This is a genomic window from Pseudomonas palmensis, assembly GCF_049942755.1.
Classification (GTDB): domain Bacteria; phylum Pseudomonadota; class Gammaproteobacteria; order Pseudomonadales; family Pseudomonadaceae; genus Aquipseudomonas; species Aquipseudomonas palmensis.
On the sequence record NZ_CP187958.1, the window covers coordinates 2,265,888 to 2,321,340 of the forward strand.

General features: G+C 63.2%; 54 protein-coding genes (2 of these 54 only partly in view). 32 read left to right on the plus strand and 22 right to left on the minus strand.

The window, feature by feature from the left end:
- Together ACPRTJ_RS10340 and ACPRTJ_RS10345 are read left to right on the plus strand one after the other, a co-directional pair.
- Positions 1–328: the 3' portion of a copper-binding protein gene (locus ACPRTJ_RS10340; RefSeq protein ID WP_060519755.1), read on the plus strand. Its footprint begins 26 nt before the window's first position; only the last 328 of its 354 coding nucleotides appear in the window; its start codon lies beyond the left edge, outside the window; its stop codon occupies positions 326–328.
- Between the two features lie 160 nt (positions 329–488).
- The gene (locus ACPRTJ_RS10345) at positions 489–815 is read left to right on the plus strand and encodes a four-helix bundle copper-binding protein (protein ID WP_101195988.1); all 327 of its coding nucleotides are present in this window, start codon (positions 489–491) and stop codon (positions 813–815) included.
- A 135-nt stretch (positions 816–950) separates the two neighbouring features.
- Here ACPRTJ_RS10345 and ACPRTJ_RS10350 read toward each other — a convergent pair whose 3' ends face one another.
- On the minus strand, positions 951–1,283 hold the full coding sequence (locus ACPRTJ_RS10350) for a DUF2790 domain-containing protein (RefSeq protein WP_039614978.1): 333 nt from the start codon (positions 1,281–1,283) through the stop codon (positions 951–953).
- Between the two features lie 733 nt (positions 1,284–2,016).
- On the opposite strand from ACPRTJ_RS10350, the gene ACPRTJ_RS10355 reads away from it, so the two are divergent.
- The 8 genes from ACPRTJ_RS10355 (at position 2,017) to ACPRTJ_RS10390 (ending at position 8,238) form a co-directional block, all read left to right on the plus strand.
- Positions 2,017–2,373, plus strand: coding sequence for a metalloregulator ArsR/SmtB family transcription factor (locus tag ACPRTJ_RS10355; RefSeq protein WP_060519748.1), 357 nt, complete (start codon positions 2,017–2,019; stop codon positions 2,371–2,373).
- A 27-nt stretch (positions 2,374–2,400) separates the two neighbouring features.
- A complete protein-coding gene (locus ACPRTJ_RS10360) occupies positions 2,401–3,684 on the plus strand; it encodes an arsenic transporter (protein WP_060519746.1) in 1,284 nt (427 codons plus the stop codon).
- A gap of 14 nt (positions 3,685–3,698) precedes the next feature.
- On the plus strand, positions 3,699–4,169 hold the full coding sequence (locus ACPRTJ_RS10365; protein ID WP_031314387.1) for an arsenate reductase ArsC: 471 nt from the start codon (positions 3,699–3,701) through the stop codon (positions 4,167–4,169).
- Positions 4,170–4,192: 23 nt separating this feature from the next.
- Positions 4,193–4,906 (plus strand): arsenical resistance protein ArsH, encoded by a 714-nt coding sequence (gene arsH, locus ACPRTJ_RS10370; RefSeq protein WP_060519744.1) that lies wholly within the window; start codon positions 4,193–4,195, stop codon positions 4,904–4,906.
- Positions 4,907–4,910: 4 nt separating this feature from the next.
- Complete coding sequence (locus tag ACPRTJ_RS10375; protein ID WP_082422063.1) at positions 4,911–5,414, plus strand: cyclin-dependent kinase inhibitor 3 family protein; 504 nt, start codon at positions 4,911–4,913, stop codon at positions 5,412–5,414.
- 25 nt (positions 5,415–5,439) lie between these two features.
- Positions 5,440–6,522 carry an ArsO family NAD(P)H-dependent flavin-containing monooxygenase gene (locus tag ACPRTJ_RS10380; RefSeq protein WP_101195987.1) on the plus strand — a complete coding sequence of 361 codons (1,083 nt, stop codon included), beginning with the start codon at positions 5,440–5,442 and terminating at the stop codon, positions 6,520–6,522.
- Positions 6,515–7,075 (plus strand): arsinothricin resistance N-acetyltransferase ArsN1 family B, encoded by a 561-nt coding sequence (locus ACPRTJ_RS10385; protein ID WP_060519738.1) that lies wholly within the window; start codon positions 6,515–6,517, stop codon positions 7,073–7,075. The genes ACPRTJ_RS10380 and ACPRTJ_RS10385 overlap by 8 nt, the downstream gene beginning before the upstream one ends.
- Before the next feature lie 164 nt (positions 7,076–7,239).
- Positions 7,240–8,238 (plus strand): DUF4917 family protein, encoded by a 999-nt coding sequence (locus tag ACPRTJ_RS10390; RefSeq protein WP_060519736.1) that lies wholly within the window; start codon positions 7,240–7,242, stop codon positions 8,236–8,238.
- A gap of 402 nt (positions 8,239–8,640) precedes the next feature.
- On the opposite strand, the gene ACPRTJ_RS10395 is transcribed toward ACPRTJ_RS10390, so the two are convergent.
- Positions 8,641–10,854, minus strand: coding sequence for an LTA synthase family protein (locus ACPRTJ_RS10395; RefSeq protein ID WP_426428781.1), 2,214 nt, complete (start codon positions 10,852–10,854; stop codon positions 8,641–8,643).
- Between the two features lie 176 nt (positions 10,855–11,030).
- On the opposite strand from ACPRTJ_RS10395, the gene hcnA reads away from it, so the two are divergent.
- Genes hcnA through hcnC form a run of 3 tightly spaced genes read left to right on the plus strand, consistent with a single transcriptional unit; the run spans position 11,031 to position 13,986 of the window.
- Positions 11,031–11,345 (plus strand): cyanide-forming glycine dehydrogenase subunit HcnA, encoded by a 315-nt coding sequence (gene hcnA, locus ACPRTJ_RS10400; RefSeq protein ID WP_043861504.1) that lies wholly within the window; start codon positions 11,031–11,033, stop codon positions 11,343–11,345.
- Entirely contained in the window at positions 11,342–12,745 is a 1,404-nt protein-coding gene (gene hcnB, locus ACPRTJ_RS10405) for a cyanide-forming glycine dehydrogenase subunit HcnB (protein ID WP_043861505.1), read from the plus strand. The genes hcnA and hcnB overlap by 4 nt, the downstream gene beginning before the upstream one ends.
- The gene (hcnC, locus tag ACPRTJ_RS10410) at positions 12,742–13,986 is read left to right on the plus strand and encodes a cyanide-forming glycine dehydrogenase subunit HcnC (RefSeq protein ID WP_054916441.1); all 1,245 of its coding nucleotides are present in this window, start codon (positions 12,742–12,744) and stop codon (positions 13,984–13,986) included. The genes hcnB and hcnC overlap by 4 nt, the downstream gene beginning before the upstream one ends.
- Before the next feature lie 77 nt (positions 13,987–14,063).
- Here hcnC and lpdA read toward each other — a convergent pair whose 3' ends face one another.
- A complete protein-coding gene (gene lpdA, locus ACPRTJ_RS10415; protein ID WP_054916442.1) occupies positions 14,064–15,464 on the minus strand; it encodes a dihydrolipoyl dehydrogenase in 1,401 nt (466 codons plus the stop codon).
- Positions 15,465–15,652: 188 nt separating this feature from the next.
- On the opposite strand from lpdA, the gene cfaB reads away from it, so the two are divergent.
- Complete coding sequence (cfaB, locus tag ACPRTJ_RS10420; RefSeq protein WP_054916443.1) at positions 15,653–16,837, plus strand: C17 cyclopropane fatty acid synthase CfaB; 1,185 nt, start codon at positions 15,653–15,655, stop codon at positions 16,835–16,837.
- A gap of 9 nt (positions 16,838–16,846) precedes the next feature.
- Here the strand turns inward: cfaB and cls are convergent, their stop codons facing one another.
- Positions 16,847–18,286 (minus strand): cardiolipin synthase, encoded by a 1,440-nt coding sequence (cls, locus tag ACPRTJ_RS10425; RefSeq protein ID WP_054916444.1) that lies wholly within the window; start codon positions 18,284–18,286, stop codon positions 16,847–16,849.
- A 128-nt stretch (positions 18,287–18,414) separates the two neighbouring features.
- Between cls and ACPRTJ_RS10430 the strand changes: the two genes are divergently transcribed.
- Entirely contained in the window at positions 18,415–18,942 is a 528-nt protein-coding gene (locus tag ACPRTJ_RS10430) for a DUF3617 domain-containing protein (protein WP_043861510.1), read from the plus strand.
- Here the strand turns inward: ACPRTJ_RS10430 and folE2 are convergent, their stop codons facing one another.
- A complete protein-coding gene (gene folE2 / locus ACPRTJ_RS10435; protein ID WP_116052431.1) occupies positions 18,943–19,842 on the minus strand; it encodes a GTP cyclohydrolase FolE2 in 900 nt (299 codons plus the stop codon).
- A 75-nt stretch (positions 19,843–19,917) separates the two neighbouring features.
- Positions 19,918–20,235, minus strand: a complete 318-nt coding sequence (locus tag ACPRTJ_RS10440) for a glutamine synthetase (protein ID WP_290445893.1) — start codon at positions 20,233–20,235, stop codon at positions 19,918–19,920.
- 153 nt (positions 20,236–20,388) lie between these two features.
- On the opposite strand from ACPRTJ_RS10440, the gene zigA reads away from it, so the two are divergent.
- The 3 genes from zigA to ACPRTJ_RS10455 are packed head-to-tail and all read left to right on the plus strand — an operon-like array spanning position 20,389 to position 23,201.
- Entirely contained in the window at positions 20,389–21,597 is a 1,209-nt protein-coding gene (zigA, locus tag ACPRTJ_RS10445; protein WP_088513960.1) for a zinc metallochaperone GTPase ZigA, read from the plus strand.
- On the plus strand, positions 21,597–22,196 hold the full coding sequence (locus tag ACPRTJ_RS10450) for a DUF1826 domain-containing protein (protein WP_104571764.1): 600 nt from the start codon (positions 21,597–21,599) through the stop codon (positions 22,194–22,196). The genes zigA and ACPRTJ_RS10450 overlap by 1 nt, the downstream gene beginning before the upstream one ends.
- A gap of 42 nt (positions 22,197–22,238) precedes the next feature.
- The gene (locus tag ACPRTJ_RS10455; RefSeq protein ID WP_100634894.1) at positions 22,239–23,201 is read left to right on the plus strand and encodes a CobW family GTP-binding protein; all 963 of its coding nucleotides are present in this window, start codon (positions 22,239–22,241) and stop codon (positions 23,199–23,201) included.
- A 54-nt stretch (positions 23,202–23,255) separates the two neighbouring features.
- Here the strand turns inward: ACPRTJ_RS10455 and ACPRTJ_RS10460 are convergent, their stop codons facing one another.
- The gene (locus ACPRTJ_RS10460) at positions 23,256–23,648 is read right to left on the minus strand and encodes a DUF3301 domain-containing protein (protein ID WP_043861515.1); all 393 of its coding nucleotides are present in this window, start codon (positions 23,646–23,648) and stop codon (positions 23,256–23,258) included.
- Positions 23,649–23,765: 117 nt separating this feature from the next.
- Between ACPRTJ_RS10460 and pdxY the strand changes: the two genes are divergently transcribed.
- A complete protein-coding gene (pdxY, locus tag ACPRTJ_RS10465) occupies positions 23,766–24,638 on the plus strand; it encodes a pyridoxal kinase PdxY (RefSeq protein WP_100634868.1) in 873 nt (290 codons plus the stop codon).
- On the opposite strand, the gene ACPRTJ_RS10470 is transcribed toward pdxY, so the two are convergent.
- A complete protein-coding gene (locus tag ACPRTJ_RS10470) occupies positions 24,635–25,120 on the minus strand; it encodes an acyl-CoA thioesterase (protein ID WP_043861517.1) in 486 nt (161 codons plus the stop codon). The two genes, pdxY and ACPRTJ_RS10470, sit on opposite strands and share 4 nt — an antisense overlap.
- 323 nt (positions 25,121–25,443) lie before the next feature.
- Between ACPRTJ_RS10470 and ACPRTJ_RS10475 the strand changes: the two genes are divergently transcribed.
- A complete protein-coding gene (locus ACPRTJ_RS10475; protein ID WP_054916449.1) occupies positions 25,444–27,204 on the plus strand; it encodes a cation:proton antiporter in 1,761 nt (586 codons plus the stop codon).
- Here the strand turns inward: ACPRTJ_RS10475 and ACPRTJ_RS10480 are convergent.
- The 4 genes from ACPRTJ_RS10480 to uvrD form a co-directional block, all read right to left on the minus strand.
- Entirely contained in the window at positions 27,201–28,013 is an 813-nt protein-coding gene (locus ACPRTJ_RS10480; RefSeq protein WP_058541958.1) for a hypothetical protein, read from the minus strand. The two genes, ACPRTJ_RS10475 and ACPRTJ_RS10480, sit on opposite strands and share 4 nt — an antisense overlap.
- Before the next feature lie 157 nt (positions 28,014–28,170).
- Positions 28,171–28,578, minus strand: a complete 408-nt coding sequence (locus ACPRTJ_RS10485) for an SMI1/KNR4 family protein (RefSeq protein ID WP_014720555.1) — start codon at positions 28,576–28,578, stop codon at positions 28,171–28,173.
- Positions 28,579–28,689: 111 nt separating this feature from the next.
- On the minus strand, positions 28,690–29,541 hold the full coding sequence (locus ACPRTJ_RS10490; protein ID WP_043861520.1) for a Tim44 domain-containing protein: 852 nt from the start codon (positions 29,539–29,541) through the stop codon (positions 28,690–28,692).
- Positions 29,542–29,733: 192 nt separating this feature from the next.
- On the minus strand, positions 29,734–31,917 hold the full coding sequence (gene uvrD / locus ACPRTJ_RS10495) for a DNA helicase II (protein WP_054916451.1): 2,184 nt from the start codon (positions 31,915–31,917) through the stop codon (positions 29,734–29,736).
- Positions 31,918–32,152: 235 nt separating this feature from the next.
- Between uvrD and ACPRTJ_RS10500 the strand changes: the two genes are divergently transcribed.
- Complete coding sequence (locus ACPRTJ_RS10500; RefSeq protein WP_054916452.1) at positions 32,153–35,023, plus strand: EAL domain-containing protein; 2,871 nt, start codon at positions 32,153–32,155, stop codon at positions 35,021–35,023.
- A 61-nt stretch (positions 35,024–35,084) separates the two neighbouring features.
- On the opposite strand, the gene ACPRTJ_RS10505 is transcribed toward ACPRTJ_RS10500, so the two are convergent.
- A complete protein-coding gene (locus ACPRTJ_RS10505) occupies positions 35,085–35,402 on the minus strand; it encodes a hypothetical protein (RefSeq protein ID WP_426428787.1) in 318 nt (105 codons plus the stop codon).
- 84 nt (positions 35,403–35,486) lie between these two features.
- On the minus strand, positions 35,487–36,929 hold the full coding sequence (gene zwf, locus ACPRTJ_RS10510) for a glucose-6-phosphate dehydrogenase (protein ID WP_426429102.1): 1,443 nt from the start codon (positions 36,927–36,929) through the stop codon (positions 35,487–35,489).
- Between the two features lie 104 nt (positions 36,930–37,033).
- Between zwf and hexR the strand changes: the two genes are divergently transcribed.
- Positions 37,034–37,900: a transcriptional regulator HexR gene (gene hexR, locus ACPRTJ_RS10515; RefSeq protein ID WP_043861524.1), complete on the plus strand. Its 867-nt coding sequence runs from the start codon at positions 37,034–37,036 to the stop codon at positions 37,898–37,900.
- Between the two features lie 162 nt (positions 37,901–38,062).
- Positions 38,063–38,281 carry a PA3496 family putative envelope integrity protein gene (locus tag ACPRTJ_RS10520; RefSeq protein ID WP_078481432.1) on the plus strand — a complete coding sequence of 73 codons (219 nt, stop codon included), beginning with the start codon at positions 38,063–38,065 and terminating at the stop codon, positions 38,279–38,281.
- Here the strand turns inward: ACPRTJ_RS10520 and ACPRTJ_RS10525 are convergent.
- Positions 38,223–39,170 (minus strand): LysR family transcriptional regulator, encoded by a 948-nt coding sequence (locus ACPRTJ_RS10525; protein ID WP_426428789.1) that lies wholly within the window; start codon positions 39,168–39,170, stop codon positions 38,223–38,225. The two genes, ACPRTJ_RS10520 and ACPRTJ_RS10525, sit on opposite strands and share 59 nt — an antisense overlap.
- Before the next feature lie 205 nt (positions 39,171–39,375).
- Between ACPRTJ_RS10525 and ACPRTJ_RS10530 the strand changes: the two genes are divergently transcribed.
- Together ACPRTJ_RS10530 and oadA are read left to right on the plus strand one after the other, a co-directional pair.
- Complete coding sequence (locus ACPRTJ_RS10530) at positions 39,376–40,791, plus strand: acetyl-CoA carboxylase biotin carboxylase subunit (protein WP_043861526.1); 1,416 nt, start codon at positions 39,376–39,378, stop codon at positions 40,789–40,791.
- A gap of 11 nt (positions 40,792–40,802) precedes the next feature.
- Complete coding sequence (oadA, locus tag ACPRTJ_RS10535; RefSeq protein ID WP_043861527.1) at positions 40,803–42,611, plus strand: sodium-extruding oxaloacetate decarboxylase subunit alpha; 1,809 nt, start codon at positions 40,803–40,805, stop codon at positions 42,609–42,611.
- A 94-nt stretch (positions 42,612–42,705) separates the two neighbouring features.
- On the opposite strand, the gene ACPRTJ_RS10540 is transcribed toward oadA, so the two are convergent.
- Positions 42,706–43,380, minus strand: coding sequence for a GNAT family N-acetyltransferase (locus ACPRTJ_RS10540; RefSeq protein WP_054916454.1), 675 nt, complete (start codon positions 43,378–43,380; stop codon positions 42,706–42,708).
- Positions 43,381–43,394: 14 nt separating this feature from the next.
- Positions 43,395–43,841, minus strand: coding sequence for a GNAT family N-acetyltransferase (locus ACPRTJ_RS10545; RefSeq protein WP_043861529.1), 447 nt, complete (start codon positions 43,839–43,841; stop codon positions 43,395–43,397).
- 107 nt (positions 43,842–43,948) lie between these two features.
- Here ACPRTJ_RS10545 and ACPRTJ_RS10550 point away from each other — a divergent pair, with 107 nt between their 5' ends.
- Positions 43,949–45,478: a PLP-dependent aminotransferase family protein gene (locus tag ACPRTJ_RS10550; RefSeq protein WP_426428792.1), complete on the plus strand. Its 1,530-nt coding sequence runs from the start codon at positions 43,949–43,951 to the stop codon at positions 45,476–45,478.
- 2 nt (positions 45,479–45,480) lie between these two features.
- Here the strand turns inward: ACPRTJ_RS10550 and ACPRTJ_RS10555 are convergent, their stop codons facing one another.
- The 3 genes from ACPRTJ_RS10555 to ACPRTJ_RS10565 all read right to left on the minus strand — a co-directional run bounded on the left by ACPRTJ_RS10555 (position 45,481) and on the right by ACPRTJ_RS10565 (position 48,726).
- Entirely contained in the window at positions 45,481–46,518 is a 1,038-nt protein-coding gene (locus tag ACPRTJ_RS10555) for a histone deacetylase family protein (protein WP_054916456.1), read from the minus strand.
- A gap of 141 nt (positions 46,519–46,659) precedes the next feature.
- Complete coding sequence (locus tag ACPRTJ_RS10560) at positions 46,660–47,652, minus strand: AraC family transcriptional regulator (RefSeq protein ID WP_100634858.1); 993 nt, start codon at positions 47,650–47,652, stop codon at positions 46,660–46,662.
- Between the two features lie 87 nt (positions 47,653–47,739).
- Positions 47,740–48,726: an asparaginase gene (locus ACPRTJ_RS10565; protein WP_426428794.1), complete on the minus strand. Its 987-nt coding sequence runs from the start codon at positions 48,724–48,726 to the stop codon at positions 47,740–47,742.
- On the opposite strand from ACPRTJ_RS10565, the gene ACPRTJ_RS10570 reads away from it, so the two are divergent.
- A complete protein-coding gene (locus tag ACPRTJ_RS10570) occupies positions 48,725–49,306 on the plus strand; it encodes a hypothetical protein (protein WP_426428796.1) in 582 nt (193 codons plus the stop codon). The two genes, ACPRTJ_RS10565 and ACPRTJ_RS10570, sit on opposite strands and share 2 nt — an antisense overlap.
- Before the next feature lie 126 nt (positions 49,307–49,432).
- On the opposite strand, the gene aspA is transcribed toward ACPRTJ_RS10570, so the two are convergent.
- Positions 49,433–50,857 carry an aspartate ammonia-lyase gene (gene aspA, locus ACPRTJ_RS10575; protein WP_043861534.1) on the minus strand — a complete coding sequence of 475 codons (1,425 nt, stop codon included), beginning with the start codon at positions 50,855–50,857 and terminating at the stop codon, positions 49,433–49,435.
- A gap of 178 nt (positions 50,858–51,035) precedes the next feature.
- Here aspA and ACPRTJ_RS10580 point away from each other — a divergent pair, with 178 nt between their 5' ends.
- The 5 genes from ACPRTJ_RS10580 to ACPRTJ_RS10600 all read left to right on the plus strand — a co-directional run bounded on the left by ACPRTJ_RS10580 (position 51,036) and on the right by ACPRTJ_RS10600 (position 54,661).
- Positions 51,036–51,941 carry a LysR substrate-binding domain-containing protein gene (locus ACPRTJ_RS10580; protein WP_043861535.1) on the plus strand — a complete coding sequence of 302 codons (906 nt, stop codon included), beginning with the start codon at positions 51,036–51,038 and terminating at the stop codon, positions 51,939–51,941.
- A gap of 212 nt (positions 51,942–52,153) precedes the next feature.
- Entirely contained in the window at positions 52,154–52,645 is a 492-nt protein-coding gene (gene purE / locus ACPRTJ_RS10585) for a 5-(carboxyamino)imidazole ribonucleotide mutase (protein WP_054916459.1), read from the plus strand.
- A 10-nt stretch (positions 52,646–52,655) separates the two neighbouring features.
- Positions 52,656–53,738, plus strand: coding sequence for a 5-(carboxyamino)imidazole ribonucleotide synthase (locus ACPRTJ_RS10590; protein ID WP_054916460.1), 1,083 nt, complete (start codon positions 52,656–52,658; stop codon positions 53,736–53,738).
- A 92-nt stretch (positions 53,739–53,830) separates the two neighbouring features.
- The gene (locus tag ACPRTJ_RS10595; protein WP_043861538.1) at positions 53,831–54,076 is read left to right on the plus strand and encodes a GlsB/YeaQ/YmgE family stress response membrane protein; all 246 of its coding nucleotides are present in this window, start codon (positions 53,831–53,833) and stop codon (positions 54,074–54,076) included.
- A gap of 51 nt (positions 54,077–54,127) precedes the next feature.
- Complete coding sequence (locus tag ACPRTJ_RS10600) at positions 54,128–54,661, plus strand: DUF3299 domain-containing protein (protein WP_043861581.1); 534 nt, start codon at positions 54,128–54,130, stop codon at positions 54,659–54,661.
- Positions 54,662–54,765: 104 nt separating this feature from the next.
- Here the strand turns inward: ACPRTJ_RS10600 and ACPRTJ_RS10605 are convergent, their stop codons facing one another.
- On the minus strand, positions 54,766–55,453 hold the 3' portion of the coding sequence (locus ACPRTJ_RS10605; protein WP_426428799.1) for a D-hexose-6-phosphate mutarotase. It continues 209 nt past the right edge of the window; only the last 688 of its 897 coding nucleotides appear in the window; its start codon lies off the right edge, out of view; its stop codon occupies positions 54,766–54,768.

Consider the following 55,453-nt stretch of genomic DNA (forward strand, 5'->3'; position numbering starts at 1 on the left):
CCTGGTCACCGCTTTTGCCACCAGTGTGCATGCCCAGGACATGGATGGTATGGACATGAAGAAAATGCCAGCCTCCGCCGAGGGGGGCCAAGGGAGCCAGGCGGCTCCCACTGCGCATGCTGAGGGGACAATAAAGGCGCTGGATCTTCAAAGCGGGAAAATCACCTTAGCGCACGGCCCGGTAGCAGAGCTCAAATGGCCGGCGATGACCATGGGCTTCCAATCTGAGCCTGCACAGCTGAAGGGCTTGAACGTAGGCGACAAGGTGAAATTTGGGTTCCGCATGGAGGGAAGCTCCGCGAAAATCGTGAGCATCCAGAAGCAGTGATTGAAAAGCCTTGAATGATCGGGCACGCCTTCATACTGAGATGATTCGGACAAGCTTACAGAAATGTAATCAATCTTCAGGAACCCCTCAGGTCGAACGCTACATACCGTCATGAGACGGTGCACTGGCATCACATCGACCCGATACCGGAGATATGATCATGAACAGTAGCTTTGATGAATGCATCTCGGAATGCCTGCGCTGTGCGCTGGCCTGTGAAGGCTGCGCGTCAGCCTGCCTGCAAGAGCAGGACGTAAAAATGATGGCTGACTGCATCAAGTTGGACAGGGATTGCGCAGATATGTGCAGGCTGGCGGCTACCTTGATGGCACGAGAAAGCATGCTCGCCAAGGAATTTTGTGCGTTGTGCGCCAGGATTTGCCGCGCCTGCGGGGAGGAGTGCAGTAAGCACACGGCAGACCACTGTCAGCATTGCGCACAAGCCTGTTTGGCCTGCGCACAATCCTGCGAAGCAATGGCTGCCTAATTAATTTCGACCGACCGTCGTTCTTTTGCAAAGTACTTAGGGAAGACCTCGGTCGGTCGATCACAAGCCCCCTGGCGGCCGATCAGCTGGCGCTACTGGTGATCAGCTGACTTCAAGAATTAACCTGTGCTTCGGTCAGTTTTGACCCCTGCAGTTAATTCCGGCAGTGCGATATTCAAGGATTTTCAGCTCTCCTGTTGAGTCCTCGTAATTCATCTGTGCCGGCATCACGTCGCAGCTGCCGTTGGTCGAAGTCCTGCTGATGACTCTCGCCACGTCCAGCTTCATTCCATAGCGATAATGGATCACCTCAGGTGGCTTTTTTCCATTGGCCGCTGCGTATGCACGCATAGCCTGCTCATTCGCCTGAATCATTTTTCCGTGCAAACGATCAGAACCTCCTTCGGAAAAAGCGGATGAGGAGGCGATTAAGAGAAGTAGGCCGGCGATGCATTTGGCTTTGATCATTTCAATTACTCCATGAAAACATGACTGCAGCCTAAGGCCCGGTAGCTGTCATCCATGTGATCCAGGCATTACATCTTTGTAAGGCTGTGCTGGGTTGACAGCGCTATTCCCTCATAGACAGTTTGCGGGTGCCTAAGGTAAAGCCGACACGGGACAGAGCTTTTCAAACTCTGCGGAGTTGGAAATCACCCTAGGGGCTAGGGATCGCTCTCTGCGCTCATATCCCCGAGCCTCGAATAAATCGGGCGCAATTGTGGTCCGCAGAGGCTTTAAGCCCCGTCGGCTTCGGCTATGCGTTCAAGTGCTCTAAGCAGCAAGGTACCGACCCCGGATCCTCTTTCCCAGGATCCACAACCAGCGAACGAATTAGACGAGCCTGGCCATCCTTCGATGCCCCATATCCCAGTTCCGTTTCTCCACGGTGAAAGGAATAGAACATGCGGTCGTGCTGCAGAAGGTCCGGGGTAGGCAAGCCGGCTGCGGAAAGATACTCATCCAACCCCTGGATCTGATCGGCACCAAGCAATCGGAGAGACATCTCAGGGTGGTTCATCGTGGACTCGATGGGAAGGGAATCAATATCCGGATAAGGGCGCGAACCCTGGATTTTGCCTCCTACTGTGACTCGGTCATCTGGTCAGTGAATTAATATCTGCTTTACCGTATATCTGAATGGTCATATATTCGAGCCTCCAGATATGAGCCGCCCGTGCTGCGTTCCCCAGGAGGTCAAATGCGGGAAACCCTAACCCCCCCCATCGTTTTTAAATGTCTCGCTGACGAAACACGAGCCCGGATGACCTTGCTGATCGCCAGTGAAGGCGAGCTATGCGTATGTGAGTTGACCTGCGCACTCGACCTCAGCCAGCCGAAGATTTCTCGGCATCTTGCTCAATTGCGAGAAGCCGGAATCCTCATGGACCGGCGGCAGGGACAATGGGTGTATTACCGCCTCAATCCGTCCTTGCCAGAATGGGTGCAGATGATGCTCAAGAGTGTTGTCGATGCAAACGCCCAGTGGCTAAGCGCCGATGCTGTGCGCCTTGCTGAAATGGGCGAGCGTCCACAAAGCCCTGCTGCTTGTGCTTGATTTTCACTTCGCTGACTGAGTTGAGCCATGTTCATCGCATTTTTGATTTTTCTCGCAACGATCGTTCTGGTGATCTGGCAGCCAAAGGGTCTGGGGGTGGGCTGGAGCGCTGGTCTAGGGGCGGTCGTGGCGCTACTGGCGGGCGTAGTGAATCTGTCTGATATCCCAGTGGTGTGGCAGATAGTATGGAACGCCACCGCAACGTTTATCGCTGTCATCATCATCAGCCTTTTGCTGGATGAGGCGGGTTTCTTCGAATGGGCAGCGTTGCATGTGGCCCGCTGGGGCAACGGCAGTACCCGCAAGCTGTTCGCTTTCATCATTCTCCTGGGAGCAGCAGTGTCGGCGTTATTCGCCAATGATGGCGCAGCGCTGATCCTGACGCCGATCGTTATCGCCATGCTGCTTGCCCTGCGTTTTTCCCCGGCGGCGACGTTGGCATTTGTCATGGCAGCAGGTTTTATCGCCGATACCGCGAGCCTGCCGCTGGTGGTGTCCAACCTGGTGAACATCGTTTCCGCCGACTACTTTGGCATCGGTTTCAGCGAGTACGCCTCGATCATGGTGCCGGTGAACCTGGTCAGTATCGCCGCCACGCTGGGAATGCTGCTGTGGTTCTTCCGCAAGGACCTGCCGCGAACCTATGAACTCGACCAACTGAAGGCTCCCGAAGCCGCTATCCGCGACAAGGCGACGTTCGTTGCCGGCTGGTGGGTGCTTGCGCTGTTGCTGGTCGGCTTCTTCGCCATCGAGCCGCTGGGCGTTCCGATCAGCGCCATCGCTGCTGCCTGTGCGCTGATCCTCTACCTGATCGCTGCGCATGGGCACGTGATCTCAACCCGCAAGGTGCTCAAGGACGCGCCTTGGCAGGTCGTGGTGTTCTCGCTTGGCATGTACCTGGTGGTCTATGGCCTGCGTAATGCCGGCCTCACCGACTACCTGACGCAGATCCTCAATGTCTTCACCGGCTACGGGGTCTGGGGCGCATCCCTCGGGACGGGGCTGCTCGCCGCTGGCCTGTCGTCGGTCATGAACAACATGCCCACTGTACTGGTAGGAGCTTTGTCGATCCATTCCGCCGAGGCCACTGGCATCGTGCGTGAGGCCATGATCTACGCCAACGTCATCGGCTGTGACCTCGGTCCGAAAATCACCCCAATCGGCAGCCTGGCCACCTTGCTGTGGCTGCACGTGCTGGCCCGCAAAAACATCGTTATCACCTGGGGTTACTACTTCCGCACCGGTATCGTCCTGACGCTGCCGATCCTGCTTGCCACCTTGGCCGCATTGGCCATACGCCTGAGCTTTTGAACCGGAGATATCTGATGAAAGTCTTGTTCATGTGCACCCACAACAGCTGCCGCAGCATCCTGTCCGAGGCGCTGTTCAATCATCTGGCCCCCGAGGGTATGGAAGCTGTGAGCTCGGGTAGCTTCCCAAGCGGCAAGGTCAATGAGCGGGCGCTGAAGACCTTGGAAGCCGCCGGTATCCCCACCGCTGGTCTTTCAAGCAAGGCCTCGGATGTCTTCGAGAGCTCTCCTCCCGACATAGTCGTCACCGTGTGCGATCGAGCTGCCGGCGAAGCCTGCCCGATCTTCTTCGGTCCATCGCTCAAAGCCCACTGGGGCCTGGCCGACCCTTCGGCGGTTACCGGCAGTGAGGCGGAAATCGAACAAGCCTTCCAGACCACACTTGCGAAGATCGATGAGCGCGTGCGCGCTTTCATTGCGCTGCCCTTCTCGCAACTGAGCCAGGACGAACTGAAAGCCGAACTTGCTCGCATCGGCGCGCTGTAGGCCCTGGATCAATGGAGACTGAAATGAACGACCACCTGCCAAATATCCAGCCAGAACTGATCGATCTGCCGTCGCTGGAGCGTCTGGAGCCGAAGGATCCCTCCACGCATAAACCACGCATCCTGCTGCTGTACGGATCGACCCGCGAACGCTCATTCAGCCGCTTGATGGTCCAGGAAGCTGCGCGCCTGCTGGAAGAGTTCGGCGCCGAAACCCGTATCTTCGACCCTTCCGGCCTGCCGCTCCCGGATGACGCTCCGGACTCCCACGAGAAGGTGCTGGAACTCCGCGAGCTGATGCAATGGTCCGAGGGCCAGGTGTGGTGCTCGCCCGAGCGTCACGGTTCTATGAGCGCAGTCTTTAAGGCGCAGATCGACTGGGTACCTTTGGCCATGGGCGCCGTACGTCCGACCCAGGGCAAGACATTAGCGGTGATGCAGGTTTGTGGTGGCTCGCAGTCGTTCAACGTGGTGAACCAATTGCGCGTGCTGGGCCGTTGGATGCGCATGTTCACTATCCCTAACCAGTCGTCGGTTCCAAAAGCCTTCCTGGAGTTCGATGATGCCGGGCGCATGAAACCTTCTTCCTTCTATGACCGGCTGGTTGATGTGATGGAAGAACTGACCAAGTTCACGCTGCTATTGCGCGACCGCCAGGATTACCTGGTGGATCGCTACTCCGAGCGCAAGGAGTCGGCGGAAGAGCTGTCCAAGCGAGTCAATCTGCGGTCCATTTGAGGTCATGAGCATGTCACATCCCTACTCGATGAAATCGCTGCCCCATGCCCCAGGAGCGCTAATTTTCACACCCTGCCCGGGCACCCAGGCCAGCGATCTTGCTGAAAGCCTGAAGACGCTGAAGCAGGCTGGCGCCGTGGCGCTGGTTACCCTGATGTCGGATACAGAGCTTCAGGAAAACGGCGTTGGTGAGCTTGGCGTCGCGGCCAGGCAGTATGGGTTGGAGTGGTACCAGTTGCCGATCGAGGATGATCAGGCTCCTGATCAAACCTTCGAGGCTCGGTTGGGGGAGATTCGCCACCAGTTAGACGATTTGCTCGCTTCCAACAAGGCCCTGGCCATCCACTGCAAGGGCGGCTCCGGTCGCACCGGGCTGTTCGCTGCCCGTCTGCTGATCGAATCCGGAATGCCGCGTCGCGAGGCGATCGCTTGGGTGCAGGAGCTTCGCCCACGGGCGATTCAGAAGCCTGCGCACATCAACTACATCAACCAATTCGGCGAAGACTGAGCGCTCCAGCCAGACAGGAGAGACCATGGCCACCGACGGCGAACTACTCGATGTCATCGTGATTGGCGGCGGGCAGTCCGCGCTTACGGTGGCCTATTTTCTCAAGCGGGCCAAGTTGTCGTTTCTGCTGCTCGACGCCGAAGAGGCTGCGGGCGGGGCGTGGCGCCATGGCTGGGACTCGCTGACGCTATTCTCACCCTCAGCATGGAGCTCGATCGCGGGCTGGCCGATGCCGCTAGTCACCGAAGGTAATCCCGATAGGGATCACGTGGTCAGCTATCTGGAGCAGTACGAGGCGCGCTACGGGTTTCCTATCGTTCGCCCCGTCAGCGTTACGGCGGTGGAGCGAACCGGGCGTGGCCTTCGTGTTCGCTCGAAGGACCGCGACTGGGAAGCCCGTGCCGTCATCAGCGCAACGGGGACTTGGAGCAAACCCTATGTTCCGGTTTATCCGGGGATAGAGCTGTACGGGGGGCAGCAAATTCACTCCGCCCATTATCAGTCACCAGAGGCTTTCCAAGGAAAGCGCGTGCTGGTCGTTGGTGGTGGCAACTCGGGGGCGCAAATCTATGCGGAGCTGTCCGAGGTCGCCGACGCAACGTGGGTAACCACGGAGGAGCCGGCGTTTCTGCCTGATGATGTCGATGGCCGGGTGCTGTTCGAGCGGGCTACCGAGCGCCTCAAGGCTCAACAGGAGGGCCGTGTTATCAACGTACCGGTCGGCGGGCTTGGCGATATAGTCATGGTGCCCCCGGTGGTCCGGGCCCGCGAGCGAGGAGCCCTACGGTCTGTAAGGCCTTTTGTCTCATTCACGCCTGACGGGGTCGTCTGGCCCAATGGTGAGAAAACCCAGGTCGATGCGGTGATCTGGTGTACCGGTTTCCGGCCGGCTCTGGATCACTTGCGGGACTTGGACGTGCTGGATGACAGCGGTAAGGTCGAGGTTGACGGGTCGCGCTCTATTCGCGAGCCGCGCCTCTGGCTGGTCGGATATGGCGACTGGACCGCCCTGGCCTCGGCGACGCTGATCGGCGTCACCCGTACCGCGCGCAGCACCGTAAACGAAGTAGTGGAATACCTGAACAGCTTGGAGCAGCCGGATGCATAGCGGAATCGAGATTCGTATTGCTGGTCCAGAAGACGCTGCAGCCATACAGGCTATCTACGCTCCGATTGTGCTCCACACTGCCATCTCGTTTGAAGAGGTAGCGCCGAGCGCGGAAGAAATGCGCCAGCGTATCGAGACGACGCTTCATACCTATCCATATTTTGTGGCTGTGCAGCAAGGTCGGGTGGTCGGTTATGCCTATGCTAGCCAGCATCGAGCGCGAGCGGCATATCGGTGGGCGGTAGATGTGACCGTCTACGTTGCAGAGGGGCAGCGTCGGAGTGGGATTGGCCGGCAGCTTTATGACGTTCTCCTGCCGGTTCTGAAGCAGCTAGGATATCGTTCTGCATACGCGGGTATTTCTTTACCGAACGAAGGAAGCGTGGGTCTCCATGAGCGACTCGGCTTTCAGCACATCGGTACGTTTTCGCAGGTCGGGTTCAAACTCGGTGCGTGGCATGACGTGGGATATTGGCGGTTTGATTTCGGTGGCGAGGGTTGTCGGCCTGAGGCTCCTACAAGCTTCTTATCCCAAATCCCGATGCCGCGTTAGAACATGAGGTCCATTTTGAAGGGTCCATTTGAGCGGCCGCTGAGCGTTTCGTCACCAGGGCTTGAATCTGAGCTAGCGTGTTGCGAAGACACGTCGGCGGCCTAGAAGACTCGATGGAACCATCAGAGATATGATCCTGCGATCACAACTCGAAGGTGGCCTCTATGCCATACCCCGTAAAGCCATGGGCAGAAATAGCTCAGCATTATCAGCGCGGTACCATCTTGTTGGGCAACGGCGCGAGTATCGCTGTGTCGCAGAGTTTTGCGTACCGCTCACTGCTAGAACATGTCAGGGAAAATGAGCTGCTCCAGAACGACGTGGCGCGTCTGTTCGAGTTTTTTGAGACAGAAGATTTTGAGCTAATTCTGCGGGTCGTCTGGCAAGCATCCAACGTCAACAAATCGTTGGAGATCCCAGATCAGCGTACCCACGAAGCCTACGTGCGCGTCCGGGATTGCCTGATCCAGGCAGTGCGGGATGTTCACCCTGAATATCACCAGATCACCGATCATCTGCCGAACATGTACCGGTATCTGAAGGAGTTCGACACGGTCTTGTCGCTAAACTATGACCTGCTGGTTTACTGGACGGTGGCCTATGGTCTCAACATCCCGGACGGCCATATGTTCAAAGACTGCTTCGTCGATGGCGGGGTATTCGATGACGACTGGCGTCGATTCCGGAAGCTGTACAAGGAGCGAGTGAATACGTTGGTGTTCTACCCCCATGGCAGCTTAGCTTTATGCCGCAACAACATAGAGGAAGAGTTCAAGATCCGCGCATTGGGCGGCGGCTTGCTGGAAGCCATTCTTCAGGAGTGGAAAAACGAGCGTGTGGTACCGCTGTTTGTCAGTGAAGGAACCATGCGTCAGAAGGTAGCTTCGATTCAAAATAGCTACTACCTGTCGACTGTCTATCGAGAGGTGCTTACGGCGCCCCGGAAGACACTGACACTGTTCGGTTGGGGCTTGGGGGAGCACGACAGGCATTTGCTCAAGCGAATGAAGGGGACGGGCATTGAGCGCGTAGCCGTCTCAGTCTTTCGGGGATATCAGCCTTATTGCAACATGGCTTACCAAATCATTCAGGATGACCTGGGGCCAGTTGACGTCGATTTCTTCGACAGTGAGAGCCCGGGCTGCTGGGTTCAACCCGAATAGCGGGCAGGACATCCACTCCTGAAATCTCAGAGGTGGCTGTAAGGCCCGTCATTACTGGGCTAGACAGTTTTTATTCTCTGGCGCATTTGTCCGAGTCAACGGTTTTGGGGGCTCGCGACAGTTTTGCGTTTACTCCGAATCGGGCTGAAGGCCACGGAAACTGGGCCTCTTTGCGACAGTTTTAATTCTCTAAATCCAGCACTCCACACCGCCAAAGAATCCGGGAAGGTTCGCCTTCCCGGATCCTGCTTGCCCCGCACACCCGTGCGGCCGCTGCTCAGGCCATCACAGCGTCGGCCAGCGCCACGCTTCACACCGGAAAAAGCGGGCAGCCGCTTCTGCTGGTTGAACAGCCGCGTTGTGCGCTGAAGGCCGGTGAACTGTCCACCGACAATCAGGGAATCAACTGGGTTTGCCGTTCAACCGCGCCAGCGTTTCATCCAGCTCATCAATCTGCCCCGGCGCTTCGGTCACCACACTGAAGTCGCTTACTTCGACCGCCCCCAACCCATGCCCCAGCAGGTGGAACGAGAACGCCTTGCGCGACTCGTTGTTGTCGAACGTGAACTCCATTTCCAGGGGCTGATCCGGCGTGACCAGCATCTCCTCGGTAGGTAGCCCCACCAGCACCTCCTGCTCGAACTCCTTGGTCTTGAGCACGATATAGGCGTTCTGCTGCGGGTCGGCCGAGCGTACCGTCAGGCGTACCCGGGTGTGCGAGCCCTTGGGCATCTCCAGGTACTGCGCGCCGATCAGGTTGTCGGCCCAGTCATCCTTGATCTGCGGCTGCAGCGGGATCACTGTCGCGCTGCCAAACTGGTAGTGCTGGTTCAGCGGTGAGCCCATCACTGATTGGTCCAGTGCGCTGGCGCGCGCCTGCACCTGGCGTGCCCGCTGGCCACGGAAGCGATCTGTCAGGTTGGCGCGTTCGGCAATGAAGCCGGTACTGGCATACGACCGGCAGCGCTGCTGGAAATCGCATTCGGTGAAGGTGGCATTGCCATCGTGATAGCGCAGCTTGCCGTTGGTGAACGACATGATTTCACGCCCGTTGTCATAGTCGCGCAGCAGCGAACGCCCGCTGAGGGCGTTGGGCACCGGGAAGCCGAAGTAGTCGAGCACCGATGCGGTCAGGTCGACGTGACCGTACACGCCGGATTTCACCTGTGGCAGTTGTGCCTGCTCGGGCGCCAGCATCAGGTTGAAGCCCCACGAAGACGCCAGGCGTACACCGTCGATGCCATGGGATTCGTCCGAGGTGATCACCACCAGGGTGTCCTTGAGTACCCCCTGACGTTCCAACCCCGCCAGAAAGTTATCCACAGCGTCGTCGAGGTAGGCCACTGCCGCCTGCTTGGGCGTGGCGTAGCGTTCGAGGTACTCCGCCGGCGCGGAATAGGGCTGGTGGGTGCCCACGGTCAGCAGGGTGAGCATCCACGGTTCAGGCTGCTTCTGCAGTTGGCCGACATAGTCCAGCGCGCCTTCGAAAAACGCCTTGTCGTCCTTGCCCCACGGGAAGTCCAGGTAGTTGGGGTTCTTGAACCAGTCCAGGCCCAGGGTGGTATCGAAGCCGATGTGCGGCATGATCTTGTCCTTGGCCATGAAGCGCAGCCCGGCACCCTGCAGGTAGTGCGTGCTGAAGCCATGTTCGCGCAATTGCGCCGGCAGGCATTCCTGGTTGCGCTGGTTCTGCGTCAGCATCTCGACCCCCTTGGGGGTACCGTTGTCGAGCTTGTCGTAGTCGCCACACAGCATGGCGTAGAGGCCACGGATGGTCTGGTGGGTATGCAGCACATAGTCGGGGGTGTTCATGCCGCGTTCGGCCCAGGCGCTCAGCTTGGGCATCAGGTGTTCCTGGTAGGCGGGGTTGAGGGTGCGTCGGTTGATGTCCAGGTAAGCCCCCGGGATGCCTTCCAGCGCGACCACCAGCACGTTGCGCGCGCTGCCGGGCGCGTCGAGCAGCGGCTTGCCGCTCAGGTCCAGGCGGGTCAGGCCGGCCATGGCCACGGGTGGGTCGACCACATCGGCCTCCAGCCAGTCTTCGATACGCGCCTGGCTTTCACCCACGCCTACCGCCAGCAATTGATGTGGCAGGTTGAACACCTGCCACTCGTCCGCTTCGGCAGGTTCCCAGGCCTGGGTACCGGCATGCACCAGCAGGCAGGTCACGGGCACCGCCCACAGGTGCCGCGGCAATGGCGCGACGGGTCTGGCCCGGGCCGCCCAGCGGGTCGCAAGCCACAACAGCAGGCCAAGCCCCAGGGCAATGGCGAAGCCAGGGTTGGCCAGGCTGCCACCGGCGGAGTTTTCCATGAACTGCACATCGGTGAGGTAGTGCAGGTCGGCCGGGGTCGGCAATCGGCCTACTGCGGCCACCAGCTCGGCACTGGCCAGGCTCAGCGCTCCCCACGCCAGCACCACGGGCACTGCCAGCCATACCGGACGACGGTACAGCAGAACGACCAGTGCTCCACCGAGGCCCACGTCGGACAGGTACCCCAGCGGATCGGCCCAGCCGTTCGCCACGCGCAGGCATACAGGAACCACCACCAGCAGCCCGAACAGGGCGGCGAGCGAAGCGCGAGGGTGCTGCAACCAGCGATAGATACGTTTCACGGGGGCGTTCGTCATCATGTCGTCATGTAAATGTGGTGATGGTACCAAGTGCAGTACATCTCCACAGCATTCCGGCAACAAGTCGAAACCCAGTTTTCTGGCCTGGATCAATGTCGAATGCGCCTCCATGGCTTACCGTGGTGGGTTCCTGCCACTCTTTTCAAGGATGAAACGCAATGCAGTCAATGGACCGCAATCATGATATTCAGCCCCTGTCGCGGGCAGACATGACCATCGAGCTCAACGGTCGGCCGGTACCGGCCGCGGCAGGCGAAAGCGTGCTCAACGTGCTGCACGCAGTGGGCCTGCGCCAGGTGGCACGCAACGACCATGGCCAGGTCACGGGTGCCTTCTGCGGCATGGGCGTGTGCCACTGCTGCCTGGTGTCGATCAACGGTCGCCCCAAGCGCCGCGCCTGCCAGACCATCGTCAAGCCGGGCATGCAGGTCGAAACCGGGGTCAACCGCTTCGACGTGGAGGGTGTCGAATGAGCCTGCGTCCGGTAATAGTCGGCGGCGGTTCGGCAGGCATGGCGGCTGCCATCGAACTGGCCCGGCATGGCGTCTCCAGCGTGCTGTTCGACGAAGCTTCGCGTCTGGGCGGGGTGGTCTATCGCGGCCCTTTGCGCAGCGGCGTCGACCTGGGCTACCTGGGCAAGCGTTATGCCAGCGCGCTGAACACCCTGCACGAAGAGTTCGCCGATTGTGCCGAGCGCATCGACGTGCGCCTGGAAACCCGTGTGGTCGGGGGCGAAGGCGGCAACCGCCTGATGGTGCTGGACAGCGACGAGCAGCTGCACGAAGTGGAGTACAGCCACCTGGTACTGTCCGCCGGCTGCCACGAGCGCAACGTGCCGTTCCCCGGCTGGACCCTGCCCGGCGTGATGCTGCTGGGCGGTCTGCAGTTGCAGATCAAGAGCGGCGTGGTCAAGCCGCTGGGCACCACCGTCATCGCCGGCACCGGCCCGCTGCTGCCCCTAGTGGCATGCCAGCTGCACGCGGCCGGGGTCAAGGTGGAAGGGGTGTACGAGGCATGTGCCTTCGGCAAGATCGCCAAGGAAAGCCTGGCGCTGCTGAACAAGCCGCAGCTGTTTCTCGACGGCCTGAGCATGCTCGGTTATCTGAAGCTCAACGGTATCCCCATGAACTACGGCTGGGGCGTGGTAGGTGCCAACGGCGAGGGCGAACTCACCGAAGTGCGCCTGGCCCCCTACAGTGACAACTGGCAGCCGGACATCAGCCGTGTGCAGCGCGTCTCGGCGCAGACCCTGGCCGTGGGCTACGGCTTCATTCCGCGCACCCAGCTCAGCCAGCAGATGGGCCTGGCCCACGGCTTCAACGAAGACGGCTACCTGCGCGCCGAAAGCAACGTGTGGCAACAGAGCAGCGAGCCGCACATTCACCTGGCCGGTGACATGGGCGGGATTCGCGGTGGCGAAGCCGCGATGCTCACCGGGCGCATCGCCGCCGTGTCGATCCTGCACCAGGCTCAGGTCATCACCCCCGAACAGGCGCTGGACCTGCGCGAACGCTACCTGGGCAAGCTGGCCGCGATCAAGCGCTTTCGTGCCGGGGTAGACCGCTACACACTGCGCGGCACTGAGCAGATCACGCTGCCCGCACCCGACACCGTCATCTGCCGCTGCGAGCACGTCACCCGCAGCGACATCGACCGCGCCCTGGAGCAGGGTGTACAGGACATGGCCGGGCTGAAGATGCGCACCCGCGTGAGCATGGGCGATTGCCAGGGCCGCATGTGCGTGGGCTACTGCAACGATCGCCTGCGCCAGGCCACCGGGCGTGCCGATGTGGGCTGGCTGCGCCCGCGGTTCCCCATCGACCCGATCCCTTTCTCCGCATTCAAGAACCTCGGCACGGAAGCTGAAGCATGAACAGAACCTATGATGTGGTCATCGCCGGCGGCGGTGTGATCGGCGCTTCCTGCGCCTACCAGTTGTCCAAGCGTGGCAACCTCAGGATCGCGCTGATCGACGCCAAGCGCCCCGGCAACGCTACCCGCGCCTCGGCGGGCGGGTTGTGGGCGATCGGCGAATCGGTCGGCCTGGGCTGCGGGGTGATCTTCTTTCGCATGATGTCGCAAAAGCACAAGCGCGAAGCCAACGGCGCCGCCGTGGCGGTCGATTCCAGCACCCCGCACATCCTGCCGCAGTCGTTCTTCGACTTCGCGCTGCAATCCAATGCCTTGTACCCCGGCCTGCACCAGGAACTGATGGAGCGCCACGGCATGGACTTCAAGTTCGAGCGCACCGGCCTCAAGTACGTGATCTACGACGACGAGGACCGCCTGTACGCCGAGCATATCGTCGCGCAGATCCCGCACCTGGCCCACGAGGTTCGCTGGCTCGACCGCGATGCCCTGCGCAAGGCCGAGCCAGCCGTCAGCCACCATGCCCACGGCGCGCTGGAGTTCCTGTGCGATCACCAGGTCAGCCCGTTCCGTCTGGCCGATGCCTACACCGAAGGTGCGCGGCAGAACGGCGTCGACCTGTTCCTCAACACCAACGTCACCGGCGTGCTGCACCAAGGCGACCGGGTGGTGGGGGTCAAGACCGACGTGGAAGGCGAGTTTCACTGCCAGACCCTGATCAACGCCGGCGGCGCCTGGGCGGCAGAACTGAGCGAGATGGCCACCGGCCTGAGCATTCCGGTCAAGCCGGTCAAGGGCCAGATTCTGCTCACCGAGCGCATGCCCAAGCTGCTGCAAGGCTGTCTGACCACCGCCGATTGCTACATGGCGCAGAAGGACAACGGCGAGATCCTGATCGGCAGCACCACCGAAGACAAGGGCTTCGACGTCACCACCACCTATCCGGAAATCAATGGTCTGGTACAGGGCGCGGTGCGCTGCATTCCGGAGCTGGCGCAGATCAACCTCAAACGCAGCTGGGCAGGCCTGCGTCCCGGTTCGCCGGACGAGCTGCCGATTCTCGGCCCGGTGCAGAGCGTGAGTGGCTATCTCAATGCCTGTGGGCACTTTCGCACCGGCATCCTGACCTCGGCGATCACTGGCGTGCTGATCGACAAGGTGCTGCATGAGGAGGCACTGCCGCTGGACCTGACGCCGTTCCTCGCGGACCGCTTCGGTGCTCAGCCCAAAGCCGCCCAGGCCTGACCCGGTGCGTGCCTGAACCTGCGGTGATGGTCGCCGTCGGTTCAGGCGCACGGATCAAGCGTGCAGGCTGACCGGGGTCAGATCTGCATGGCCATGCCTTCGACGTTCATCGCCGCCTGGCGCAAGGCCTCGGAGCGAGTCGGGTGCGGGTGGCAGGTGAGGGCGATGTCTTCGGCCGAGGCCGAGAACTCCATGGCCACGCAGTACTCACCGATCATCTCGCTGACGCACGGGCCAACCAGGTGCACGCCGAGTACCTCGTCGGTTTCGGCATCGGCCAGCACCTTGGCGAAGCCTTCGGTCTCGTGGTTGATCTTGGCCCGGCTGTTGGCCATGAACGGGAACTTGCCGACCTTGTAGGCGCGACCTTCGGCCTTGAGCTGCTCTTCGGTCTTGCCCACGCTGGCCAGTTCGGGGCGGGTGTAGATCACCCCCGGGATCAGCCCGTAGTTCACTTCGTGGGCCTTGCCGTGGATGCGCTCGATGCAGGCGATGGCTTCGTCTTCGGCCTTGTGGGCGAGCATCGGGCCGCTGGTGACGTCGCCGATCACCCACACGCCCGGCACGCTGGTGCGATGGCCCTGGTTCTCGAGCATGCCGCGCTTGTCGGTCTGCAGGCCTACCGTTTGCAGGCCCAGGCCCTGGGTGTAGGGGCGACGGCCGATGGCGACCAGCACGTAGTCGGCCTGCAGGGTTTCGGAGGTGCCGCCGGCGGCCGGTTCGAGGGTCAGGCTGACACCGTCGGCCGACGGCGTGGCCTGGGTCACCTTGCTGCCCAGCTTGAAGCTCATACCTTGCTTGGCCAATGCGCGCTGCAGGGTCTTGGCGGTTTCTTCGTCGGTGCCGGGGCAGATGCGGTCGAGGTATTCCACCACGGTGACCTGGCTACCGAGGCGGCGCCACACCGAGCCCAGCTCCAGCCCGATCACGCCCGCGCCGATCACCACCAGGTGTTTGGGCACCTGGGGCAGGGCGAGGGCGCCGGTGGAGTCGATGATGCGCTGGTTGTCGATGGTCACGCCGGGCAGCGGAGTCGGCTCGGACCCGGTGGCGATGACGATGTCCTTGGCCTGCAGTTCGGTCACGGCGCCCTGGTCATCGGTGACCTTGACCTTGCCCACGCCATCGAGCTGGCCCCAGCCCTTGATCCAGTCGACCTTGTTCTTGCGAAACAGGAACTCGATGCCCTTGGTCAGGCCCGCGACGCTCTCGTCCTTCTGTTTCATCATCTGCGCCAGGTTCAGGCTTGGCTTGACCTCGATACCGAGGTTGGCGAACTCGCTGCCGGCAGCCGCTTCGTAGAGTTCGGAGGCATGCAGCAGGGCCTTGGACGGCATGCAGCCAACGTTCAGGCAGGTGCCACCGAGGGTCGGGCGACCTTCGACACAGGCCACGCTCAGGCCCAGCTGGCCTGCGCGAATGGCAGCGTTGTAGCCGCCAGGGCCGCCGCCGATGATCACGACATCATAGGTTTTCATTGTTGTACTCCCGGATGAAGAATCGACAATGCCGCCAAGGTTAGGGGCCGATCTGGAGGTTGTATACAATTTATGCCACTACCTTTTTGCATCGGCCGGTCTACGACGATAGTCCGGCATGCCTCCCTGTTCTTGAGGATGGGCTACCCTTTTGTGCAGACGTCCGAAGATTACGGGAGGCTCATTTCATGCTTGCGCAACTTCCACCTGTTCTGCAAAGCCTGCGGTTGCCCTTGCGACTCAAGCTTTGGGATGGTCACGAATTCGATCTCGGCCCCCAGCCGCAGGTCACCATCGTGGTCAAGGATCCCCAGCTGATCGGCCAGTTGACCCACCCCAGCCTGGATGAGCTGGGCGCGGCGTTCGTCGAGGGCAAGCTGGAACTGGAGGGCACCATCGGCGAAGTCATCCGCGTGTGCGACGAGCTCAGTCAGGCGTTGCTCACGGACGAGGAAGAAGACCAGCCGGTGCGCAGCGAGCATGACAAGGCCACCGACGCGGCGGCCATTTCCTACCACTACGACCTGTCCAACGATTTCTACCAGCTGTGGCTGGACCGCGACATGGCGTATTCCTGCGCCTACTTCAAGACCCCCGGCGACACCCTTGAGCAGGCCCAGCAGAACAAGTTCGAGCACCTGTGCCGCAAGCTGCGGCTCAAGCAGGGCGACTACCTGCTGGACGTGGGCTGTGGCTGGGGTGGGTTGTCACGTTATGCCGCACGTGAGTTCGGCGCCAAGGTGTTCGGCATCACCCTGAGCAAGGAGCAGCTCAAGTTGGGGCGTGAACGGGTCAAGGCAGAAGGGCTTGAAGATCAGGTGGAACTGCAGATTCTCGACTACCGCGACCTGCCCCAGGACGGTCGCTTCGACAAGGTGGTGAGTGTCGGCATGTTCGAACACGTGGGGCATGCCAACCTGGCGTTGTACTGCCAGCGCTTGTTCGGCGCGGTGCGCGAAGGCGGCCTGGTGATGAACCACGGCATCACCGCCAAGCATGTGGACGGGCGCCCGGTGGGGCGCGGCGCGGGCAATTTCATCGAGCGCTATGTGTTCCCCCATGGCGAGCTGCCGCACCTGTCGATGATCAGTGCGCGTATCAGCGAAGCGGGGCTGGAAGTGGTCGACGTCGAGAGCCTGCGCCTGCATTACGCACGGACGCTGGCGCAGTGGAGCGATCGCCTGGAAAGCCAGCTGGACAAGGCCGCGAGCCTGGTGCCGGAAAAGGCCCTGCGCATCTGGAGGCTGTACCTGGCCGGTTGCTCCTATGCCTTTGCCAAGGGCTGGATCAACCTGCACCAGATTCTGGCAGTCAAGCCGTTCGCCGATGGTGGCCACGACCTGCCGCTGACCCGCGAGGACCTGTACCGCTGACAGTCGCGCTCAGAGGATCGGCGAGATCAGTCGGGCGATGCGCATCCCCAGTTGTTGCAGGCGGCGCGTCTGCTGGCTGTCCTCGGGGGTGATTTCCCGCGCTTGGTCGAAGTCGTGCTGGAGCATGGCTTCGACCTGCGCGGCAAAGGCAAGGTCTACGGTCAGCAGCATGATTTCGAAGTTCAGGCGGAACGAGCGGTTGTCCAGGTTGGCACTGCCGATGGCGCTGACTTCGTTGTCGACCAGCACCACCTTCTGGTGCAGAAACCCCGGCCCGTAGCGGAACATGCGCACCCCGGCCTGCACCGCCTCGAAGGCGAACAGGCTGGAGGCGGCGTACACGATACGGTGGTCAGGGCGCGAGGGAATCAGGATACGCACGTCGACGCCCCGCAACACCGCCAGGCGCAGCGCGGCCGACACGGCCTCGTCGGGAATGAAGTACGGGCTGGTGATCCAGAGCCGCTCGCGCGCCGCGTGGATGGCGTCGACAAAAAACAGCGAACAGGTCTCCTGCGGATCGGCCGGCCCGCTGGCCAGTACCTGGCAAAGTACGCCGTTGTCGGGGTAGGTGTCGGGCAGGATCAGTGGCGGCAACTGGCGCGCCGCCCAGTACCAGTCTTCGGCAAAGGATTCCTGCAGGCAGGCCAGCACCGGGCCGCTGACCTGCACATGGGTGTCGCGCCAGGGCGATAGCCTGGGGTTGCCGCCCAGGTATTCGTCGCCCACGTTATGGCCCCCCATGAACCCCAGCATGCCGTCGACCACCACGATCTTGCGATGGTTGCGGAAGTTGACCTGGAAGCGGTTGAACCAACCGCGGCGGGTGGCGAAGGCGCGGATGTTCACGCCGCCTTCGCGCAAGCTCTGTATATAGGCGGAGGGCAGGGCGTGACTGCCAACGCTGTCGAACAGCACGTAGATCTTCACCCCTTCAGCGGCCTTTCTCAGCAGCAGCGCCTTGAGCTCACGGCCGATGCCGTCGTCGTGGATGATGAAGAACTGGATCAGTACCGTGTCGTGGGCCGCTTCTATCGCCTTGAAGATCGCGTCGAAGGTGGCCTGTCCGTCGATCAGCAGGCTGACCTGGTTGTTGGCCAGGCACGGCATGCGCCCAAGCTTGGGCATGGCCCGCAGCGCCGCATAGGATTCGGAGTTGCGCGCGGTCAGCGCCTCTTCCACCCAGGGGCGCCAGTTGAGGTCGGCCATGGCCACGTGCATTTCGCGGTTGGCCTGGCGGCGGGCCTGGATGTAGGCGTCGAAGGTGCGACTGCCGAATACCAGGTACGGAATCAGCGTGAAGTAGGGGATAAACAGCAGCGACATGGCCCAGGCAATTGCACCTTGGGCAGTGCGCACGGTGAACACGGCATGCAGGGCGGCAATCACGCCCAGCAGGTGAATCAAACCGATGAGGTAACCGAAGAAGTAAGGGCTGTGGTAATCCATACACATTCTGCTATCCGAGGGCACTGCCCGCTAACAGAGCACGTTCGCGCCTGCACTTGCAACTGAAAGCACGAAAACGCGTCTAAGCTGTGTTCCGGCTTGGGGCCGGATTCTGAAGGAGTCACTACATGAAAAGTCGTCTGCCGATGCTGGCACTGGTACTGGGCCTGGCGAGCCCGTTGGTGCATGCGCAGATGTTGCAACCGGGCCTGTGGGAGTTGACCAGCAGCAACATGCAGGTCGATGGCAAGCCACTGCCCGACATGGAATTCATGCTCGGCCAGTTGAAGAACCTGCCGCCCGAGCAGCGCGCAATGATCGAGGGTGGCCTGGCCAAGCAAGGCATCAGCGTCGGGGGCAAAGGGGTGCGTTCGTGCCTGACCCAGGAGCAGGTTCAGACCAACGACATTCCGCTGCAGGACCCGCAGTCGGGGTGCACGCAGAAGATCACCGAGCGCAACGGCAATGTGTGGAAGTTCACCTTCAGTTGCCCCAAGGCTCAAGGCAACGGTGAAGCGCAGTTTCTCAGCGATCGGGAATTTCTGACCAAGGTCAGCGGCACGTTCAATGCGTCCGGTGTTGAGCAAAAGGGCAGCATGAACACCCGTGCGGTGTGGCTGGGCAACGATTGCGGCACGGTCAAGCCGCGCACCTGATCAGCGCAGGTGCCACTGCCATTGGCTTTGCGCGACAGCGTCGTGGGCATGCAGGCTTTCGGCATGTTCCACACGCAGCTTGAAGCCGTCGATCCACGGCAGCGGTTGCAGGGCCAGATGCAGGCGCCTCGCGGCGTCTTCGCAGAACATCAGGTTCTGCCCGTTGGCCAGCGCAAACGCCTGTTCGTCGGCTCGTTTCACGGCTGTCTGCACAGCAGTGCCGAGAGCTGCCTCGGCCAGGTCGATCAGCTGTCGAAAGGGCATTTGCTCCTCGCCTGGGGCCAGGCGCAGGTGCAGATGGGCCGTGCTGCGTTGGCTGTGTGGTGTTGCCACGATGCCTTGGGCGGTGCCGAGCCAATGCAGGATGGCAGCATGATCGAGGTTACTGCGGTTGGCGAAATCATCGACGAACTGCTGCTGAATCAACTGGCGGGCGAGCGCGGCGGAGCATGGGCAGGTCGAGGAATACTCGACTTGTGCGTTTAGTTCCACGTGGAACACTCCGTTTTCCAAACGCGCGTCCACACTCACCGGATAAGCCTTCCAGCCTGCCAGCGGGCTGACCAGCGCAGGCCGCTTGAGCAGCAATTCAAAGCCAAGACGCAGGTAAGCGGTGGTAGAGAGGCCCTGATGGCTGTCGATAAACCGTTCCAGGACCTGGCGCACCAACCCTACTGAAAACGCCGCGTGCTCGAATGCCTCCAGCGCGAGGTACAGGCGCGACATGTGAATCCCCCGCGAGGCTCCATCATCCAGGCTGACGCCGGCATCGGCGCTGGCGCGTACCTGAACGCCGTCGAGTGTGATCGGCAGTGCGATGCCGCACATGCCAACCCATTCCAGAGGCATGGATTGCTGGCTGGCCTGAGCGGCGATATCGGGAAGGGTCAGGGCGTTCATGCTGAAACCATCGCTGAATTAAAAACCGGTACGTTACATTATAACGATTCATTCATCATAGCTTTTTCCGAGTCCTCACTCGCAGCCCCCAAGGCGATTGCAACGCAGGCTGAAGCGTTGGCCGCTGGAGCTGGACACCCGGTTCTGCGTGGTCCAACCCACCCGGCGGCTATAGCCGACCCAGGCTTCGCCGTCGCTGGCCAGGCCCGTGTAGAAGGTCAGCGGCCCATAGAGGCTGTTGGTTTGCACCCAGCGTCGCTGCCCCAACACCTCAACGCCGCGCACGTACTGGGTGTTGCCCTGGCTGTGCACGCTGTACACATTGCCGTCGCGATCTTGGCAGGCCAGCAGGTTGGCGCTGCGCGTGCATTGGGCAGGCTCACTGCGCGGCATCGCGGCGTGAACCGTCGCGACAGGAATTAGCAGGAGCGAAAGCAGTACGAAGGTTTTCATCCAATCTCCGATTGGCTAAATTGCATTGTTATAATATAACATTGAAAAAGGCATCCTTCGAATGCTCCGACGCCCTGATGAGGTATTTGCGCCATGACCGACCGTCTCCCCGTTACCGTGCTGTCCGGCTTTCTAGGTGCCGGCAAGAGCACCCTGCTCAACCATGTGCTGCGTAACCGCGACAACCTGCGGGTGGCGGTGATCGTCAACGACATGAGTGAAATCAATATCGACGCCAGCGAAGTGCAGCGCAACGTCAGCCTCAATCGTGCAGAAGAAAAACTGGTCGAGATGAGCAATGGCTGCATCTGCTGCACCCTGCGCGAAGATCTGCTCGAAGAGGTCGCGCGGCTTGCCCGCGAGGGGCGTTTCGATTACCTGTTGATCGAGTCCACCGGCATATCCGAGCCGCTACCGGTAGCCGAAACCTTTACCTTCCGTGATGAACAAGGCCGCAGCCTGGCCGACCAGGCGCGGCTGGACACCATGGTCACGGTGGTAGACGGGCTGAATTTCCTGGGTGACTACCAGGCCGCCGACAGCCTGGCTTCGCGCGGCGAGACCCTGGGCGAGGGCGATGAACGTTCCATCAGCGACCTGCTGATCGAGCAGGTCGAGTTCGCCGATGTGATCCTGTTGAGCAAGATCGACCTGATCGGCAGCGATGAGCGCGAAGAACTCTGCGCCATTCTGCGCTCGCTCAATGCCCATGCCCAGATCGTGCCGATGGTGATGGGGCAGGTGCCATTGGCGCAGATTCTCGATACCGGCCTGTTCGACTTCGAGCGTGCTGCCCAGGCGCCGGGCTGGCTGCAGGAACTGCGCGGTACGCATGTGCCGGAAACCCAGGAGTACGGCATTGCCGCCACCACCTGGCAGGCCCGCCGCCCCTTGCACCCACAGCGTTTTTTCGACTTTATCCACAGGCCCTGGAGCAACGGCCGCCTGTTGCGTTCCAAGGGCTTTTTCTGGCTGGCCAGCAAGCACCAGGAAGCCGGCAGCTGGTCCCAGGCCGGCGGCATGATGCGCCACGGCTTTGCCGGTCGCTGGTGGCGTTTCGTACCACGCGGGCAATGGCCCCAGGACCCGCAGGACGCGGCGGCGATCCTCAAGCACTGGACGGCCGAATGCGGCGATTGCCGACAGGAGCTGGTGTTCATCGGGCAGCACATCGACTTTGCGCAACTGGATGCCGAGCTGGGCGCCTGCCTGCTGAGCGATGAAGAAATGGCATTGGGCGCCGAGGGCTGGCAACGCCTGCCCGACCCGTTTGGCGACTGGCACGACGAAGAGGCGGCCTGATGCTGGCCCTGAAACGCCGTGGCAGCGCCCGGCAAACAGTCGGCGAATCGCCCCAGGTGCTGACCGAGGTGCTGCAGGATGGCGTCAATTTGGCCGTGTGGCAGCGCCAGTTGCCGGTGCATGTGGCCGATTTTGCCCAGGTGCTGTTGTCCCTTGGGCAGCCGCTGGCCGAGTCCCTGACCCTGGAGTTGCAGCCAGATGACGACGCACCCGCCCTGCGCGGGTTGGCGGCAGCGTATGCCGATCTGCAGGGGTATGAGGGGTTCATCTGCGATGTGCGCTGGCTGGTGGGCGCCTACGCCTGCCTGCTCGACGCGCGTCGGGTGGGGCTGCGCCTGCGCGCACTGGAGGGCGCAATGTGCCCGCGTTTTCACGTCGACCACGTGCCGGCGCGGCTGATCTGTACCTATGCGGGCCCCGGCAGTGAATGGCTGACGGCGCCCGATGCGGTGCAGGTGGAGCAGTTGTCGACCGGTGATGTGGCCGTGCTCAAGGGCGAGAGGTGGCTGGGTAATGAGGGGCATGGGCTGGTGCACCGTTCGCCGGCGGTACCTGCAGGGCAGCGCCGCCTTATGCTGACGCTTGACTGGATGGCCTGAGCGCGCAGCATAGTGCGTATCCTTCCTGACGAATCGATGCGCATGCTGCAGAACATACCCACCCACCTGATCGGCGGCCCCCTGGGCGCCGGCAAGACCAGCCTGATCCGGCACCTGCTGGCCCAGCGCCCGGCCCACGAGCGGTGGGCGGTGCTGATCAACGAGTTCGGCCAGATCGGCCTGGATGCCGCCTTGCTCGCCACCGACGATGATGGCGTGGCGATGGGCGAAGTGGCGGGCGGATGCCTGTGCTGCGTGAATGGTGCACCGTTCCAGGTGGGCCTGGGGCGCTTGTTGCGCAAGGCGCGCCCTCATCGACTGTTCATCGAGCCTTCGGGGCTGGGTCATCCTGCCCAGTTGCTGGCCCAGCTGAGCGAAGCACCCTGGCAAGGCGTGCTGGCGGTTCAGCCGTCGGTGCTGGTACTGGACGCTCAGGCATTGGCGGCAGGCCAGGTATTACCCCAGCCGCAGGCGCAGGCACTGCACGGTGCGGGGCTGCTGGTGCTCAACAAATCTGAAGGCTTGGCGGCCGCCACGCGCCTGTGGATAAGCCAGGGCTTGCCTGATGTACCCCAGCTTTGGACGGACCATGGGCAGATTGCGCTGAACAGCCTGCCGGGCGTTGGTGTGCATCCGTTGCCGGTGGATAACTTCAAGTTGCCGGAGGCCAGGCCGTTGCCGGCGGCGCTGTGGATAAACCCGCTGACGCCGATCTGTCTTTATCAACAGCTGGAGCAGGGCTGGAGCATTGGTTGGCGCTGGCACCCGAGCCAGCAGTTGCACCCGCAGCGTTTGCAGCAATGGCTTGCAGGCCTTGGGTGGCGCAGGGCGAAGCTGGTTATCCACAGCCCGGAGGGTTGGCAGTCGGCCAATGCGCTGGAGGGGCAGGCGCTGCACTGGCAGGCCAGCGAGTGGCGGCGCGACTCGCGTATCGAGCTGATATTTGCACAGCCGCAGGCAGTGGCGGCCTTGGAGCAGGGGATGCAGGAATGCCGGATTCCCTGAAGACAGGGCCGGCCTCTTTGCAGGCAAGGCTGGCCCCGGTAGACGAAGGGAACGTCACTGGCGCCAGCGATTGTGCTCCTGGCGCCACTGGTTCATCTCGATCACGTTGCCGCCCTGCACCGGCGGCTTGATCTCGAACGGGTAGGGTGCCAGTTCGATCTGCATCGTATGCGCGCCAAACTGCGTCACCGTACCGGGGTGACGATGTTCGCCCGTCACCGTGAATTCGAAGTTGTACACACGGGCCAGGCGCTTGCGCCCGTTGGCATCGCGCACAAAACCGATGCGCTTGAGCGCCACGTTGCCATCCAGCAGTTCCAGATCGAGCTTGGCGCAATGCTGCTTGACCCGTTCCAGTGCCTTTTCGCGCAGGCCGTGGTTATGCCACAGCCAGGCGCCTGCGGTGGCCAGCAGCATCAGCACCAGAAGGTTTTCGAGGGTTAACATCTACGTTCGCTCCAACCAGATAGGCTCAGCTTAACTGCCACCCCGGTCTGTCGTACAGGTGGCATTTGGCGCCATACTGCGCGCCTTGTTTTTCATTCGATCGTTTGGAAGCCCTGCATGAAACGTACACCGCATCTGCTCGCCATCCAGTCACACGTGGTATTCGGCCACGCCGGCAACAGCGCCGCGGTGTTTCCGATGCAACGGGTGGGGGTCAATGTCTGGCCGCTGAACACCGTTCAGTTCTCCAACCATACTCAGTATGGCCAGTGGACCGGCGAAGTGCTTGCGCCAGAGCAAATTCCGGCGCTGGTGGACGGGATTGCGACGATCGGCGAGCTGGGCAACTGTGATGCGGTGCTTTCCGGCTACCTCGGCAGCGCCGCCCAGGGCCGTGCGATTCTTACTGGGGTGGCGCGGATCAAGGCGGTCAACCCGAACGCCCTGTACCTGTGCGACCCCGTCATGGGGCATCCGGAAAAAGGCTGCATCGTACCCGCCGAGGTCAGTGACTTCCTGCTCGAGGAAGCGGTTGCGGTGGCGGATGTGCTGTGCCCCAATCAGTTGGAGCTCGACAGCTTCTGCGGGCGTCGGGCCGAGTCGCTGGAGGACTGCGTGGCCATGGCGCGCAGCCTGCTCGCCCGCGGGCCCAAGGCTGTGCTGGTCAAGCACCTGGCATACCCGGGACGCAAGGCTGAAGACTTCGAGATGCTGCTGGTGACTGCCGAAGGCAGTTGGCACCTGCAGCGACCGCTGCTGGCCTTTGCGCGGCAGCCGGTGGGGGTCGGCGACCTGACCTCCGGCCTGTTCCTGGCGCGGGTGCTGCTGGGTGACAGCTGGGTGGCGGCTTTCGAATTCACTGCCGCGGCCGTGCACGAGGTGCTGCTGGAAACCCAGGCTTGCACCAGCTACGAGCTGGAGCTGGTGCGTGCCCAGGACCGCATCATGCACCCGCGGGTGCGCTTCGAGGCACGGCGCCTGGCGCTCTAGAAGGCGTCGCCCTTGAGTTCCTGGTAGCGCTTTTCGAGTTCCTGGCGAATCAGGCGGCGCTGCTTGCCTTGCACGAAGCGGCGCTTTTCCTCGCTGGTCTCTGGCTGGCGTGGCGGCACGGCGACCGGCTTGCGATCGTCGTCCACCGCGACCATGGTGAAGAAGCAGCTGTTGCTGTGGCGCACCGAGCGCTCGCGGATATTTTCGGTGACGACCTTGATCCCGACCTCCATCGAGGTGTTGCCGGTGTAGTTCACCGACGCCAGGAAGGTCACCAGTTCGCCCACGTGTACCGGCTCGCGAAAGACCACCTGATCCACCGACAACGTCACCACATAACGGCCGGCGTAGCGGCTGGCGCAGGCATAGGCGACTTCATCGAGGTACTTGAGCAGGGTGCCGCCGTGTACGTTGCCAGAAAAGTTGGCCATGTCCGGGGTCATCAGGACGGTCATCGACAGCTGGGCGTTTCCAGGTTCCATAGTGTGCTCACGGTAAGGTTGCGCTGAGGCGGGGTGGCGAGTGGTCGTCACGCTTCTTTTCCCCAATTTCGAATCCCATGAAAACGGGACGCTGACAGCGCCGTTGCCGTCACGCCGTTCGTGCCATCTTTGGCGTGTTACCGGTCTATCTGTTTCTTGATATTACACCGCCTTTTCGTCGCAGGCGCCGGTGTTAACCTGACCAAGCCCATGCAATGTGGTGCCTGGCGTCATTTGACAGACTAATTCCCCCGCCGCTCCACGACAGGCATGTCATCGAGCGGCGGGCTTGTTCTTCGGTTCGAAGTAAGGAGCTCCACGCCGTGCATGCCATCAGCTTTATTCAGGATCTGGCGGTGATCATGCTGGTTGCCGGTGTGGTCACCATCCTGTTTCACCGTTTCAAGCAGCCGGTGGTACTCGGCTATATCGTCGCCGGCTTCATCATCGGCCCGCACACCCCGCCATTCGGCCTTATCCACGACGAAGACACGATCAAGACGCTGGCCGAACTCGGGGTGATCTTCCTGATGTTCTGCCTGGGGCTGGAGTTCAGCCTGCGCAAGCTGTTCAAGGTGGGGGCCACGGCGTTCATTGCGGCCTTCCTCGAAATCGTGCTGATGATCTGGATCGGCTTCGAGATCGGCCGCTGGTTCGGCTGGAACACCATGGACTCGCTGTTCCTGGGCGCAATCCTGGCAATTTCTTCCACCACCATCATCGTCAAGGCGCTCAACGACCTGAAGATGAAGAACGAGCGCTTCGCCCAACTGATCTTCGGCGTGCTGATCGTCGAGGACATCCTCGGTATCGGCATCATTGCCCTGCTGTCGGGCATTGCGGTCAGCGGCGCGGTCAGTTCCGGCGAGGTGTTCTCCACCGTCGGCAAGCTGTCGCTGTTCATGATCGTGGCGCTGGTCATCGGCATACTGCTGGTACCGCGGGTACTGGCCTACGTGGCCAGGTTCGAAAGCAACGAGATGCTGCTGATTACCGTGCTGGGCCTGTGCTTCGGCTTCTGCCTGCTGGTGGTCAAGCTCGAGTACAGCATGGTACTGGGCGCGTTCCTGATCGGGGCGATCATGGCCGAATCGCGCCAGTTGCTGAAGATCGAGCAGTTGATCGAGCCGGTTCGCGACCTGTTCAGTGCCATCTTCTTCGTCGCCATCGGCCTGATGATCGACCTGAGCGTGCTCATCGAGTACATCTGGCCGATCGTGGTCATCACTGTAGCGGTGGTCCTGGGCAAGATGCTCTCGTGCGGCATGGGCGCTTTCATCGCCGGCAACGACGGTCGCACCTCGTTGCGGGTGGGCATGGGGCTTTCGCAGATCGGCGAATTCTCCTTCATCATCGCTGCGCTGGGCATGACCCTGCAGGTCACCAGCGACTTCCTTTACCCGGTGGCGGTGGCGGTGTCGGCCATTACCACCTTGCTCACGCCCTACCTGATTCGCGCCGCCGACCCGCTGTCGCTCAAGCTTGCCAGTGTGGTGCCCAAGCGCTTGTCGCGGGTGCTGTCGCTGTACGGCGAATGGCTGCGCAGCATCCAGCCGCAGGGCGAGGGCGCGATGGTGGCGGCGATGATCCGGCGCATCCTGCTGCAGGTGGGGGTCAACCTGGCGCTGGTGGTGGCGATCTTCTTCAGTGGTGGTTACTTCGCGGCACGCATCGGCGAGTACCTGAGCGAATGGTTGCCCGACCTGGCCCAGCAGAAAGCGCTGATCTGGGGCGCGGCGTTGCTGCTGTCATTGCCGTTCCTGATTGCCGCGTATCGCAAGCTCAAGGCGCTGTCGATGCTGCTGGCCGAAATGGGGGTCAAGCCGGAAATGGCCGGGCGCCATACCCAGCGCGTGCGCCGGGTGATCGCCGAGGTGATCCCGCTGCTGTCGCTGCTGGTGATCTTCCTGCTGCTGTCGGCGCTGTCGGCGAGCATCCTGCCCACCAGCGAGCTGCTGTTGCTGATCGCGGTGGTGGCGGCCGGCGTGGTGGCGTTGCTGTGGCGCTGGTTCATCCGGGTGCACACGCGCATGCAGATCGCACTGCTCGAAACCCTCGACAATCAGAAGGAACATCACCCCTAGGGTTTGCAGCGCAGCGGCTGGTCCCGCCATTGGGCCCAGGCCTGTGTCCAACCTTCGGCGTGGCTCACACCGGGCAGCGCAACCTGCTGCATGCAGCGGGCACTGCCTAGTTCCACGCGGTAGTGCTCGAACAGCGAGGCCGGCACGCTGCGGTCCTGCAGGCCGAGAAGGTGGCGCTGCGGCAGGTCGCGCAGGCGCTGGCGATAGTCCAGCGGCTCCAGTGAGCCCGCCAGTGGCGTCAGTTGCAGGGTCTGTGCCCAGTACCGCGGGCTGAGGTTGCCGGCCAGGGTCTGTACCTGGGTAACGTCACTTCGCCGGGCGGCCAGCAGCAAGGCCAGCGCACCCCCGCCGGAATAGCCGATCAGCTCGAACTCCTGGTTGCCATAGCGTTGCTTGATGCCGCTCAGGGCTTGGTCCAGGCTATCGAGCACTGCCTTGCCAAAGCGCTGGTCGGTCCACATCGCTGCGCGGCAGCCAGGCGCACTGACGAACTGGCAAGGGCGCGCCAGGTACAGGCTGGGCTGTGGGTCTTCCAGGGCCAGTCGCGCCAGCAACAGGTTGCGCGGGCTGGGGTCCAGGCTGGGTTGGCTGGAGGTGGCCCAGGCGCGTCCGTCACCTTCCAGATAGACACGCAGGCGCAGGGCGCCTGGCGCCTTGAGCGGAACGCTCAGCGCCAGCGGGAAGGGCTGGGTAGGCTGGATCTCGACACGATGGCCATGGGCCTGGCTGAGGGTCTGCAACTGTGTCAGCGGCGCCTGGCAGCCGCTCGCCAGCAGCAGGGCGAGCAGTGTGAACAGTCTGGAGTACATCGACAGGGCCCCGGAATGTGAAGGTGCATTCCTGTGCGCGCGGGTCGTATGTCCGAGGGGATGGAGCGGTAGCAACACCGCCGCGCACAGGAAGGCGCGGCGATTCTACGAAGATTGATAGCTCAGAGCCATCATTTTTGTCCGACAAACTGACGGATCAGCTTTCCAGCCACACGTCGCGCGCCCAGTGCCATACCGATTCCCAGGTTTCTTCGGTCACCAGCTCTTCTTCGGCCGACCACAGCACCACGGTGCCGTCTTCCTCGACGCAGTAGTAATCGTCACCATCCTGGCAGATCGGAATCAGCGAACGGTCCACGCCGGCATCCCAGGCATTGGCCGCCACGTCAGGCAGGTAGGTATGCGATTGCGGGTCAGTAACGGTCACCGGCTCCAGGCTGCCGTACACCACATCGCTGACGGTCAACAGGAACTCCCTGAAGACGAACGGGATATCGATGAACAGCTGTTCTTCAATCTCGACCAGCAGGTCTTCGTCGGGCAACTCAAGCGGTACGGGTACCGGTTCGTTGGCTTCACGCAGTTGCTCGATGATTTCTTCCACGGGTTCAATCCTCTTACCTTGACGACACGCTGCGCGTTATACCCTAGTAGGACGCTACGCTAAAAGCAAAACCCCGGGCAAGCCCGGGGTTTTTTGTGCAATGCCTCAAGATCAGCCGTTCTGGCGGATCCCTGCGACCAGCCAAGGCTGGTTTTCGCCCTGGGCACGTTCCATGTTCCAGCTTTCGCTGAACACTTCGCCCTGGTCGAAACGCGAGGTTTTCGACACACCGCTGAAGGTCAGGGTGGCGATGGTGCGGTCGGCACGGTCATCCACGCCTTCCAGTTGCACGTTCAGGTCGTCGATGTAGGTGGACTGGAAGCCTTCACCCAGCTCGGCACGTTCCTTTTTCAGGAACTGCAGCATCTGCGGGGTAACGAACTCGGCGATCTTGTCGATCTCGTTGGCGTCCCAGTGCTGCTGCAGGGTCTGGAAGTGGTTGCGTGCAGCGGCCAGAAAGCTCTCTTCATTGAACCAGGCTGGTGCGTTGATTACCGGGCGGGCCGCGGCAGGTGCAGCGGAACCACCGAAGATCGACGGCTGAGCCGGTTGCTCGTGAACTTCACGCTGGAACGGCGCGTGACCGGCAGCGGCCATCTGCGGCTGTTGCTTGCGGCGACGGGCGGCAATGAAACGGAAGATCAGGAAGGCGATGACCGCCATGATCAGGATGTCGAAGATCTGCATGCCCTGGAAGCCGTCGCCCATGAACATGGAGGCCAGCAGGCCCCCGGCGGCGAGGCCGGCCAGAGGGCCGAGCCAGCGCGAAGCACCGCTTGCGGCTGCCGGTGGACGGCCTGCCGCATTTGGCGTGGCGGCCGGCGTGGCCGGAGCGGCCTGGCGCGTCTGGTGGGTCGGCGCGGCGCCCGAGCTCTTGCCGCCGCCGAAGCGCTTGGCGTTGGCGTCGAGGCTCAGCGTAAGGCCGATGCACAGCGCCAAGGCGATGCTAAGAAAACGTTGCATAGAAGGGTATTCCCGTTTTGTGGAGTGCACGCGCGCCATGGTGCACAGGTTGTAGGACACATGACTAGCGCCATAATGTTTCTATCTTTTGCTTGGCGCTGTGGGATGTTTATCAAGTGCGTGTAGGAACTGGCCGACCTCTTCGCCGGCAAGGCCGGCTCCCACAGGGGACGGCCTTGCCGGCGGAGGGTGTTACAGCGGCTCCAGCTTGGCGTAGCCAAGCATCAGCCACTTGCTGCCTTCGGCGAAGTTCACCTGCACCCGCGCCTGGGCACCGGCGCCCTCGAAATTGAGGATCACGCCCTCGCCAAACACCGCGTGCTGCACGCGCTGGCCGAGGTTGAAGGCGGTTTCGGGGATGTTCGCCGCACCGAACAGGCTGCTCGAATTCTGTTTCTGACCCGAGCCGAACGGCCGGCTGACGCTGTTGGACAAGCGCACTTCCTGCACCAGCCCCGCAGGGATCTCACGCACGAATCGCGACACCTTGTTATAGGTTTCGCTGCCGTACAGGCGCCGGGTCTCGGCGTAGGTCATCACCAGCTGCTGCATGGCGCGGGTAATGCCCACATAGGCCAGACGGCGTTCCTCTTCCAGGCGGCCGGGCTCTTCCAGGCTCATCTTGTGCGGGAACAGGCCCTCTTCCATGCCCACCAGGAACACGTGGGGGAACTCCAGGCCCTTGGCGCTGTGCAGGGTCATCAGCTGGATGCTGTCTTCGTGTTCCTCGGCCTGGGCATCGCCGGCCTCGAGGGAGGCGTGGCCCAGGAACGCAGCCAGCGGCGACAGCTCGGCGTCTTCCTCGGCGCTTTCGAAGTTGCGCGCGGCGCTGACCAGTTCTTCAAGGTTTTCTACCCGTGCCTGGCCCTTTTCACCCTTTTCTTCCTGGTGATAGATGATCAGCCCGGACTGCTCGATCACGGTCTGGGTCATCAGGTGCAACGGCATGTCCATGACCTTGGCCGAGAGGTTCTCGATCAGCTCGATGAACGCGGCCAGGGCGCTGGCGGCACGGCCCTTGAGGCCCTTGTTGGCGATCAGCAGGCTCATCGACTCCCACATCGATACCTGGGCGTGACGGGCGTGTTCGCGAATCGCCTCCACGGTCTTCTCGCCGATGCCGCGCGGCGGTACGTTGATCACCCGCTCCAGCGCCGCGTCATTGCCACGCCCTTCAAGCAGGCGCAGGTAGGCCATGGCGTTCTTGATCTCGGCGCGTTCGAAGAAGCGCTGACCACCATAGATGCGGTACGGGATGCGCTCGCGCAGCAGGGCTTCCTCGAGCACCCGCGACTGGGCGTTGGAGCGGTACAAGATGGCGATGTCGCTGCGCGCCATGCCGGTCTTGAGCGCGCTCTCGATGGTCTCGACCACATAGCGCGCTTCGTCGTGTTCGTTGAAGGCGGCGTACAGGCTCAGCGGTTCGCCGTCGCCGCCGTCGGTCCACAGCTCCTTGCCCAGGCGATCACTGTTGTTGGCGATCAGGGCGTTGGCCGCCTTGAGGATGCCGGCGGTGGAGCGGTAGTTCTGCTCCAGGCGGATCATCTGGGTGTCGGGGAAGTCGGCACTGTACTGGTGGATGTTCTCGATCTTGGCGCCGCGCCAGCCATAGATGGACTGGTCGTCGTCGCCCACCACCATCAGGCTGTCACCGCCCTGGGCCAGCAGGCGCAACCAGGCGTACTGCACGGCGTTGGTGTCCTGGAACTCGTCCACCAGCAGGTGGCGGAAGCGCCGCTGGTAGTGCTGCAGCAGGCCCGGGTTGTCGCGCCACAGGTCCAGCGCGCGCAGCAGCAGTTCGGAGAAGTCGATCACGCCGGCGCGCTGGCAGGCTGCCTCGTAGGCCTCGTAGATGCTGCGCATGGTGCCCAGGAACAGGTCGCCGCTGGCCTGGATGTGCTGCGGGCGCAGCCCTTCGTCCTTCTGCCCGTTGATGAACCACTGCGCCTGGCGTACCGGCCAGCGCTGTTCGTCCAGGCCCAGCTCGCGGATCACCCGCTTGACCAGGCGTTGCTGGTCATCGCTGTCGAGGATCTGGAAGTTCTGGTTCAGCCCCGCTTCCTGCCAGTGGGCACGCAACAGGCGGTGCGCCAGGCCGTGGAAGGTACCCACCCACATGCCGGCCGGGTTGATGCCCATCAACTGCTCGATGCGCTGGCGCATCTCGGCGGCGGCCTTGTTGGTGAAGGTCACCGACAGCACCGAATGGGGTGAGGCCTGCTCGACCTGGATCAACCAGGCGATACGGTGCACCAGCACTCGGGTCTTACCGGAGCCGGCACCGGCCAGAACCAACTGGCGACCAAGCGGGGCCGCTACGGCCTGGCGTTGGGCGTCGTTGAGGGAGTTCAACAGGAGGGAGAGGTCATCGCGCATCCCGCCATTTTAGGGGCGCAAGCGAGCCGGGGGCAAACCCATGGTGGAAAAAGATCGACCAAGGCGCCGCCCGCTCATCGGTCGCGCCCCTTGGCCCGCGTGCTTGAGGGCTCGGCACTGAAACCAGGTTCCATAATTGCCACGCACAATTTATGACCCAGAGCAGTTTGGCCCAGGCGCCTGCTTGTGTATGCTCCGTGCTCGTTCGAGGCTCACCATTACAAGAACATTGCCTATGACCTTCGCATCTGCCTCCGTCAGCGTGCCGCTGGAAGCGCGCCGCGGTATTCGCAAACAGTTCGCCACGCAACTGGCCGTCGAGCGTACCCGTCTGTTGTACCAGGGCTCGTTGCTGCCCACCCTGTTCATGCTGCTCAACGGCCTGGTGTGTGCCTGGCTGCTGTGGAGCCCGCAGCGCTACCTGCTGGTCAGTGTGTGGATCGTCTGGTTGATGGCGCTGGTAGCGCTGCGGGTCATTCAGGTGGCGGCCTTCGACGCGGCGATGCCCGATCGACAGGTGCAACCGACCTGGTGGCGCATGTTCCTGCTCGGTTCGGCCTTCAGCGGCCTGACCCTGGCCAGCGCGGCGATTGCCCTGGTGCCTGTGGATAACTTCGTGCAACAGGCCTGGGTCTTTGGCTTGCTGGGGGCCGCGACCCTGTCGGCAAGTGTGGCCTACGCGGTCAGCCTGCCGGCGTTCCTGAGTTTCACCTTACCGTGCCTGCTGCCGCCGATCGCGTTCCTGTTCTGGCGCGGTGACGAGCAGCAGCAGGGCTGGGGCTGGCTGGGGCTGATCCTGCTCGGCGCGTTGATGGTGGTGGCCTGGCAGGTCAATCGGCTGATCGAGGGGGGCCTGTTGCGCCGCTTTCAGAACCAGGCGCTGATCGAGCACCTGCAGGCCGCGCAGGCGCGCAGCGAGCGGCTCAACAAGGCCCTGGCGACCGAGGTCGAGCAGCGTCGGCTGATCGAGGAGCAACTGCGTCAGGCCCAGGCCGGGCTGGAATCGAGGGTGGCGCAGCGCAGCCAGGAGCTGGACCGCGCCAACCAGGCCCTGAGCAAGAGCGAGCAGCGCCTGGCCCTGGCGCTGGAAGCCAGTGAGCTGGGTCTGTGGGACTGGAATCTGGAAACCGACGAGGTGCATCACACCCAATTGCACGAGCTGTTCGGCCTGAACCCGGAGCAGGTGCGGGCGGTGCAGGCGCACCTCAAGCCGCGCCTGCACCCGGATGACGTGCCGGCGCTCAAGCGCGCCCTGGTCGACCACCTCAAGGGGCGCACCGACGATTACCGTATCGAGTACCGCTTCCGCCACGCCCAGGGCCACTGGTGCTGGATCGAGGACCGCGGCCGCGCGGTGGAGCGCGATGCCGCCGGGCGGGTGGTGCGCATGCTCGGCACCCGGCGCGACGTGAGCGCGCGCAAGGCCCAGCAGGAACAGCAACGCCTGGCCGCAACCGTATTCGAGGCGGCCAGCGAAGGCATCGCGATCATGGGGCCGGACTATGCCGTACTGGCCGCCAACCAGGCGTTCTGCCACATGACCGGCTACGTGCGCGAAGAACTACTGGGGCGCAATGCGCTGGAGCTTCCATGCAGCCGCGACGCGCGCCGGCACTACGGTGCCATCGACCAGGCCCTGGCGCAGCAGGGGCGCTGGGAAGGCGAGCTGGTTGAGGCGCGCAAGAGCGGGGAACTCTACCCGCAGTGGCTGCAACTGACCGGCGTGACGGATGCGCGTGGCCAGGTCGGCACCATCGTGGGTTTCTTCACCGACCTGTCGGCACGCCGCGAGTCAGAAGAGCGCCTGCGGTACCTGGCGCACTACGACGAACTGACCGGCCTGGCCAACCGCGCGCTGTTCCGCCTGCGTCTGCATGAAGCCGGCCAGCGCCTGCGTGGCAGCGGTCGCAGCCTGGCGCTGCTGCACATCGACCTGGACCGCTTCAAGCTGCTCAACGACAGCCTGGGCCATGAGCTGGCCGACCGGCTGCTCAAGACCATGGCCCAGCGCATCGGCAACGCAGTGCCCGAGGCCGATACCGTGGCGCGTCTGTCCGGTGACGAGTTCGTGGTGCTGTTCGACGGCTATTCACACCTGTCCAGCCTGGTGCGGGTGGCGACGCGCCTGCTGGACAAGCTGCGCGTGCCGCTGCGTGTCGACGGGCACGAGCTGGTGATCAGCGCTTCAGTGGGGGTCAGTCTGCTGCCCGATGCCAGCCTGGATGTCAGCACCCTGGTGAGCCAGGCCAACATGGCCATGCAGCACGCCAAGCACCTCGGCGGCGACGGGTTCCAGTTCTACACCGAGAGCCTGCAGGCCAGCACCCTGGAGCGCCTGCAACTGGAGAACCAGCTGCGCAAGGCCATCGAAGAACGCCAGCTGGAGGTCTATTACCAGCCCAAACTGTGCCTGACCAGCGGCCGCCTGCAGGCTGCCGAGGCCCTGGTGCGCTGGCATCACCCGCAGGTGGGCATGGTGCCACCGGGCGACTTCATCGGCCTGGCCGAAGAGACCGGGCTGATCGCGCCGATGGGCGAGTTCGTGTTGCGCCAGGCGTGCTGGCAGGCCTGTGAATGGCAACGGCAGGGGCTGGCGCCGATTCGCGTGTCGGTGAACCTGTCGGTGTATCAGTTGCGCCAGGGCAAGCTGGTCAGCCTGGTGCGTCAGGTGCTGGAAGACAGCGGCCTGGCACCGCACCTGCTGGAGCTGGAGCTGACCGAAAGCCAGTTGCTCGACAGTGTGGAGCACATCATCGCGACCTTTCATCAGTTGCATGAACTGGGGGTCAAGCTGGCCATCGACGATTTCGGCACCGGCTATTCGTCGCTCAGCTACCTCAAGCGTTTTCCGGTGAATTACGTGAAGATCGACCAGACCTTCATCCGTGGCCTGCACGAAGGCAGCGAGGACGCCGCAATCACCCGTGCGATCATTGTCATGGCCCACAGCCTGGGCCTGCAGGTGGTGGCCGAAGGGGTGGAAACCCAGGAGCAGTTGGCGTTTCTGCGCGAGCAGGGCTGCGATGAGGTGCAGGGCTACCTGATCAGCCGGCCGGTGGAGGCCGACAGCCTGGCCGCCTTGCTGCGTGAGGATCGGCGCTGGTAGCCCCACGGCCAGGGCCCCGATCAACGGGGCCCTGGCGTTGTAACAAGTCGCAGCCTGCCGGTCAGTGTGTGACCAGGATCTCCTCCAGGCTCACCAGCAGTTTGCCGTCGTGGAAAATATCCACTTTCGGGATGTTGCTGTGGTCGCCGTCCATTTCGAAACAGACCGCACGTCCGGTGATCACCTGGGCAGCCAGGGCGTCCACATTCTCCAGCTTCAGTTCCAGCGCCAGGGCGTGCGATTTGTCCTGGATGGCGCGTTTCACCAGCACCGGCACGATGGCCGAGGTGGCGACTTCCACGGTGCCATACACTCGAAACCTGGCGTTGCCCGGCATCTTGTCGTTCTGCGCGATCCAGCCTTTTGTTTTCAGGGACATTCCTTTGTACTCCATTCGATGGTGGGTGGGATGTTGCGTGCCCACTATCGAACAGCGCGGCTGCACCCGGCAGCCGGAAAGCTTTCAACCGTGCCAGGCGCGTCCCTGGTGAGCCAGCAGGCTGTGGGCCTGGTCCGGGCCATTGGAGCCGGCCGGGTAAGGGCGCGGGGCCTGGAAGTGCTCCTGCCAGCCAGTCAGGATCGGGTCGATCCAGGCCCATGCGGCCTCCACTTCGTCGCGGCGCATGAACAGGGTCGAGTCGCCGTCCAGAACATCCAGCAGCAGGCGTTCGTAGGCGTCCCAGCGTCGTGCCTGGGCGAACACCTGGGCCAGGTTCAGGTTCAGTTCCACCGGCTCCAGGCGCATGCCCTTGCCCGGTGCCTTGGTCATCATCTGCAGGCTGATGCGCTCATCGGGCTGCAGCTGGATCAGCAACTGGTTGGCCTGGTCGCCGTCGAACAGGCGATGGGGCACCGGCTTGAACTGGATGACGATCTGCGAAGAGCGCTTGGCCATGCGCTTGCCGGTACGCAGGTAGAAGGGCACGCCGGCCCAGCGCCAGTTGTTGATGTGGGCTTCGACGGCGACGAAGGTTTCGGTGTCGCTGTCGTTGTCCACGTCCTTCTCGAAGTAGTAGGCCGGAACCTCCTGCCCGCCGATCTTGCCGGCGCTGTACTGGCCGCGCACGGTCTTGTCCTGCACGTCCTGCCCGGTGATGGGTTTGAGGGCCTTGAGGATCTTGACCTTTTCATCGCGCACCGCCTCGGCCTCGAACTGCGCTGGTGGTTCCATGGCTACCAGGCAGAGCAGTTGCAGCAGGTGGTTCTGCAGCATGTCGCGGGTGGCGCCGGCACGGTCGTAGTAGCCGCCGCGGTTTTCCACGCCGAGGGTTTCGCACACGCTGATCTGCACGTGGTCCACCTGGTTGGTGCGCCACACCGGTTCCAGGAGCGCGTTGGCGAAGCGCAATGCCATGAGGTTCTGCACCGTCTCCTTGCCCAGGTAGTGGTCGATGCGAAACACCTGGGATTCGGCGAATACCGCGCCGATGGCGCTGTTGATCGTGGTGGCGGACTCCAGTGAGTGGCCGATGGGTTTTTCCAGCACGATACGCGCTTCGCTGTCGACCAGCCCGGCCACCTGCAGGTGGGTGGCGATGGGCACGAACAGGTTGGGTGCGGTGGCCAGGTAGTAGACCCGCGTCAGCCCGCCGGGCTCGCCCAGAAAGCGGGCGAGGCGGCCGAAATCGGCGCTCTGCATGGCGTCCATGGAGAAGTAGTCCAGGCGCGTGGAAAAGCGGTGCCACACCTCGTCGCTGAAGTCCTGGGGCACGATCTGGGCGCGGCAGCGGCGTTCCACCAGCTTGAGAAATTCAATCCGTGGCAAGGGCCGGCGGGCCAGGGCGATGATCCGCACGGCGTTGTGCAGACGGCCTTCGCGAAACAGGTGGTAGAGCGCTGGAAGCAGTTTGTTCAGGGCCAGATCGCCGGTGCCGCCGAACACCAGAATGTCGCACGGGATAGTCAATGCCACCACTCTCCAAGATCGTTTAGCTGGGCGGGTCGCCGGTCATGTAGTATAACTACAAGAAAGCTACAACCCGGTCAGCCGATCATAACCGAGTCCTGCCCTTGAATCTGTTGCAACACATCGCCCAGTCGCGCCATCTGCTACGCAAATCGGAACTGAAGGTTGCCGATCACGTATTGCTCGATCCAGCGGCTGTCATGCATAGCTCCATGGCTGATCTGGCGCACAGCGTCGGGATCAGCGAGCCGACCATTGTGCGTTTCTGCCGGGCGATCGGTTGCACCGGTTTCCAGGACCTCAAGCTCAAGCTGGCGCAAAGCCTGGCGGCGGGTGCGAGCTTCGGTCAGTTCGCGATTCATGAAGACGATTCGGTAGCCGACTACAGCCTGAAGATCTTCGACACCACCCTGCACACCCTGATGGAAGTGCGCGAGCACCTCGATGCCCAGGCATTGCAGCGCGCCGTGACGGCCATGGCCCAGGCGCAGCGCGTGGAATTCTACGGGTTTGGTGCATCGGGTGCGGTGGCTGCCGATGCCCAGCACAAGTTCTTCCGCCTGTTGCTGACGGCAGCGGCGTATTCCGACCCGCACATGCAGGCGATGTCGGCGGTCACCCTCAAGCCGGGTGATGTAGCGATCTGCATTTCCCAGTCAGGGCGTTCCAAGGACCTGCTGATCACTGCCAACCTGGTGCGTGAAAGCGGCGCGACGCTGATCACCCTGTGCCCGAGCCAGACCCCGCTGGCCGAATTGTCCACGGTCAACCTGGCCATCGACGTGCATGAAGACACCGAAATCTACACCCCGCTGACCTCGCGTATCGCCCACCTGGTGGTGATCGACGTGCTGGCCATGGGCGTTGCCATGGCGCGCGGGCCGAGCCTGGTCAACCACCTCAAGAGCGTCAAACGCAGCTTGCGCAGCCTGCGCCTGTCGCCCAAGTCGATCAAGGCGATGGACGACTGATCGTCTTGCACCGCCCGCACTGACGCCTTCGCTGGCTTGCCGGCGAAGGGCAGCACCGCATGCCACGCCTGATTGTTCATGCTTTTGTAACCCTCCCGCCGCCAAACCGTAACCCCGCCCGGGCACGCTGAAACTCCCCGCAATCGACCAGGGAGACACGCAATGGCTCGTGAATTCGATGGCTCGCACCAACCTACCGCCAAGTCCCGCAAGCAGCAGGAAAAGGATCAGCGCCGCATGGAGTTTCGCCGCGCGATCGAAAGCTATTCCGAGCAGCGCCAATTGCTGCAGGACATCGCCGACTACCCCGAACTGCACGCTGTCAGCGTATGGCAGGTGTCAGCGGCAACGTCCCCGAGAAACGCTCAACAAGCGCGCTGATCTGCGCACGTTCGCTGCGGATGAACGCAACAAAGGCCAGGGCCACCGGCGACTGCCGCTTGGCCTTGGCCTGCACCACGCACCAGCTGCGATACAGCGGCAGCTCCTCTACCGGCAGCTCGCGCAGCACCCCGGTGGCCAGTTCCATGTTCAGTGCATGGCGGGTCAAAAGGGCGATGCCAAGGCCTGCGATCACGCATTCGCGCTGGGCGTCGGCCGATGCCACTTCCAGGGTCTGGGTGAAGTGCACGCGCTTTTCCTTGAAGTACTCCTCGCACGCCTTGCGCGTGCCCGAACCCTGTTCGCGCACCAGCAGCGTATGCGGCTCCAGGTCCTGCAGGCGCAGGCTGTCGAGCGTGCACAGCGGGTGATCGGGCGGGGCCACGGCCACGATCGGGTTGTTCAGGAAGGGCAAAAACTCCAGGCCCATGTCCTGCGGCACCATCGACATGATGATCAGGTCGTCGCGGTTGTCCGACAGGCGCCGGATGGCCTGGGCGCGGTTGACCACGGTGAGGGTCAGGTTGACCTCCGGGTGCAGGCGCTTGAAGGCGGCGAACAGGTGCGGCACGAAGTACTTGGCGCTCGATTCCACCGCCAGCTTGAGCTGGCCCTGCAGCGAGCCCTGCATGTCCGACAGCTGCATGTCGAGGCTCTCCAGGCGTCCGAAGATGTCCCGGCTGGCGCGCTGCAGCGCCTCGGCGGCCTCGGTGAGGTAGAGCTTCTTGCCGACGTACTCGAACAGCGGCTGGCCTATCAGTTCTTCGAGCTGGCGGATCTGTAGACTAACGGCGGGTTGCGTCAGCGACATCTCCTCGGCGGCCCGGCTGTAGGAACGCAAATCACACACTTCATTGAAGATCTGCAATTGACGCAATGTCATACGCATCAATGACTTACGCATATTTCCCGTCGCCTCGGCAAAACCCTGTTACGGCACTATAAGCAATTGCTAATGCTGCCCCTAACAAATATTGATTTTTGTTTATTCACGTTCGGCGCTAGGGTGATTATACGACTGGCCAGCGACGTCTGGTCACGCGCCGACCGGTACTGCCGGTTCGTTTGTTACCAACGGCTTTGGGAAGACTCCAGTGATAAAAAAAATCCTGATCGCCAACCGGGGTGAAATCGCAGTACGCATCGTGCGTGCCTGCGCCGAGATGGGCATTCGCTCGGTGGCGATCTATTCCGACGCCGACCGTCACGCCCTGCACGTAAAGCGTGCGGACGAGGCCCATAGCATCGGTGCCGAACCCCTGGCCGGTTATCTCAACCCGCGCAAGCTGGTGAACCTGGCAGTGGAAACCGGCTGCGATGCGTTGCACCCGGGCTATGGTTTTCTGTCGGAGAACGCGGAGCTGGCGGACATCTGCGCCGAACGCGGGATCAAGTTCATCGGCCCGGCCGCCGAAGTCATTCGCCGCATGGGCGACAAGACCGAGGCGCGGCGCAGCATGATCAAGGCCGGCGTACCGGTCACCCCGGGCACCGAAGGCAACGTGGCCGACATCCACGAAGCCCTGGAAGAGGGCGACCGCATCGGTTACCCGGTTATGCTCAAGGCCACTTCCGGCGGCGGCGGGCGCGGCATTCGTCGCTGCAACAGCCGCGAAGAACTCGAGCAGGCCTTTCCGCGGGTGATTTCCGAAGCCACCAAGGCATTCGGTTCGGCCGAGGTGTTCCTGGAAAAATGCATCGTCAACCCCAAGCACATCGAGGCGCAGATCCTGGGTGACAGCTTCGGCAACGTGGTGCACCTGTTCGAGCGCGACTGCTCGATCCAGCGCCGCAACCAGAAGCTCATCGAGATCGCCCCCAGCCCGCAGCTGACCCCCGAACAGCGCGCCTACATCGGCGACCTGTCGGTGCGCGCGGCCAAGGCCGTGGGCTACGAGAATGCCGGTACCGTGGAGTTCCTGCTCGCCGATGGCGAGGTGTACTTCATGGAAATGAACACCCGGGTGCAGGTGGAGCACACCATCACCGAGGAAATCACCGGTATCGACATCGTTCGCGAACAGATCCGCATCGCCTCGGGCCTGCCGCTGTCGGTCAAGCAGGAAGACATCCAGCACCGCGGCTTCGCGCTGCAGTTCCGGATCAATGCAGAAGACCCGAAAAACAACTTTCTGCCCAGCTTCGGCAAGATCACCCGCTACTACGCCCCCGGCGGCCCGGGCGTACGCACCGACACGGCGATCTACACCGGCTACACCATCCCGCCGTTTTACGACTCGATGTGCCTGAAGCTGGTGGTCTGGGCGCTGACCTGGGAAGAAGCCATGGACCGCGGCCTGCGGGCCCTGGACGACATGCGCCTGCAGGGGGTCAAGACCACCGCCGCGTACTACCAGGAAATCCTGCGCAACCCGGAATTCCGTAGCGGCCAGTTCAACACCAGCTTCGTTGAAAGCCACCCCGAACTGACCAACTACTCGATCAAGCGCAAACCCGAAGAGCTGGCCCTGGCCATCGCCGCCGCCATCGCCGCCCACGCAGGCCTGTGAGGAACCCTACAATGTCCAAGAAAATTTTCGTAACCGACACGATCCTGCGCGACGCCCACCAATCGCTGCTGGCCACCCGCATGCGCACCGACGACATGCTGCCGATCTGCGACAAGCTCGACAAGGTGGGCTACTGGTCGCTGGAAGTGTGGGGCGGCGCGACCTTCGACGCCTGCGTGCGCTTCCTCAAGGAAGACCCGTGGGAGCGCCTGCGCAAGCTGCGCGCAGCACTGCCCAACACCCGTCTGCAGATGCTGCTGCGCGGCCAGAACCTGCTTGGCTACCGGCACTACAGCGATGACGTGGTCAAGGCCTTCGTGGCCAAGGCAGCAGTCAACGGCATCGATGTGTTCCGCATCTTCGACGCCATGAACGACGTGCGAAACCTGCGCGTGGCCATCGAGGCCGTGAAGGCGGCCGGCAAGCATGCCCAGGGCACCATCGCCTACACCACCAGCCCGGTGCACACCATCGAGGCGTTCGTGGCCCAGGCCAAGCAGATGGAAGCCATGGGCTGCGACTCCATCGCGATCAAGGACATGGCCGGCCTGCTGACCCCCTACGCCACCGGCGAGCTGGTCAAGGCACTCAAGGCCGAGCAGTCGCTGCCGGTGTTCATCCACAGCCACGACACGGCCGGCCTGGCCGCGATGTGCCAGCTCAAGGCCATCGAGAACGGTGCCGACCATATCGACACCGCCATCTCCAGCTTCGCCTGGGGCACCAGCCACCCGGGCACCGAATCGATGGTTGCAGCGCTCAAGGGCAGTGAGTTCGATACCGGCCTGGACCTGCAACTGCTGCAGGAGATCGGCCTGTACTTCTATGCCGTGCGCAAGAAGTACCACCAGTTCGAAAGCGAGTTCACCGCCGTGGATACCCGCGTGCAGGTCAACCAGGTACCGGGCGGGATGATTTCCAACCTGGCCAACCAGCTCAAGGAGCAGGGTGCGCTCAACCGCATGAACGAAGTGCTGGCCGAGATCCCGCGGGTGCGTGAAGACCTCGGCTTCCCGCCGCTGGTCACGCCCACCTCGCAGATCGTCGGCACCCAGGCGTTCTTCAACGTGCTGGCCGGCGAGCGCTACAAGACCATCACCAACGAGGTGAAGCTGTACCTGCAGGGTGGCTACGGCAAGGCACCGGGGGTGGTCGACGAGAAGCTGCGTCGCCAGGCCATCGGCAGCGAAGACGTCATCGACGTGCGCCCCGCCGACCTGCTCAAGCCCGAGATGACCAAGCTGCGTGCCGACATCGGCAGCCTGGCCAAGTCCGAAGAAGACGTGCTGACCTTCGCCATGTTCCCGGACATCGGGCGCAAGTTCCTTGAAGAGCGTGAAGCCGGCAGCCTGACCCCTGAAGTGCTGCTGCCGATTCCGGAAGCCGGCGCGGTGGCCTCGGCCGGTGGCGAAGGCGTACCAACCGAGTTCGTGATCGACGTGCACGGCGAGACCTACCGCGTGGATATCACCGGTGTGGGCGTCAAGGCCGAAGGCAAGCGCCACTTCTACCTGTCCATCGACGGCATGCCGGAAGAGGTGGTGTTCGAGCCGCTCAACGAATTCGTCGGCGGTGGCAGCAGCAAGCGCAAGCAGGCCAGCGAGCCGGGCCATGTGAGCACCACCATGCCGGGCAACATCGTCGATGTGCTGGTCAAGCAGGGCGACACGGTCAAGGCCGGCCAGGCGGTGCTGATCACCGAAGCGATGAAGATGGAAACCGAGGTGCAATCGGCCATCGCCGGCAAGGTTGCAGCCATACACGTGGCCAAGGGCGACCGGGTCAACCCGGGCGAGATCCTGATCGAGATCGAAGGCTGATTCAGGCCTTCATCTGCAAGCGGTTAACCTCTGGGGAGCGAATTGCTCCCCTTTTTTTATCTTCTGTTGGATACGCCCGCTTCGGGTACCCGCCTCACGCACCCGTACGGCACGCTTCCAGCGTCTTGAGCTGACCCTCTGGGCGCTGGTTGTCCTCGCTCAGCCAGCGTTCGAAACCAGCGGCAATGGCCGGCCATTCGTCATCGGTGATGGAGTACCAGGCCGTGTCGCGGTTGTGGTCCTTGGTCACCATGTGCTTGCGAAACACCCCTTCGAAGGTGAACCCGAAACGCTCGGCCGCGCGCTTGGAGCGGGCATTGTCGTTGTTGCACTTCCATTCCAGTCGCCGGTTGCCCAGGGCGAAGGCCTGCTTGCCCAGCAGGTAGATGGCCTCGGTGCCCTTGGGCGTGCGCTGCATGGCCGCGCCGAAGGCAATGTGGCCGATCTCGATACGGCCCTGCTCGGGCACGATCGACATCAGGCTGAGGATACCCTGGGTCTGCCCGCTGGCCAGGTCGATCACGCTGTAGAACAGCGGGTCGCTGCTGGCGGCGTTGCTGTCTAGCCAGTGGTCGAAGTCTTCGCGCTCGGTGAATGGTCCGTAGGCCAGGTACTTCCACAGTGTCTGGTCGGCCTCGGGGCCCTGGAACACCGCCCACAGGTGCTCGCGGTCGCGGCGCGGGTCGAGTTTTTCCAGGCGGATGAAGCGCCCGACCAGCGGGACAGGCTGCGGGGCCTTGGCCGGCCGCCAGTTCAACGGTGTGCTCATGGTGGCTTCTCCGATTACAGGGCTTTGCGGAACTGGATGAAACCCGGCCGTTCGGCCACCTGTTCATACAGCGAAATACCGGTGGCGTTGGTTTCATGGGTCAGCCAGTGCACCTTGGTGCAGCCGGCCTGGCGCGCCGTGTCGTACACCAGCTCGATCAGCTGGCGGCCCACGCCCTTGCCGCGCTGGTTGGCGTCGACATACAGATCCTGCAGGTAGCAGGCGTTTTCCACCGTCCAGTTGGAGCGGTGGTAGATCCAGTGCACCATGCCCACCGCCTTGCCATCGACCCAGGCCAGCGCAGCGTTGGTCGGCTCGCTGGTGTCGAGCATGCGCTGCCAGGTCACGGCACTGACCGCCTCATCGATGCGGGTCTCATAGAAACGCTGGTAGGCCTGCCACAGCGGCAGCCAGGCGGCGTGGTCATCGGCGGTCACGGGGCGCAGGGTCACGGTAGACATCGAAAGATCCTTGTGTGCGATACAGGGGTTGGCGAATGGCCCCATCCTAGGCAGGCTATTGGCTTATGGTAAGAGCCATTTCCGGCTTATTTGGCAGGTCCAATTTCATGAGCGAACGTAGCGTTGCCTTGCCCTTCGACCCCACCGGCATCGTGCTGGACCGTCGTCAGGGGCTCAGTCGCCAGTTGTACCAGGCGCTGCGCCAGCGCGTGCTGGACGGGCGACTGGGTAGCGGCACGCGTCTTCCCGCCACCCGCGACATGGCCGCAGCGCTGGCCGTCTCACGTAACAGCGTAGTTCGTGCCTACGACCAGCTGTATGCCGAAGGCTATATCGAAAGCCGGGTGGGCGATGGTACCTACGTCAGTCAGCTGCCAAAACTATCCACAAAACTGTCCACAGGGTTATCCCTGGGTTTTTCCACAGGGTTACCCACAAAAACGGGTGATTGCACTGAGGATTTATCCAGTAAAGTTATCCACACGGACGTGCTGGAGCGCCTGGAAAACAATCATTTATCCGTGCATGAGCCTCGTGCGCCGCGGGCTTTTCAGGTTGGCATACCGGCCTTCGACCTGTTCCCCTTCGAGGTGTGGGCCAAGCTGCAGGCGGGTTTCTGGCGAAATCCCGACCCGGCGTCACTCGGTTACGGCGACCCGGCCGGAGAACCGCTGCTGCGCGAGCTGATTGCCACCTACCTGCGTCGCTCCCGTGGGTTGTCCTGCGTGGCTGAACAAATTGTGATCACCAGTGGTGCGCAGCAGGCAATCAGCCTTTGTGCACAGCTGCTGCTGGCGCCCGGTGACGGTGTGGCTGTGGAAAACCCCGGCTATCGTGCGGCGGGCAAAGCCTTCGCCATGGCGGGCGCGAAGGTGCATGGCGTGGGGGTGGATCACGACGGGTTGCAGTGCGCTGCCCTGGCCCAGTTGCCCAACTGTCGCCTGAGCTACGTTACCCCCGCGCATCAGTACCCCACCGGCGTCACCCTGAGCCTGGCGCGGCGCCTGGAACTGCTGGCCTGGGCCGAGCGCAACGACAGCTGGATCATCGAGGACGACTACGACGGCGAGTACCGCTACAGCGGCGCGCCGTTGGCCCCGCTGGCAGCCCTGGACCGCAGCGGACGGGTGCTGTATGTCGGCACCTTCGGCAAGGTGGCCTTCCCGGCGCTGCGTCTGGGTTACCTTGTGCTGCCGGCCCGGCTGGTGGAGGCATTCTCGCGCTTTCGGGCGTTGGCGGTGCGCCATTCCGAGGTCGGCACACAGGCGGTGATGGCGCAGTTCATGGCCAAAGGGCACTTCCAGCGTCATATCCGGCGCATGCGCCGCGCGGCGTTGAGCCGGCGCAATGCGCTGCTGGCCGGCTGGCCGAAGGCTGTGGCGGGGCTGGGAGCCTTGCCGGAGGTGGCGGCGGGCCTGCACCTGAAGATCGACGTGCACAGCCAGGCGCGCGAGCGGGAACTGATCGCCCGTGCCGCAGCGGTGGGTGTCGAACTCAATGCGCTGAGTGATTACTGGTTGCCCGACACGCCGCTGCCTGTGGATAAGCGTGCCGGACTGGTGCTGGGGTTCGCGGCCGTGAACGAGGCCGCGATTGCCCAGGCCCTGGCACGCCTTGCACGTGCCTGGGCCGACTGAGCCTAGCCTTGACGGGCGCGCTCGAAGCCCTCGAGCACGTTGACCGCGTTGACGCCGATTTCGGCCACGGCATAGCCACCTTCCATGATGAACAGGGTCGGCTTGCCCAACTGCGCGATGCGCTCGCCCATGGCCAGGTAGTCGGGGCTGTCGAGCTTGAATTGCGAGATCGGGTCGTCCTTGAAGGTGTCCACGCCCAGCGAGATCACCAGCACTTCGGGGTCATACGCGCCGATGCGTTCGCAGGCTTCGTCCAGCGCGCCGCGCCAGGTGGCCCAGTCGCTGCCTGCCGGCAGCGGGTAGTTGAAGTTGCAGCCCAGCCCGTCGCCTTCGCCGTGCTCGTCGGCATAGCCGAGGAAGAACGGGAATTCGGCTTGCGGGTCGCCATGGATCGAGGCGAACAGCACGTCGTTGCGCGTGTAGAAGATCTGCTGGGTACCGTTGCCGTGGTGGTAGTCCACATCCAGGATCGCCACGCGCTGGCGACCGTGGTCGATGAAGGCCTGGGCGGCGATCGCGGCGTTGTTCAGATAGCAGTAGCCCCCCATCACGTCGCTGGCGGCATGATGCCCCGGTGGCCGGCACAGGGCGAAGGCGCTGTGGGCACCGGCCTGCACCGCCGCCTGTGCGGTCAGGGCAACCTGCGCCGAGCTGTAGGCGGCCTGCCAGGTGCCGGCGGTGATCGGTGCACCGGCGTCGAAGCTGTAATAGCCCAGCTCGCCATGCAGGCCGCTGGGTTTGACCTGGCGCAGGCTGCGCGCCGGCCAGGTGAACGGCAGCAGGTCGCCGTCATGGCCCAGTGCGCTCCAGCGCTGCCAGGCGCCCTGAAAGAAATCCAGGTAGTCGGCGCTGTGCACGCGCAGCAGCGGTGCGCGGCCAAAATCGGTAGGGCCTTCGACGGGCCCCAGGCCCTGGGCCTTGACCCGCTCGAGCACATGGTCGGCACGCGAGGGCATTTCGAAGCAGGGCATCAACTGCCCGTCGATCAGCTCGCAGCGGCCGTGGTGCAGGCGATGGTCATCGGAATAGATCGTCAGCATTTTTTGTTCTCCGGGTTTACTGGCGTGGCCCCATTGTCGAGAGGTACGCCCACCGGCAGAACGGCGCAAACGGCCAAAAGGGGATCGATATGGCCAACGCGGTTGTCCGCATTTCGCCCCCTCGCGGTGCATGCACGTGTTTCAGGCGCGAAAATGGCTCGGTGCCACGCCGCTCCAGCGCAGGAAGGCGTGTCGGAAGCTGGCCGGCTCGCTGAAGCCCAGCACCTCGGCGATGCGGTAGATCGGTAGCTCGTCCTCGGCCAGCAACTGCTTGGCCCGTTCGAAGCGCAGCTCATCGAGCAGTTGTTGATAACTGCTGCCCAGCTCGTGCAGGTGGCGACGCAGGGTGCGTGACGAACAGCTCATCTGCCGCGCCAGGCCCTCGAGGCCTGGTGGTGCCTCCAACTGCTGCTGCAGCAGCTGGCGAATGCGCCCGAGCCAGGCCTGGCGCCCGGTGAATTCCAGGTTCTGCCGGCGGCAGCGTTCGCTCATCGCACGGTGGGTGATCGGGTCGGCCAGGGGCAGGGCCCGGGCCAGCCAGTGGCGTTCGAAGGCAAAGGCATTGTCGCTGGCGCCGAACTGCAGGGGGCAGTCGAAAGGCGCGCTGTAGAGCGCCTGGTAATCCGGGGCAGGGTGAGCGAAACGCGCGCCCAGCAAGGGCAGCGGCTGGCCGAGCAGGTCGTTGCAGATGACCTTGAGCGACGTCAGGCAGAACTCGGCATTGAACGCCGCAAGCTCCGGGGCCTGGCCGTAGTCGCTGGCGCTGAACCAGACCCGCTCGCCGTCCTCGATCAGGCGCAGCTGGAAAAGTGTTCCCAGCAGCGCGGGGTACTGCAGGGCCAGGTGCAGGGCGTCACCCAGGGTGGCACCGGAAAGCAGGGCGTAACCGAGCATGCCGTAGGATGAAACGTGCATGCGCTGGCCCAGTTCCAGCCCGACTTCCCGGCGCATGGCCACGGCGTTGGCGCACACCCGCAGTTCCTGGTGCGTGGTGATGCGCCAGTCGGCGCGGCCCAGGTCGGCCGGGGTGATGCCGGTGCCTTCGAGCAGCCGCTGGGCGGCATGATCTTCGTCCTTGAAGGCCTGCAGCATCAGGGAAACCGCGTTCAGGGTGGTGAGGTGGGAATGGAGCATGCTCGGCATCCGGCTGAGGGGGCTTGGGGTTGAGTGAGCAATTTGTATGCCCTTCAGGGCCTGTTCGCTGGCAAGCCAGCGAAGGGCTCAACGTAACTCGCCAACCAGGTCCAGCCCAACCAGCCGTCGCACCTCGTCAACCGGCAACCGGCTACCGAGCAATGCCTGCAATTTGCCGAACGCCGCCTCCCGGGTCATTCCACCACCCGACAGCACACCGGCCTCGCGCAGGCGGCTGCCGGCTGCGTACACTTCCAGTTCGACCCCGCCTTCATGGCACTGGGTGATCGCCACCACCACGATGTCACGCGCGCAGGCTTGTTCCAGCACGGCCACGAACGCATCGTCATCACACGGCCCGGTGCCGCTGCCATAGCATTCCAGCACCAGCCCCTGGACCCCGCTGTCGAGTGTGGCCTGCAACAGCGCGGCGTCGAGGCCTGGCACCAGCGGCAACACTGCAACCTTGGCCACCTGCAGCGGCGCGCGATAAGCCAGTGCTGCCGGTACGGGCGCCTGCGCCGCACCGCCCGAGCGCTGCAAGGTCGCGAATGGGTTCCGGCCGAAGCTGCGCACCTTGGCGGTGCGGTTGGGCGCCAGCAGCTGACCGTGGAAATACAGCTGAACACCCGGCGACGTACCCTGGCTCAGCAACTGCAGCGCCCCCGTGAGGTTCTCCCACGCATCGCTGTCCGGCGTACCGGCCGGCAGCATCGAGCCGGTGAACAGCACCGGCACCGTCAGCCCGAGCAACTGGAAGCTCAAGGCGGCGGCGCTGTAGGCCAGGGTGTCGGTACCATGCAGCACCAGCACCCCATCGCAGCCCTGGCCATCCACCGCTTCGATGATCGCGGCGCGCAGGCGCTGCCAGTAGCAGGGCGTCATGTTGGCGCTGTCGATCAGCGGCAGCAGTTCGCGGAACTGCCAGGCTGCCAGGCCAGGTTGCCCGGCCAGTTGCTCACGCATGCGCTGCTCGAAGCCCGACGCCGGGGCCAGGCCGCCGGCGCTGGCCTGCATGCCGATGGTGCCACCGGTGTACAGCACCATGATGTTGTGGGCAGGGGCCGGGGTCATGGCCTGTCTCCGTGCTCGACTGAAGGAAAGCCGACCACCTTACGCCATCCCCCGGCGCGCTGTCAGCGGCCGGGCCGCCCGAGTTCGCGATGGGCAGCGTGACAGCCAGCAGTTACCATCGCGCCTGCTTCAGGACGAAGGTGCCAAGGACGTGTCGACGAACAAGTACAAATCCGCGCAAGAGCGCCTGTGCGCCGCGGTGGACCTCAATTGCCCGGCATGCGGCCACGTCTGGTTGCCGAGCGAGGGCGAGCTGGAAACGCTCATGGGCGGGCAGCCGCTCACCTGTGCAAAGTGTGCGCAGGCACTGGTGTTGCCCGAGGCGGATCACCGGGCCATGAAGCGCCACCTCAGCCGTTCCAACTGGGCAGACCTGATCAGCGGGCTGGGCGTGGTGCTGTGCTTTATCGGGGTGCTCACGGTGCGCCATTACACGGGCGATCTGACCGCCTTCATGGTGGCGCTCTGCCTGGCGTTCGTGTGGTGGTTCATGAAGGAGATCGTCAGCGATTCGACCTTCCTGAATGTGCTGCTGCTGCCCTCGTCGGCAGAAGCAGCCGACACCACCGGTTCGCTGTAGGCGCCGGCATTGCTGGCGAAGCTCGCGCCGCAGGCAAAAAAAAGGGCCCGGAGACAAAGTCCCTGGGCCCTCAAAAGGTGAGAGGTGTCTAGTCCCTCAACCTGGTGAGCGGTAGTACGGCGTCGGTTACGCTTTGAGCGGTACCAGACGCGGTGCAATCATGTTTTCCGGACGCAGGATGTCGTTGAGCATCGCTTCGTCCAGCAGGCCTTCCTCACGCACCAGTTCCAGTACGCCGCGGCCGCTTTCCAGCGCGATACGGGCGATACGGGTGGCGTTTTCGTAGCCGATGTACGGGTTCAGGGCGGTGACCAGGCCGATCGAGTGTTCGACCAGTTCACGGCAGCGCTGTTCGTTGGCGGTGATGCCGACGATGCAGTGCTCGCGCAGCATGTCCATGGCGCGTTGCAGCAGACGGATCGAGTCGAAGATCTTGTAGGCGATCAGCGGCTCCATCACGTTCAGCTGCAGCTGACCGCCTTCGGCCGCGATGGTCAGTGCGATGTCGTTGCCGATGATGGCGAAGGCCACCTGGTTGACCGCTTCCGGGATAACCGGGTTGACCTTGCCGGGCATGATCGAGCTGCCTGGCTGACGTGCCGGCAGGTTGATCTCGTTGATGCCGGTGCGCGGGCCGCTGGACAGCAGGCGCAGGTCGTTGCAGATCTTCGACAGCTTGACTGCAGTGCGCTTGAGCATGCCGGAGAACAGCACGAAGGCGCCCATGTCGGAGGTGGCTTCGATCAGGTCGGCAGCCGGTACCAGCGGCTGGCCGCTGATCAGCGCCAGACGCTGTACGGCCAGGGCCTGGTAGCCCGGGTCGGCGTTGATGCCGGTACCGATCGCGGTACCGCCCAGGTTGACTTCGGTCAGCACTTCCGGCGCCAGGGTGCGCAGGCGGTTGAGGTCTTCGGTCAGGGTGGTGGCGAAGGCACGGAATTCCTGGCCCAGGGTCATCGGCACGGCGTCCTGCAGCTGGGTACGGCCCATCTTCAGTACGTGGCTGAACTCTTCACCCTTGGCAGCGAAGGCCTGGATCAGGCTGTCGAGGCTGGCCAGCAGCGCATCGTGACCCAGCAGCAGGCCCAGACGGATGGCGGTCGGGTAGGCGTCGTTGGTCGACTGCGCCATGTTCACGTCGTTGTTCGGGTGCAGGTACTGGTACTCGCCCTTCTGGTGACCCATCGCTTCCAGCGCGATGTTGGCGATCACTTCGTTGGCGTTCATGTTGGTGGAGGTACCGGCACCGCCTTGAATCATGTCGACCACGAACTGCTCGTGGAAGTCACCGCGGATCAGGCGGGCACAGGCCTCGCTGATGGCGGCGTGCTTGGCATCGCTCAGGTGACCCAGCTCGCGGTTGGCGTCGGCAGCTGCCTGTTTGACCATGGCCAGGCCGACAACCATTTTCGGGTAGTGCGACAGCGGCACGCCAGAGAGGTGGAAGTTGTTGGCAGCACGCAGGGTCTGGATACCGTAGTAGGCATCAGCAGGGACTTCGAGGGTGCCAAGCAGGTCTTTTTCGACACGGAACGATGCAGCAGCGGACATGATAGAGATCATCTCGAGTTAGGCCCGGCACATGCCGGAATGGCGCCAATCCTAGGCCTGCACGGATTTTGCGGCCAATGCTGTTGCACGCTAACCTATGCACAAACGGCATAACGTTCCATGTGACGCCAATTGACATTCGAGCGTGTACCATTTTGGTGCATGCCTGGAGAGCCCGATGAACCTCGAAAGCAAATGGCTGGAAGATTTCAGCGCCCTGGCCGCCACCCGCAGCTTTTCCCAGGCGGCGGAGCGTCGCTTCGTGACCCAGCCGGCGTTCAGCCGGCGCATTCGCAGCCTGGAGGCTGCGTTGGGGCTGACCCTGGTCAACCGCTCGCGCACGCCGATCGAGTTGACCGCTGCCGGCCAACTGTTCCTGGTGACGGCGCGCACGGTGGTCGACCAGCTGGGCGAGGTGCTGCGCCACTTGCATCACCTGGAAGGCGGGCAGGGCGAGGTGATCCAGGTGGCGGCGGCGCACTCGCTGGCGCTGGGCTTCTTTCCGCGCTGGATCGCGCAGTTGCGCAACGACGGCCTGAACATCGCCACGCGGCTGGTGGCGACCAACGTCGGCGATGCGGTGCACGCCCTGCGCGAAGGTGGCTGCGACCTGATGCTGGCGTTCTACGACCCGGATGCGGCCCTGCAGATGGACGCCGAGATCTTCCCCTCGCTGCACCTGGGGCACACCGAGATGCTGCCGGTGTGTGCAGCGGATGCCGACGGCAAGCCGCTGTTCGACCTGGAAAACGACGCCAGCGTGCCCTTGCTGGCCTACAGCGCCGGAGCGTTTCTGGGGCGTTCGGTGAATCTGCTGCTGCGCCAGCGCAACCTGCGCTTTACCACCATCTACGAAACCGCCATGGCCGACAGCCTCAAGAGCATGGCCCTGGAAGGCCTGGGTATTGCCTGGGTGCCGCGCCTGTCGGCCCGTGCCGAGCTTGAACGTGGCGAGCTGGTGATCTGTGGCGGTGCGCAATGGCACGTGCCGCTGGAGATCCGCCTGTACCGCTGCGCGCTGGTGCGCAAGGCCAACGTGCGCCTGCTGTGGCGCAAGCTCGAAGGCGGGCCGGCGACGGCTTGACTCCAGAGTCAGCCCGAAGCCCTGAAAAAGCCCGAAAAATAAGGCTTACAGTTGGTCGCCGGGGTGCATCAAACACACGGCTTTACGATATACTGCGCGGCCTTCGGTCGGTACACCCGGCCCTAATTCGCATAACAAGCCACGCCGGTCGTCCCTGCGTGGCTTGTTGTTTTTTGACGCGCCTGAAGGCGCCCAAGAGAAGAGGCTCGACGATGAGTGCACTGGTTGGCGTGATCATGGGCTCCAAGTCCGATTGGTCCACCCTTAGCCACACCGCCGATATGCTGGAAAAACTCGGCATTCCCTACGAAGTGAAGGTGGTTTCCGCCCACCGCACGCCGGACCTGCTGTTCCAGTACGCCGAAGAGGCCGAAGGCCGTGGCATCGAGGTGATCATCGCCGGTGCCGGTGGCGCTGCCCACCTGCCAGGCATGTGCGCCGCCAAGACCCACCTGCCGGTGCTGGGTGTGCCGGTGCAGTCGGCCATGCTCTCGGGCGTCGATTCGCTGCTGTCGATCGTGCAGATGCCGGCCGGCATCCCGGTTGCCACTCTGGCCATCGGCAAGGCCGGCGCGATCAACGCCGCGCTGCTCTCGGCGAGCATCCTGGGCGCCAAGCACCCGCAGTTCCATACCGTTCTGAAACAGTTCCGCGCTGAGCAGACAGACAACGTTCTGGACAATCCAGACCCGCGCCAGGCCTGAGGTCACACGCATGAAAATCGGTGTAATCGGTGGCGGCCAACTGGGCCGCATGCTGGCCCTGGCGGGTACCCCGCTGGGCATGAACTTCGCTTTCCTCGACCCGGCCCCTGACGCCTGTGCGGCCGCCCTGGGCGAGCACCTGCGTGCCGACTACGGCGACCAGGATCACCTGCGCCAGCTGGCCGACGAAGTCGACCTGGTGACCTTCGAATTCGAAAGCGTGCCAGCCGAGACGGTGGCCTTCCTGTCGCAGTTCGTGCCGGTGTATCCGAGCGCCGAAGCGCTGCGCATCGCCCGCGACCGGCTGTTCGAGAAGAGCATGTTCCGTGACCTGGGCATCCCGACCCCGGCCTTCGCCGACATCCAGTCGCAAGCCGACCTGGAGGCCGCCGTCGCCAGCATCGGCCTGCCGGCCGTGCTCAAGACCCGCACCCTGGGTTATGACGGCAAGGGCCAGAAGGTGCTCCGCACCGAAGCCGATGTTGTCGACACGTTCGCCGAACTTGGTAGCGTGCCCTGCCTGCTGGAGGGCTTCGTGCCGTTCACCGGCGAGGTGTCGCTGATTGCCGTTCGCGGCCGCGATGGCGAGACGCGCTTCTACCCGCTGGTGCACAACACCCACGACAGCGGCATCCTGCGCCTGTCGGTGGCCAGCGAAGACCACCTGCTGCAGGGCCTGGCCGAAGACTACGCGAGCCGCGTGCTCGAGCAGCTCGACTATGTCGGCGTGCTGGCGTTCGAGTTCTTCGAGGTCGACGGTGGCCTGAAGGCCAACGAGATCGCGCCGCGTGTGCACAACTCCGGGCACTGGACCATCGAAGGCGCCGAGTGCAGCCAGTTCGAGAACCACCTGCGCGCCGTGGCCGGCCTGCCGCTGGGCTCGACCGCCAAGGTCGGCGAAAGCGCCATGCTCAACTTCATCGGCGAAGTGCCGGCGGTGGCCGCGGTCGTGGCTATCGACGACTGTCACCTGCATCACTACGGCAAGGCCTTCAAGGCCGGGCGCAAGGTCGGTCACGCCACCCTGCGCTGCGCCGACATGACCACGCTGGAGCAGAAGATCCAGCAGGTCGAAGCGCTCATCGCAGGCTGAGCGGAACCATTCCCGCCGCGCATCCCTCTGATGGCAGGATGCCAAAGCGCTGACTAGGCTTTGGCTCGTGCACTCAATTCAGAGGGAATGCCATGGGTATCATCGGAACCATCTTCATCGGCCTGATCGTCGGCTTGCTGGCACGTTTTCTGAAGCCGGGCGACGACAGCATGGGCTGGATCATGACCATTCTGCTGGGTATCGCCGGCTCTCTGGCGGCGACCTACGGTGGCCAGGCGCTGGGGATCTACCATGCGGGCGAGGGTGCTGGCTTCCTCGGTGCACTGGTGGGTGCAATCATCCTGCTGGTGATCTACGGCATGATCAAAAAGCGCTGACAGGGCGCTAGAATGCTCGGCAACTTTCCGTCAGTTGCCGAGCTTTTTTTCATGCGCCGAGTCGTACTGCTTACCCTGTTGCTGTGTAGTGGCCTGGCCCGCGCCGAGCTGCCCGAGACCGACTGGCTGGAGCTGATGCCCAAGTCGGACCAGAAGGCGCTGGAGCAGATGCCCGAGATCGACCACAACTCCCCCGAGGCGATGGGTACCTTTACCGAGAAGGGTGGCCTGAAGCAGAGCAAGGGCCTGCCGGCGGTGATGTATTCGAGCAAGACGGTGGCTGCCATGAACGGCAGGCAGATCCGTCTGGGCGGGTACCCGGTGCCGCTGGAAACCGACGCCAAGGGCAACAGCACGCTGTTCTTCCTTGTGCCCTATCCGGGCGCCTGCATCCATGTACCGCCACCGCCGCCCAACCAGCTGGTGCTGGTGCGTTATCCCCATGGCCTGAAGCTGGACGATATCTACACGCCGCTGTGGGTCAGCGGCACGCTGAAGGTGGAGAAGGTCAGCAATGACCTGGCCGATGCGGCGTATGCGCTGGATGCGGGGAAGGTGAGGGTGGTGGAGGACTCCGACCTGTAACCGCGCCGTCTGCATCGCGGGTCAAGCCCGCTCCCACAGGTACAGTGCTGCCCTCATGATCAGTGCAGTGCCCGGTGGGAGCGGGCTTGACCCGCGATAGCGGTCTAGAGCGGTTCGCTGCCGATACTGACACTCAGCGAATGGGTCGCCCCGGGCGCAAGTTCCACCACGTCATCCCACACGTTCGCCGTCTCGATGCACAGCATCCGCTGCCAGCCGTCATCGGCCATGTCCGTGAGCTGCGCGGCGCGGTCCACCCATGGGTTCCAGATCACCGCCGAACGCGAACCCTGGGTACGCAGGGTGATACGCCGGTTCCAGCCCGGGTCGACGATGCTCAGACGCTCAGGTGCCTGCAGGTAGATGCGGTCGGTTTCCCCGGCAAACGCCAGGTCGCCCCGCTGGGTGCGTTGCTCCCAGTCTGCCAGCGTCTCGATGTAGGCCAGCCCGTCCACGCCTTCTACCCGCGCGCCACGCACGTCGCTGACTGCAAAGTAGCTGTGCAGCGCCTGGCTGAGGGTGACGCTGCCATTGCCCAGGTTGTGGCTGTCGAGGGTCAGCGCCAGTTCCTCGCCGAGCACGATGCTCAGTTTCAGTTCCACCGTGTGCGGCCAGCCGGGAAGCTCCCCCAACGCCTGGGGCAGCGTGAAGTCCACGCGTACCGAATCCGCACTGCTGTCGATACCCAGCAACTGCCAGTCACGCCCGCGCACCAGCCCGTGGGCCGGGGCTTCGGCGCCGTGGAACATGGCCTGTACGGCCGCTGGGTTGCGTTGCAGGTTGCCGAACCAG

Coding starts and splice junctions, on each gene's coding strand:
- pdxY (WP_100634868.1), top strand. CDS start 23,766: ATGAAACGTACACCGCATCTGCTCGCCATCCAGTCACACGTGGTATTC.
- ACPRTJ_RS10360 (WP_060519746.1), top strand. CDS start 2,401: ATGTTCATCGCATTTTTGATTTTTCTCGCAACGATCGTTCTGGTGATC.
- ACPRTJ_RS10590 (WP_054916460.1), top strand. CDS start 52,656: ATGAAAATCGGTGTAATCGGTGGCGGCCAACTGGGCCGCATGCTGGCC.
- folE2 (WP_116052431.1), bottom strand. CDS start 19,842: ATGAACGCCCTGACCCTTCCCGATATCGCCGCTCAGGCCAGCCAGCAA.
- ACPRTJ_RS10540 (WP_054916454.1), bottom strand. CDS start 43,380: ATGAGCACACCGTTGAACTGGCGGCCGGCCAAGGCCCCGCAGCCTGTC.
- ACPRTJ_RS10565 (WP_426428794.1), bottom strand. CDS start 48,726: ATGACCCCGGCCCCTGCCCACAACATCATGGTGCTGTACACCGGTGGC.
- ACPRTJ_RS10520 (WP_078481432.1), top strand. CDS start 38,063: ATGGCTCGTGAATTCGATGGCTCGCACCAACCTACCGCCAAGTCCCGC.
- ACPRTJ_RS10440 (WP_290445893.1), bottom strand. CDS start 20,235: ATGCCGCGCAGTGAGCCTGCCCAATGCACGCGCAGCGCCAACCTGCTG.
- ACPRTJ_RS10380 (WP_101195987.1), top strand. CDS start 5,440: ATGGCCACCGACGGCGAACTACTCGATGTCATCGTGATTGGCGGCGGG.
- ACPRTJ_RS10580 (WP_043861535.1), top strand. CDS start 51,036: ATGAACCTCGAAAGCAAATGGCTGGAAGATTTCAGCGCCCTGGCCGCC.
- ACPRTJ_RS10345 (WP_101195988.1), top strand. CDS start 489: ATGAACAGTAGCTTTGATGAATGCATCTCGGAATGCCTGCGCTGTGCG.
- ACPRTJ_RS10390 (WP_060519736.1), top strand. CDS start 7,240: ATGCCATACCCCGTAAAGCCATGGGCAGAAATAGCTCAGCATTATCAG.
- ACPRTJ_RS10365 (WP_031314387.1), top strand. CDS start 3,699: ATGAAAGTCTTGTTCATGTGCACCCACAACAGCTGCCGCAGCATCCTG.
- purE (WP_054916459.1), top strand. CDS start 52,154: ATGAGTGCACTGGTTGGCGTGATCATGGGCTCCAAGTCCGATTGGTCC.
- ACPRTJ_RS10450 (WP_104571764.1), top strand. CDS start 21,597: ATGCTGGCCCTGAAACGCCGTGGCAGCGCCCGGCAAACAGTCGGCGAA.
- ACPRTJ_RS10595 (WP_043861538.1), top strand. CDS start 53,831: ATGGGTATCATCGGAACCATCTTCATCGGCCTGATCGTCGGCTTGCTG.
- hcnA (WP_043861504.1), top strand. CDS start 11,031: ATGCAGTCAATGGACCGCAATCATGATATTCAGCCCCTGTCGCGGGCA.
- lpdA (WP_054916442.1), bottom strand. CDS start 15,464: ATGAAAACCTATGATGTCGTGATCATCGGCGGCGGCCCTGGCGGCTAC.
- ACPRTJ_RS10550 (WP_426428792.1), top strand. CDS start 43,949: ATGAGCGAACGTAGCGTTGCCTTGCCCTTCGACCCCACCGGCATCGTG.
- ACPRTJ_RS10525 (WP_426428789.1), bottom strand. CDS start 39,170: ATGCGTATGACATTGCGTCAATTGCAGATCTTCAATGAAGTGTGTGAT.
- ACPRTJ_RS10460 (WP_043861515.1), bottom strand. CDS start 23,648: ATGTTAACCCTCGAAAACCTTCTGGTGCTGATGCTGCTGGCCACCGCA.
- ACPRTJ_RS10480 (WP_058541958.1), bottom strand. CDS start 28,013: ATGTACTCCAGACTGTTCACACTGCTCGCCCTGCTGCTGGCGAGCGGC.
- ACPRTJ_RS10375 (WP_082422063.1), top strand. CDS start 4,911: ATGAGCATGTCACATCCCTACTCGATGAAATCGCTGCCCCATGCCCCA.
- ACPRTJ_RS10350 (WP_039614978.1), bottom strand. CDS start 1,283: ATGATCAAAGCCAAATGCATCGCCGGCCTACTTCTCTTAATCGCCTCC.
- hcnC (WP_054916441.1), top strand. CDS start 12,742: ATGAACAGAACCTATGATGTGGTCATCGCCGGCGGCGGTGTGATCGGC.
- cfaB (WP_054916443.1), top strand. CDS start 15,653: ATGCTTGCGCAACTTCCACCTGTTCTGCAAAGCCTGCGGTTGCCCTTG.
- ACPRTJ_RS10455 (WP_100634894.1), top strand. CDS start 22,239: ATGCTGCAGAACATACCCACCCACCTGATCGGCGGCCCCCTGGGCGCC.
- hcnB (WP_043861505.1), top strand. CDS start 11,342: ATGAGCCTGCGTCCGGTAATAGTCGGCGGCGGTTCGGCAGGCATGGCG.
- ACPRTJ_RS10490 (WP_043861520.1), bottom strand. CDS start 29,541: ATGCAACGTTTTCTTAGCATCGCCTTGGCGCTGTGCATCGGCCTTACG.
- ACPRTJ_RS10430 (WP_043861510.1), top strand. CDS start 18,415: ATGAAAAGTCGTCTGCCGATGCTGGCACTGGTACTGGGCCTGGCGAGC.
- ACPRTJ_RS10545 (WP_043861529.1), bottom strand. CDS start 43,841: ATGTCTACCGTGACCCTGCGCCCCGTGACCGCCGATGACCACGCCGCC.
- aspA (WP_043861534.1), bottom strand. CDS start 50,857: ATGTCCGCTGCTGCATCGTTCCGTGTCGAAAAAGACCTGCTTGGCACC.
- zigA (WP_088513960.1), top strand. CDS start 20,389: ATGACCGACCGTCTCCCCGTTACCGTGCTGTCCGGCTTTCTAGGTGCC.
- cls (WP_054916444.1), bottom strand. CDS start 18,286: ATGGATTACCACAGCCCTTACTTCTTCGGTTACCTCATCGGTTTGATT.
- ACPRTJ_RS10385 (WP_060519738.1), top strand. CDS start 6,515: ATGCATAGCGGAATCGAGATTCGTATTGCTGGTCCAGAAGACGCTGCA.
- ACPRTJ_RS10470 (WP_043861517.1), bottom strand. CDS start 25,120: ATGGAACCTGGAAACGCCCAGCTGTCGATGACCGTCCTGATGACCCCG.
- ACPRTJ_RS10560 (WP_100634858.1), bottom strand. CDS start 47,652: ATGCTCCATTCCCACCTCACCACCCTGAACGCGGTTTCCCTGATGCTG.
- uvrD (WP_054916451.1), bottom strand. CDS start 31,917: ATGCGCGATGACCTCTCCCTCCTGTTGAACTCCCTCAACGACGCCCAA.
- ACPRTJ_RS10500 (WP_054916452.1), top strand. CDS start 32,153: ATGACCTTCGCATCTGCCTCCGTCAGCGTGCCGCTGGAAGCGCGCCGC.
- ACPRTJ_RS10555 (WP_054916456.1), bottom strand. CDS start 46,518: ATGCTGACGATCTATTCCGATGACCATCGCCTGCACCACGGCCGCTGC.
- ACPRTJ_RS10570 (WP_426428796.1), top strand. CDS start 48,725: ATGGCCTGTCTCCGTGCTCGACTGAAGGAAAGCCGACCACCTTACGCC.
- ACPRTJ_RS10355 (WP_060519748.1), top strand. CDS start 2,017: ATGCGGGAAACCCTAACCCCCCCCATCGTTTTTAAATGTCTCGCTGAC.
- oadA (WP_043861527.1), top strand. CDS start 40,803: ATGTCCAAGAAAATTTTCGTAACCGACACGATCCTGCGCGACGCCCAC.
- arsH (WP_060519744.1), top strand. CDS start 4,193: ATGAACGACCACCTGCCAAATATCCAGCCAGAACTGATCGATCTGCCG.
- ACPRTJ_RS10600 (WP_043861581.1), top strand. CDS start 54,128: ATGCGCCGAGTCGTACTGCTTACCCTGTTGCTGTGTAGTGGCCTGGCC.
- ACPRTJ_RS10505 (WP_426428787.1), bottom strand. CDS start 35,402: ATGTCCCTGAAAACAAAAGGCTGGATCGCGCAGAACGACAAGATGCCG.